The 57,671-nt window shown below is 43.8% G+C and carries 53 protein-coding genes (2 of these 53 running past the window's edge); 23 read left to right on the forward strand and 30 right to left on the reverse strand.

Features of this window, described 5'->3' with window-relative positions:
• From scpA to LEP1GSC047_RS14990, 12 genes are all read left to right on the forward strand, one after another.
• A protein-coding gene (gene scpA / locus LEP1GSC047_RS14930; RefSeq protein ID WP_010409767.1) for a methylmalonyl-CoA mutase crosses the window boundary here: on the forward strand, positions 1-1,172 show its 3' portion. The gene continues 1,009 nt to the left of window position 1, outside the view; 1,172 of the gene's 2,181 nt are visible here — the last part of the coding sequence; the start codon falls outside the window, past its left edge; its stop codon occupies positions 1,170-1,172.
• 5 nt (positions 1,173-1,177) lie between these two features.
• Complete coding sequence (gene meaB, locus LEP1GSC047_RS14935; RefSeq protein ID WP_020988883.1) at positions 1,178-2,212, forward strand: methylmalonyl Co-A mutase-associated GTPase MeaB; 1,035 nt, start codon at positions 1,178-1,180, stop codon at positions 2,210-2,212.
• Positions 2,213-2,424: 212 nt separating this feature from the next.
• Entirely contained in the window at positions 2,425-2,823 is a 399-nt protein-coding gene (locus LEP1GSC047_RS14940; RefSeq protein WP_039935181.1) for an LIC20211 family lipoprotein, read from the forward strand.
• Between the two features lie 11 nt (positions 2,824-2,834).
• Positions 2,835-3,308, forward strand: coding sequence for a hypothetical protein (locus LEP1GSC047_RS14945; protein WP_010409776.1), 474 nt, complete (start codon positions 2,835-2,837; stop codon positions 3,306-3,308).
• Positions 3,305-3,655 (forward strand): hypothetical protein, encoded by a 351-nt coding sequence (locus LEP1GSC047_RS14950; protein WP_010409780.1) that lies wholly within the window; start codon positions 3,305-3,307, stop codon positions 3,653-3,655. Before LEP1GSC047_RS14945 ends, LEP1GSC047_RS14950 begins: the two co-directional genes overlap by 4 nt.
• Before the next feature lie 3 nt (positions 3,656-3,658).
• On the forward strand, positions 3,659-6,190 hold the full coding sequence (locus tag LEP1GSC047_RS14955; RefSeq protein WP_010409782.1) for a TonB-dependent receptor plug domain-containing protein: 2,532 nt from the start codon (positions 3,659-3,661) through the stop codon (positions 6,188-6,190).
• Complete coding sequence (locus tag LEP1GSC047_RS14960) at positions 6,190-6,690, forward strand: hypothetical protein (RefSeq protein ID WP_010409785.1); 501 nt, start codon at positions 6,190-6,192, stop codon at positions 6,688-6,690. Before LEP1GSC047_RS14955 ends, LEP1GSC047_RS14960 begins: the two co-directional genes overlap by 1 nt.
• A gap of 75 nt (positions 6,691-6,765) precedes the next feature.
• Positions 6,766-7,380 (forward strand): MotA/TolQ/ExbB proton channel family protein, encoded by a 615-nt coding sequence (locus tag LEP1GSC047_RS14965; protein ID WP_010409787.1) that lies wholly within the window; start codon positions 6,766-6,768, stop codon positions 7,378-7,380.
• Positions 7,381-7,410: 30 nt separating this feature from the next.
• The gene (locus tag LEP1GSC047_RS14970; protein WP_010409789.1) at positions 7,411-7,815 is read left to right on the forward strand and encodes an ExbD/TolR family protein; all 405 of its coding nucleotides are present in this window, start codon (positions 7,411-7,413) and stop codon (positions 7,813-7,815) included.
• 13 nt (positions 7,816-7,828) lie between these two features.
• Positions 7,829-8,485 (forward strand): energy transducer TonB, encoded by a 657-nt coding sequence (locus LEP1GSC047_RS14975; protein WP_010409792.1) that lies wholly within the window; start codon positions 7,829-7,831, stop codon positions 8,483-8,485.
• Between the two features lie 484 nt (positions 8,486-8,969).
• Positions 8,970-9,416 (forward strand): LIC_20196 family exoprotein, encoded by a 447-nt coding sequence (locus tag LEP1GSC047_RS14985; protein WP_373364530.1) that lies wholly within the window; start codon positions 8,970-8,972, stop codon positions 9,414-9,416.
• 18 nt (positions 9,417-9,434) lie between these two features.
• Positions 9,435-11,840 (forward strand): C1 family peptidase, encoded by a 2,406-nt coding sequence (locus LEP1GSC047_RS14990; RefSeq protein ID WP_010409797.1) that lies wholly within the window; start codon positions 9,435-9,437, stop codon positions 11,838-11,840.
• A gap of 207 nt (positions 11,841-12,047) precedes the next feature.
• On the opposite strand, the gene LEP1GSC047_RS14995 is transcribed toward LEP1GSC047_RS14990, so the two are convergent.
• The 3 genes from LEP1GSC047_RS14995 to LEP1GSC047_RS15005 all read right to left on the reverse strand — a co-directional run bounded on the left by LEP1GSC047_RS14995 (position 12,048) and on the right by LEP1GSC047_RS15005 (position 15,298).
• Positions 12,048-13,397, reverse strand: a complete 1,350-nt coding sequence (locus tag LEP1GSC047_RS14995; RefSeq protein ID WP_039935287.1) for an EAL domain-containing protein — start codon at positions 13,395-13,397, stop codon at positions 12,048-12,050.
• Positions 13,398-13,478: 81 nt separating this feature from the next.
• The gene (locus LEP1GSC047_RS15000) at positions 13,479-14,909 is read right to left on the reverse strand and encodes a UTP--glucose-1-phosphate uridylyltransferase (RefSeq protein WP_010409801.1); all 1,431 of its coding nucleotides are present in this window, start codon (positions 14,907-14,909) and stop codon (positions 13,479-13,481) included.
• Positions 14,897-15,298, reverse strand: coding sequence for a hypothetical protein (locus LEP1GSC047_RS15005; RefSeq protein WP_010409803.1), 402 nt, complete (start codon positions 15,296-15,298; stop codon positions 14,897-14,899). The genes LEP1GSC047_RS15000 and LEP1GSC047_RS15005 overlap by 13 nt, the downstream gene beginning before the upstream one ends.
• Positions 15,299-15,349: 51 nt before the next feature.
• Here LEP1GSC047_RS15005 and LEP1GSC047_RS15010 point away from each other — a divergent pair, with 51 nt between their 5' ends.
• Entirely contained in the window at positions 15,350-16,183 is an 834-nt protein-coding gene (locus LEP1GSC047_RS15010) for an esterase/lipase family protein (protein ID WP_020988942.1), read from the forward strand.
• Positions 16,184-16,200: 17 nt separating this feature from the next.
• Here the strand turns inward: LEP1GSC047_RS15010 and LEP1GSC047_RS15015 are convergent, their stop codons facing one another.
• From LEP1GSC047_RS15015 to LEP1GSC047_RS15025, 3 genes are read right to left on the reverse strand one after another with little or no spacing between them, the layout of a single operon-like run.
• Positions 16,201-16,752 carry a CsgG/HfaB family protein gene (locus LEP1GSC047_RS15015; RefSeq protein ID WP_010409808.1) on the reverse strand — a complete coding sequence of 184 codons (552 nt, stop codon included), beginning with the start codon at positions 16,750-16,752 and terminating at the stop codon, positions 16,201-16,203.
• 13 nt (positions 16,753-16,765) lie between these two features.
• Entirely contained in the window at positions 16,766-18,904 is a 2,139-nt protein-coding gene (locus LEP1GSC047_RS15020) for a 7TM diverse intracellular signaling domain-containing protein (protein ID WP_010409810.1), read from the reverse strand.
• A gap of 11 nt (positions 18,905-18,915) precedes the next feature.
• On the reverse strand, positions 18,916-20,148 hold the full coding sequence (locus LEP1GSC047_RS15025; RefSeq protein ID WP_020988892.1) for a TraB/GumN family protein: 1,233 nt from the start codon (positions 20,146-20,148) through the stop codon (positions 18,916-18,918).
• A 224-nt stretch (positions 20,149-20,372) separates the two neighbouring features.
• Here LEP1GSC047_RS15025 and LEP1GSC047_RS15030 point away from each other — a divergent pair, with 224 nt between their 5' ends.
• The 4 genes from LEP1GSC047_RS15030 (at position 20,373) to LEP1GSC047_RS15045 (ending at position 23,427) form a co-directional block, all read left to right on the forward strand.
• Positions 20,373-20,879, forward strand: a complete 507-nt coding sequence (locus LEP1GSC047_RS15030) for a chemotaxis protein CheD (RefSeq protein ID WP_010409814.1) — start codon at positions 20,373-20,375, stop codon at positions 20,877-20,879.
• Positions 20,880-20,885: 6 nt separating this feature from the next.
• Positions 20,886-21,737: an HDOD domain-containing protein gene (locus LEP1GSC047_RS15035; protein ID WP_010409816.1), complete on the forward strand. Its 852-nt coding sequence runs from the start codon at positions 20,886-20,888 to the stop codon at positions 21,735-21,737.
• Positions 21,734-22,273: a shikimate kinase gene (locus tag LEP1GSC047_RS15040; protein WP_010409818.1), complete on the forward strand. Its 540-nt coding sequence runs from the start codon at positions 21,734-21,736 to the stop codon at positions 22,271-22,273. The genes LEP1GSC047_RS15035 and LEP1GSC047_RS15040 overlap by 4 nt, the downstream gene beginning before the upstream one ends.
• Before the next feature lie 260 nt (positions 22,274-22,533).
• Positions 22,534-23,427, forward strand: coding sequence for a tyrosine-type recombinase/integrase (locus tag LEP1GSC047_RS15045; protein WP_010409821.1), 894 nt, complete (start codon positions 22,534-22,536; stop codon positions 23,425-23,427).
• Between the two features lie 76 nt (positions 23,428-23,503).
• Here LEP1GSC047_RS15045 and LEP1GSC047_RS15050 read toward each other — a convergent pair whose 3' ends face one another.
• The 7 genes from LEP1GSC047_RS15050 to LEP1GSC047_RS15080 form a co-directional block, all read right to left on the reverse strand.
• Entirely contained in the window at positions 23,504-24,931 is a 1,428-nt protein-coding gene (locus LEP1GSC047_RS15050) for an MFS transporter (protein ID WP_010409823.1), read from the reverse strand.
• The gene (locus tag LEP1GSC047_RS15055) at positions 24,916-26,205 is read right to left on the reverse strand and encodes an alanine racemase (protein WP_010409826.1); all 1,290 of its coding nucleotides are present in this window, start codon (positions 26,203-26,205) and stop codon (positions 24,916-24,918) included. The genes LEP1GSC047_RS15050 and LEP1GSC047_RS15055 overlap by 16 nt, the downstream gene beginning before the upstream one ends.
• Positions 26,206-26,258: 53 nt before the next feature.
• On the reverse strand, positions 26,259-26,879 hold the full coding sequence (locus LEP1GSC047_RS15060; protein ID WP_010409828.1) for a trimeric intracellular cation channel family protein: 621 nt from the start codon (positions 26,877-26,879) through the stop codon (positions 26,259-26,261).
• 4 nt (positions 26,880-26,883) lie between these two features.
• Positions 26,884-27,687, reverse strand: a complete 804-nt coding sequence (locus tag LEP1GSC047_RS15065) for an SDR family oxidoreductase (RefSeq protein WP_010409832.1) — start codon at positions 27,685-27,687, stop codon at positions 26,884-26,886.
• 55 nt (positions 27,688-27,742) lie between these two features.
• Complete coding sequence (locus LEP1GSC047_RS15070) at positions 27,743-28,849, reverse strand: MBL fold metallo-hydrolase (protein WP_373364531.1); 1,107 nt, start codon at positions 28,847-28,849, stop codon at positions 27,743-27,745.
• 126 nt (positions 28,850-28,975) lie between these two features.
• Entirely contained in the window at positions 28,976-29,344 is a 369-nt protein-coding gene (locus tag LEP1GSC047_RS15075; protein WP_010409836.1) for a hypothetical protein, read from the reverse strand.
• Positions 29,345-29,391: 47 nt separating this feature from the next.
• Positions 29,392-31,626 carry an adenylate/guanylate cyclase domain-containing protein gene (locus LEP1GSC047_RS15080; protein ID WP_010409837.1) on the reverse strand — a complete coding sequence of 745 codons (2,235 nt, stop codon included), beginning with the start codon at positions 31,624-31,626 and terminating at the stop codon, positions 29,392-29,394.
• Between the two features lie 213 nt (positions 31,627-31,839).
• On the opposite strand from LEP1GSC047_RS15080, the gene LEP1GSC047_RS15085 reads away from it, so the two are divergent.
• The gene (locus LEP1GSC047_RS15085; RefSeq protein WP_010409839.1) at positions 31,840-32,319 is read left to right on the forward strand and encodes a peroxiredoxin; all 480 of its coding nucleotides are present in this window, start codon (positions 31,840-31,842) and stop codon (positions 32,317-32,319) included.
• A gap of 1 nt (position 32,320) precedes the next feature.
• Entirely contained in the window at positions 32,321-34,117 is a 1,797-nt protein-coding gene (locus tag LEP1GSC047_RS15090) for a M61 family metallopeptidase (RefSeq protein WP_258028518.1), read from the forward strand.
• On the opposite strand, the gene LEP1GSC047_RS15095 is transcribed toward LEP1GSC047_RS15090, so the two are convergent.
• A complete protein-coding gene (locus tag LEP1GSC047_RS15095; RefSeq protein WP_010409844.1) occupies positions 34,104-34,856 on the reverse strand; it encodes an SDR family NAD(P)-dependent oxidoreductase in 753 nt (250 codons plus the stop codon). The two genes, LEP1GSC047_RS15090 and LEP1GSC047_RS15095, sit on opposite strands and share 14 nt — an antisense overlap.
• Positions 34,857-34,951: 95 nt before the next feature.
• On the opposite strand from LEP1GSC047_RS15095, the gene argB reads away from it, so the two are divergent.
• Positions 34,952-35,818, forward strand: a complete 867-nt coding sequence (argB, locus tag LEP1GSC047_RS15100; protein WP_020988949.1) for an acetylglutamate kinase — start codon at positions 34,952-34,954, stop codon at positions 35,816-35,818.
• A 130-nt stretch (positions 35,819-35,948) separates the two neighbouring features.
• Complete coding sequence (locus LEP1GSC047_RS15105) at positions 35,949-37,697, forward strand: GAF domain-containing SpoIIE family protein phosphatase (protein ID WP_010409848.1); 1,749 nt, start codon at positions 35,949-35,951, stop codon at positions 37,695-37,697.
• Between the two features lie 37 nt (positions 37,698-37,734).
• On the opposite strand, the gene LEP1GSC047_RS15110 is transcribed toward LEP1GSC047_RS15105, so the two are convergent.
• On the reverse strand, positions 37,735-39,030 hold the full coding sequence (locus LEP1GSC047_RS15110) for an ATP-dependent 6-phosphofructokinase (protein WP_010409850.1): 1,296 nt from the start codon (positions 39,028-39,030) through the stop codon (positions 37,735-37,737).
• Positions 39,031-39,143: 113 nt separating this feature from the next.
• Between LEP1GSC047_RS15110 and LEP1GSC047_RS15115 the strand changes: the two genes are divergently transcribed.
• Entirely contained in the window at positions 39,144-40,154 is a 1,011-nt protein-coding gene (locus tag LEP1GSC047_RS15115) for an LIC_20087 family outer membrane protein (RefSeq protein WP_010409852.1), read from the forward strand.
• Positions 40,155-40,577: 423 nt separating this feature from the next.
• Here LEP1GSC047_RS15115 and metH read toward each other — a convergent pair whose 3' ends face one another.
• The 11 genes from metH to LEP1GSC047_RS15175 form a co-directional block, all read right to left on the reverse strand.
• Positions 40,578-44,315 (reverse strand): methionine synthase, encoded by a 3,738-nt coding sequence (metH, locus tag LEP1GSC047_RS15125; protein WP_010409855.1) that lies wholly within the window; start codon positions 44,313-44,315, stop codon positions 40,578-40,580.
• Entirely contained in the window at positions 44,312-44,611 is a 300-nt protein-coding gene (locus LEP1GSC047_RS15130) for a DUF362 domain-containing protein (RefSeq protein ID WP_010409857.1), read from the reverse strand. Before LEP1GSC047_RS15130 ends, metH begins: the two co-directional genes overlap by 4 nt.
• A 31-nt stretch (positions 44,612-44,642) precedes the next feature.
• Positions 44,643-45,956, reverse strand: a complete 1,314-nt coding sequence (ahcY, locus tag LEP1GSC047_RS15135; protein WP_010409859.1) for an adenosylhomocysteinase — start codon at positions 45,954-45,956, stop codon at positions 44,643-44,645.
• Positions 45,956-46,996 carry an ArsR/SmtB family transcription factor gene (locus LEP1GSC047_RS15140; protein WP_010409861.1) on the reverse strand — a complete coding sequence of 347 codons (1,041 nt, stop codon included), beginning with the start codon at positions 46,994-46,996 and terminating at the stop codon, positions 45,956-45,958. The genes ahcY and LEP1GSC047_RS15140 overlap by 1 nt, the downstream gene beginning before the upstream one ends.
• A 98-nt stretch (positions 46,997-47,094) precedes the next feature.
• A complete protein-coding gene (locus LEP1GSC047_RS15145) occupies positions 47,095-47,631 on the reverse strand; it encodes a DUF1564 family protein (protein WP_010409862.1) in 537 nt (178 codons plus the stop codon).
• Between the two features lie 69 nt (positions 47,632-47,700).
• The gene (locus tag LEP1GSC047_RS15150; protein WP_010409864.1) at positions 47,701-48,450 is read right to left on the reverse strand and encodes a FecR family protein; all 750 of its coding nucleotides are present in this window, start codon (positions 48,448-48,450) and stop codon (positions 47,701-47,703) included.
• A 103-nt stretch (positions 48,451-48,553) separates the two neighbouring features.
• The gene (locus tag LEP1GSC047_RS15155; protein WP_010409865.1) at positions 48,554-49,642 is read right to left on the reverse strand and encodes a DNA-methyltransferase; all 1,089 of its coding nucleotides are present in this window, start codon (positions 49,640-49,642) and stop codon (positions 48,554-48,556) included.
• Positions 49,643-49,760: 118 nt separating this feature from the next.
• Entirely contained in the window at positions 49,761-50,321 is a 561-nt protein-coding gene (locus LEP1GSC047_RS15160) for a hypothetical protein (RefSeq protein WP_010409868.1), read from the reverse strand.
• A 61-nt stretch (positions 50,322-50,382) separates the two neighbouring features.
• Positions 50,383-51,411, reverse strand: coding sequence for a FecR domain-containing protein (locus LEP1GSC047_RS15165; RefSeq protein ID WP_010409870.1), 1,029 nt, complete (start codon positions 51,409-51,411; stop codon positions 50,383-50,385).
• Between the two features lie 33 nt (positions 51,412-51,444).
• Positions 51,445-51,969 carry an RNA polymerase sigma factor gene (locus LEP1GSC047_RS15170; RefSeq protein ID WP_020988912.1) on the reverse strand — a complete coding sequence of 175 codons (525 nt, stop codon included), beginning with the start codon at positions 51,967-51,969 and terminating at the stop codon, positions 51,445-51,447.
• Between the two features lie 169 nt (positions 51,970-52,138).
• Entirely contained in the window at positions 52,139-52,891 is a 753-nt protein-coding gene (locus LEP1GSC047_RS15175) for a DUF547 domain-containing protein (RefSeq protein WP_010409874.1), read from the reverse strand.
• 148 nt (positions 52,892-53,039) lie between these two features.
• On the opposite strand from LEP1GSC047_RS15175, the gene LEP1GSC047_RS15180 reads away from it, so the two are divergent.
• Positions 53,040-53,348: a hypothetical protein gene (locus LEP1GSC047_RS15180; protein ID WP_010409876.1), complete on the forward strand. Its 309-nt coding sequence runs from the start codon at positions 53,040-53,042 to the stop codon at positions 53,346-53,348.
• Positions 53,349-53,427: 79 nt separating this feature from the next.
• Here LEP1GSC047_RS15180 and LEP1GSC047_RS15185 read toward each other — a convergent pair whose 3' ends face one another.
• From LEP1GSC047_RS15185 to LEP1GSC047_RS15205, 4 genes are all read right to left on the reverse strand, one after another.
• Entirely contained in the window at positions 53,428-53,706 is a 279-nt protein-coding gene (locus LEP1GSC047_RS15185) for a TIGR04454 family lipoprotein (protein WP_010409878.1), read from the reverse strand.
• Positions 53,707-53,780: 74 nt separating this feature from the next.
• Positions 53,781-55,682, reverse strand: a complete 1,902-nt coding sequence (locus LEP1GSC047_RS15190) for a glycoside hydrolase family 5 protein (protein WP_010409880.1) — start codon at positions 55,680-55,682, stop codon at positions 53,781-53,783.
• Between the two features lie 6 nt (positions 55,683-55,688).
• Positions 55,689-56,570 (reverse strand): patatin-like phospholipase family protein, encoded by an 882-nt coding sequence (locus LEP1GSC047_RS15195; RefSeq protein WP_010409882.1) that lies wholly within the window; start codon positions 56,568-56,570, stop codon positions 55,689-55,691.
• Between the two features lie 582 nt (positions 56,571-57,152).
• Positions 57,153-57,671, reverse strand: the 3' end of a protein-coding gene (locus tag LEP1GSC047_RS15205; RefSeq protein ID WP_039935192.1) for an MFS transporter. Its footprint extends 699 nt past the window's final position; 519 of the gene's 1,218 nt are visible here — the last part of the coding sequence; its start codon lies beyond the right edge, outside the window; it ends in the stop codon at positions 57,153-57,155.

Genomic DNA, 57,671 nt, shown 5'->3' on the forward strand with positions numbered 1-57,671 from the left:
GCTTAACCGAACAGGATCCGTTTAATAATGTGGCAAGAACTTGCATCGAAGCGTTGGCCGCCGCTTTAGGACATACTCAATCCTTACACACGAATGCATTGGACGAAGCCATCGCTCTACCCACGGATTTCTCCGCAAGGATCGCAAGAAACACTCAGATATATCTTCAGGAAGAGACGAATATCCACAGAGTAGTGGATCCTTGGGGCGGGTCGTTCTATGTGGAATCTCTTACCAACGATTTAGCCCATCGTGCTTGGGAGCTGATTCAGGAAGTGGAAAAATTGGGCGGGATCGCAAAAGCCATCGAAACCGGTATTCCGAAAATGAGAATCGAAGAGGCTGCCGCCCGGAAACAAGCTAGAATCGACTCGGGAAGGGACGTAATCGTAGGAATCAATCGATATCGACCCAGTAAGGAGAACCCGCTCGAAATATTAGATATCGATAATACTGCTGTTCGCGAATCACAAATTCGTAAATTAAACGAACTTAAAAAGAATCGGGACTCGAACGCGGTTCAATCCGCCTTGGACGCGATTACGAAATGTGCCGGAGGGGAACGGGGAAATTTGTTGGACCTGGCGGTGGACGCGGCCAGAAAAAGGGCAACTCTCGGGGAAATTTCCTTTGCGATGGAGAAAGTTTTCGGCCGTTATAAAGCGATCACCCATTCCATAACCGGAGTCTATTCGGAGGAAATCATGGACGACCCTGACTTTAAGAAGGCGAAAGTCCTTTCGGAAAAATTCTCCAAATTAGAAGGACGTCAACCCAGAATCATGGTTGCGAAGATGGGACAGGACGGGCATGACCGGGGCGCGAAAGTCATCTCTACAAGTTTTGCCGATATGGGATTCGACGTGGATATAGGTCCTCTGTTTCAAACTCCTGCCGAAGCGGCAAAGCAGGCGGTGGAGAACGACGTGCACGTTTTGGGCGTTTCCAGCCTTGCAGCGGGTCATAAAACGCTGGTGCCTCAGGTCATCCAGGAACTGAAACGTTTAGGTCGGGATGATATTCTCGTAATCGCCGGCGGGGTGATCCCGCAACAAGATTACGAATTTCTGTATAAGGCGGGAGTAAACGGTATCTTCGGCCCTGGAACAAAAATCTCCAAGGCGGGAGTAGATATCCTGGAACTTCTAATCAAGACCGCCGAAGGTGTTTAGGATTCGTGCCTGAATCGGAGAAAAAAAAAGAAAGCCTTCTTAGGGGCGGTGGTTATCGAAAGGCTCTTCCGGAAATCGGTACGTTCGTAAAGGGAATCTTAGACGGGGATAGGGTTCTACTCAGTCGGGCAATCACTCTTGTAGAGAGTACTTTGCATTCGCATCAGGACATGGCGGAGCAAATTATCGAGCGTTGTCTTCCTCATTCGGGGAAAAGCATCAGAATCGGAATTACCGGAATTCCAGGCGTCGGAAAAAGCACGTTCATAGAATCCTTCGGGAATCTGCTTGTTCAAAAAGGAAGAAAGCTCGCGGTATTGACCGTAGATCCGACTTCACAACTTTCAAAGGGTTCCATTTTGGGCGATAAGACTAGAATGGAGACTCTCTCCAGAAAAGAAGAAGTGTTCATTCGCCCGACTCCTTCCGGGGATTCGCTTGGAGGAGTGGCCCGTAAAACGAGGGAAACGATTTTTCTATGCGAGGCGGCGGGCTTCGACACTATCTTAATCGAAACGGTGGGAGTCGGCCAATCCGAAACCGCAGTTCATTCGATGACCGATATCTTTTTACTTTTACTCATTGCCGGGGCGGGGGACGAATTGCAGGGAATTAAACGCGGCATTATGGAAATGGCGGATTTAATCGCAATCACTAAGGCCGATGGAGAAAATGCAGTAAGAGCGGAACGGGCCAAATCGGAAACGATATCGGCAATCCATTTTCTTCCGCCTCACGAATCGGGCGCACCCACGAACGTACTGACATGCTCGGCACTGACAGGTCAGGGAATTTCCGAACTATGGCTCGAAATTCTAAAATATATCGAAATCGTACGTTCCAACGGATATTTCGATAAAAATAGAAAAGACCAAGCTAGACACTGGCTGCATGAATCGGTACAATCCCTTTTGATAGAGGACTTCCGGGAAAAATTAGAATCCGAATTTTTACTAGCGGAGCAAAAGGTCACCCGAGGCGAGGAAAGTTCCCTGAAAGCGGCTAGAAATTTATTGCAACTCTACCGAAAAGGTAAATAGAATTATTACGATCTTATAATATATTTTTAACGTTAACCTTTAGTGCGTTATTTTCCGATCGAATCCGCGATCGATCCCAAGTCGGGCGCTAAAATAGAATAGAATTTTTTCCTTGGAAAATATATCTTTTCCAATCGTTTAGGCGGATAAGAAACCTAGAAACCGAACAGTCCTCTAGACCCAGGTCGGTTTCATCCAAAGGAAAAACGTAAATGCCTCTTCTGTTTGCAAGAATCCTAATAATGACCGCTTTTATCGGGATTCTTTCCGCCTGTGCAACTTCAAGCGCCGGGCTTTCGACCAGCACCGTACCGATGGCTGACAAAAAATATACGGTATTGGGTCCTGTGGAAGGCATGAAATATTGGATCACATTCGACGCCGCTATTATCGGGATTCCATTAAAATCTCCTCCGATCGATACGCTCTTGGAGGAACTTCAAAAAGAAAAAGAGGCGGATGCATTGATCAATCTGAGGTACTGGACGGATAAGTATATCTTTCTTTTCCTAACCTTGAATCGTTTGCATATTTCGGCGGAGGCGGTTCGATTCGACGGAGTCATTCCCAATCCTGTCTTGCAGCCGGAACCGAGACGAAAAGGACGATAATCTCTTTTCCCATGCAGCGATTTTTCCTAAACGCCATTCTGGTCATTTCGGTTATTCTTACCCAAACCTGTTCGGGAACGCTCACTCGTACCGAGGTGGGAGGAAGAGTCCGGGATCCCAGACTCATCGACTCGGCGACCATATTGCGCAGTACGGACTACGAAGAACTAGGAACCTCTACCGGAGAGAGTTCGGTCTTTTTCTTATTCGGCCTGATTCCGATGACCAACCCCTTGAATATGGACTATGCGTTAAGCGAAGCAGTTCGTAAAATCCCGGGCGGGAAAACCATGGTTAAAGTCAGATACTGGCATGAAACTCACCTTTTTTTTCCGGTCGGTACGGTCAGTATCTTGAAGGTGAAAGGTATGGTGGTAGGTGCTCCGCCTACGGAGATAGGCCCCGAACCGCAGTCCGAAACCAAAGGAGATTCTAACATAGGAGGAAAACATACTGGCGGTGCTTCCTCGGATGGAAAGAAATGAAGAAAACTCTAGTAAGCTTCGTTTTAATTTCCGTTTCCGCATTCTATTCGGGGGCTTGTGTCCGGGAAGATCTAGTCTCCCAAGGAGATTCGAATAGTCAAATTTATGCCGCCGCCAAATATCTTGCGACAAAGTGCGGAGATCCGATTCCCACTCCCTATCCTGTCGCAATCGGCGATGTGCAAAGGCGGAATTTGGATCTTTGCAGTATCGCGATCACTAAATCAGACTGCCCATTCGTAAGTTACCCCATCGCGTGCCTATTGATCTACTTGGACAAACCTAGCGGGGATATTCCTTGGTACGAAAATTTTAAAGATGCATACGTGACTCCAAAGGTGCCCTAAATTATGATACGTACCGCCTTTAAATTCTTAATCCTATTGACATTTGCGCCGATCGAACTTTTAGCCGAAGTCACGTTCAAGGCCAGACTATTTTCTCGCCAAAAAAACCAAGGCGAGGCTAAGGCGAACGTTCTTTTGTTCGAGACCAAGAAATTCTATAAGACCGATTCAGAAGGTTATTTCGAGGCGATCGTACCGACACCCGGAGCCTATACATTCCGAATCATTAAAGTGGACGGGATGCAAGAAATTAAAGGGAACATAGACGCCTCCGGTCAACTCGTAACCCTTTTTATCGATGCCCCGACCTCGTCCGGCGGTATCGGAATCAGCGGAAGCAACGTCTCTAAGGGTGCCATTAACGTCACTGCGGAAAGGGAAAAACCGATACTTTCCCGGACGACGATTAAATACGACGAGATTAAACGAATGCCTGGTACGTTCGGAGAGCCGCTTCGTTCCCTAGAGACGATTCCGGGAGTCGTACCTGCCGCAGCTTTCGGAGGCGGTGCAAACAATTATGTGATCCGAGGCGCGGATCCGAATACGAACTTATATTTAGTCGACGATCTTCCGATCTTATACCCCTTCCACTTTGATGGATTGAGTGCCGTCGTAAACGCTAACCTGATAAAATCCATCGATGTCTACACCGGTGTTTTCCCCGCTAATTACAATAACGCATTGGGTGGGGTCATTCATATCGATACCGTAGATAAGGTGGATACTTCCCAGCGAAACGTGATCATTTCGGCATGGGCCACGAGCGTAAATTATATGGCCCCTACTTTCGGCGGAAAAGGTTATATCATGGCTGCGGCTCGAGTCGGATATCTGGACAAGACATTTAGCGAAATAGGAAGCCGGTTGGGAGCAAGTTTACCGGACGGTCTTCGTCTCCCTAGATTCGTAGATTCGCAGGTTAAGTTCGTACATAACTTCACCAATGAACATCAGATTTCTTTCCACTCATTCACATCGAAAGACGACTTTGCTCTGAACGCTCCGGCAAAATCAAAAAACGATCCGACCAAAGATCCGTTTGCATCCATTGCCGGAGGAAGCGTTTCCGCCGGTCAGGGATTTAGGACTCAGGCACTTCGATATACTTGGAAACCGACGGAAACTTTCTCGAATCGATTGACTCTGATCAGTTATGATCCGTTCACCGATTTCAATGTTTCTCTAGGATCCATTAAAGGAAAAAATAGGGCCACAGGCGCTTATAACGGAATGCGACAAGACGCGTTCTGGGACCCGAATCGGCATGTAAGCGTAGAATTCGGATCCGAGTTCAGAGTCTTGGATTATTCGTCTCAGGGTTCTTCCATCGTCCAGACCGATCCGAACAACCAAAGCCCCAATCCCTATGACACTCAAAATCCCGCGTTCCGTACTATTCCGACGAATATTCGCGCGCAAGGGACCTATTATAATTCTTACGTAACGACAAAGCTTCGGTACGGTGGATTCCAATTCGAGCCGGGAGTTCGCTATGATTATATTCCGTACGTTCATCATACCGCGTTAGGACCCAGAGGACAGGCATCTTATAAATTCGAAAAAGGGACTACGATTTTTGCCGGGGGGGGAAATTTCTACAACTTCCCCTTGGATACTAGATTCAATAAGGATAGTGGAAATCCGCATTTGGACTTTCAGAAAGCGTTTAAATACGGGGGCGGTATAGATCAACAACTAGCGGGGGATTATCAGATCAAGGGAGAAGTCTTTAAGCAGGAATTCTCAAGACTCATCGTGAGCGATCCGTACATCACAGACCCTATAGGAACCAATCCGGACCCTTACGGAAAAGTCACTCAGCCCTTTCTCGTGAATAAAAACTTAAATTATTCGAATAATGGGACAGGCTGGTCCCATGGATTCGAACTCGTACTCAGAAAAAATTCACGTCCGGGGACACGGAATTGGTTCGGATGGATCACATATACCTGGTCCCAAACATTTCGAAATAATAACGTATTTATACAAAATCCCGGTGATCCGCCTTTAACGCCCGATCAAAGGTATTTGGCCCAATTTTATCATAATTCCAAACAGACACTATTCGATTACGACCGAACTAACGTTATCAATATGGTTTTCGGATGGCGCTGGAGCCAAGAATGGCAGTTTGGAGCCCGCTGGTCCTACTTGACGAACACACCCTATACTCCTATCATAGGCGATGACGGGGGTAGGTTCAGCAACCCGGCGAACGGGCAGACCATTTGGACTCCCGAATACGCGAATAACCCGTTTCTCGCGGAGTACATAAATTCGCGAAGATTGAAACCGTACCATCGTTTGGACCTAAGGTTTGACCGATTCTTTAATTATGAATGGGGTTTTGTGAATACGTTTTTTGAAATCATCAACGTTTATCTGAGGGAAAACGTGAGCGGGCAAAGTTTTGACAATACAAGACCGTACTCCGCCACCAACCCGAAGCCTTCCCCCACATTCGGGACGATCACTCTCGCCGGAGGTGTTGTTATCCCGTTCTTCAACATTGGAATTGAGGTGAAATTCTAATGCCTATCGTTATAAAGAAGAATTCTTTTTTTGTTAGATCCTTCCTCATTATTATTGGTTCCGTCTTCCTTGTCGCCTGCGTGAATCAAGGAGAGCAATCTTCGAATAAGGGCGCAGACCCTGGCTTGATCTTACAATCCCTTCTTCAGAATTCGCCGGATCCCTTAAAGGCCTGCGTAAATGCTAATGAGGAGGAGGAGACCTGCTTGAAATCCACGCAGGATCTATCGGGTATTAACGAGTCCTCGTTAGCAAAGATCATTTCCGGAAATCGGTACTCGACGTACTCGCAATACTGCACCTCGTTACTTTCTTCCGAATCGTTTTCGAAATTAAACGTAAAAGCGCAAGAATGCGTCATGACCTGCAACGAAGCCTACTGGTCTGCACTCGGGTCGGCGGGCAGATGCCAAGGGCAAAGTTCCGATTTGATCTCTACGGAAGGTTCCGATACTCTGTCTTGTATTCGTAATTGTTCGAATATATCTTCCGGTCTCTGATAAAAACAGGGAACAAAAACGGAATGACGGTTATCCTAACCCACGAAAAAACAGGAATTACGAAGGATAGGTAGAATGAACTTTGAGATACTTGTAGAAGTCGGAGAATCGGCGATCTTTATCATCATGATTATTGCAAGCATCATCGCCGTTGCTGTCGCTGTGGAACGCGGCATAGTCTTCTTCAAAAATACGAAAGATTCTAAGAACCTTTTGCCGGAAATCGTTCAGACGATTCGGAACGGAGACATCTCCAAAGCCGCAAAGTTCACCGAAGTCCATCCTGAAAACGTTTACGCCCGATTTGCAAGTTTCTCCGCAGAACACTCCAAAAGCGGAAAAGAAAGTTTAGAAGAGCTAATGGAAGGAAAAGCCATCGGTGAACGCGTCGAATTTGAAACGCGGCTTTCGATTTTGAATACTTTAGGGAATAACGCGCCGTTTATCGGTCTTCTAGGAACGGTCTTCGGTGTCATCAACGCCTTTTATAGATTAGGAACATTAGGGAATACGGGTGCGGAAGTGGTCATGCGGAGCATTTCGACCGCCTTACTTGCGACGGCAGCCGGACTCGCAGTCGCAATTCCCGTAGTTATGGCAAATAACTATTTTACTCGAAAGCTAAAAATTATCCAATCCAACTTAGATATTCTTTCAAAGGAGTTTCTAGCAAACCTTTCCCGGAAATAAATACCGGAGCATAAAATAGGAGGAAAGGATATGGCAGGACAAACCTCTTCCGGAGACGGAGAAGAAATCGGTAGCATTAACATTACGCCCATGGTCGACGTAATTCTCGTTTTGTTGGTCATTTTTATGGTCACTGCGAACTTTTTAAAAAAGGAATCCATCAATATCAATCTCCCGAAAGTTCAAGCGGCCGATCCTAACGTAGCTCAGTCCGTTCAGGTAGCGCTTACAAAGGACGGGAAAATCGTTTTGGAAGGATCGGAAACTACCCCCGAAAAATTGGGGGCTCAATTAGCTCGGGACTCGAAAATCAGACCCAATATGAGATTGACTCTTTCTGCGGATTCCTCTCTTCCTTATGGGAAAATTGCGGAAACGATGGGAGTGATTCGACGAGCCGGAGTCACGAAGATCGCTCTTTCCGTTAAGAGATAAGTCTCGAAAATCGATGAATGCAAGGTTACTGACAGTCCGGGATTCGATCTTGAGCTGGTACGAAGGTACGAATCTTTGGGATCGCTGTCTGTACGGTTCGATTTTGGTGCATTTTCTATGTTTCGGAACCTACTATGTCGTTACCCATTTAAAACCCGGTGAAATCGATTCCGATAGATTAGAATTTCAAGATATCGAAGTCGACATTCAGGAAATTCCTCCCGAACTGATCGGCGGCGAAAATTCTCCCGCTCCTGTGGAAAAGGAAGAATGGGTAGAGGGATCCGATAAGGACGGTAAGGATCCTGAAGATAACGACATCGATCCCAACAAATTAAGCGGGGATGGAACGGACAAGGACGGCTTTTTATATGCTTACATGGGCGATAAGCCGCCGACACCGATTATCGATTTTGATTTACGGGATTATTTTCCGGAAAAAGCCAAGCTACAAGGAATTTCCTACGCCGATACGATTTTGGAAGTCAGAGTGGACGAACATGGCAATTTAATCGACGCCAAAGTTTTAAAAGCCGGAATCAAAGGATACGGATTCGAGGATGCGGCGATTCGTGTCGTTCGAGCCGCTCGCTGGAGTCCCGGTTACGTCAAGGGCCGTCCGATTAAAATGAACCATCGTATTCCGGTAAATTTCAAATTAGATGATTGAGTAGATCCCCTCGCCTGCATAAGATGCGTTTCCGGAAAACGAAGATACCTTTAACAACGCGACAGTTTCATGTTTCATTTCGGGCTGCATAATTTTTAACCGCCAGTATTAAACGAGATCCAATAAACGGTAACTCGTTCGAAACCGTCGTCCTTGCATAGGCGAGCTAAACGGCTTCTTTACTCGTACCCGATCCGCGAGAAGCGGTCGGAAATTTTACCGTACCGGAACGGAGCGGAAAATTCCGTTTACCACACTTTCGTTGGAAAGAGTACAGAATTTACCGCACCTTTCGGAACTTTCAAAAAGACGGGAGAAACTCCCCGAAAGCACTACACGATTTTTTGCTACAATCTCGTTAATTTCTTTTTTCCAAAATGCGGAAAGAGTTACTCATCCGCGCCTGAAAATCGGTTGAAATGGATTCGGCCAAGGGGGTAAGGTGTAATGCCCTTAAAAACTTACACCTGGAGCGATAAGAATGATTCGTCTGGCAGCTTCCTGCATTATAGTCCTTAGCTTTTTTCTTCTCCCCGTAGAAGCCCTGACTCCGCCTCCTACCCTAGAATCACAAGTAACTCATTCCGATTTTATAGCACTTGCAAGATTATCCAATGTTAAGGAAAGCAAGATCTCCGCGAACTCCATATCGGTGACGGCTAATATACAAGTGCTAAAGCCCATAAAAGGCGGCTCGGATTTACCGACAAAATTCGACTTAGCATTCCTCGTTTTTCCGGAATATTTCGGGAAATGGCTAAAAGCTCCTCCGCAAGAAGGAGATTATATTCTTTTTTTAATTAAGAAAAAAGTAAAGGATAGCAAGGGAAAAGAGACGGAGGTGGTCGCACTATACGAACCTCATCCCTATGCCTTTCGGGAATATTCGAAAGAATTGGAAGAAAAAATTCGAGCCGAAATCAAAAACTAATTTAGTTGGGAGAACCGAATGAAAATGTTCAGAAAAATTTCCGTTTTAATATCCACTTTATTGCTCGCCGGGAACGGCCTATTCGGACAGCCGGCAAAATTTCCGGGGTTAGGAATGAAGCAGGAGCCGTTCGAACTCCTGTCCTCCCTTAAGGAAGCGAATCCCAATCGAATCTCTCATCGTGGAATGGCCTCCAGCGTCGACCTTTCCGATTCGATGCCACCGGTAGGCGACCAAGGCCAACAAAGCTCCTGCGTGGCTTGGTCCACTGCGTATGCAACAAAATCCTTCCAGGAATACAGCGAGAGGAAAGGAAGGGGAAATTGGAATTTAAGAACTCCGGACGGTTCCCCCAACTATTCGTCCATCTTTTCTCCGGCGTTCATCTACAATCAAATCAACGGTGGAAGAGATAACGGCTCCTTAATTTCAGATGCGATGAAATTGGTAGTGGAAACCGGAGCGGCCACTTGGGATGCGATGCCGTATAATCCTAGTGATTATTTAGCTAAACCGCCCCAGTCCGCATTCGACGTCGCCTCCAAATTCAAGGCCAAGGAATTCCTAAGGGTTCGCCAAACGGATCCGATGGAAGTGAAGAATCAGCTCGCACAAGGGAGACCCGTCGTCGCCGGAATCCTCGTTTACGAGAATTTCATGAACCTAAAAGGAAAAGAGATCTATAAGGAAGGAGTAGGCAAAGCCTATGGCGGACATGCAATTTCTATCGTCGGCTATGATGATTCTCAAAACGCATTCAAATTCATTAATTCGTGGAGCACGCAATGGGGAGACCAGGGCTACGGATACATCGACTATAAATGGTTCACGAAAGTCTGTCAATCGGCGTTCGTTCTCGTTGATGAAGTAGCGAGTATTCAGGACGAACCCACACCGACTCAAACGAACGATAATAAGCCCCTTCCACCGGAAAAGACCAAACCCGTTCCTCCGAAAGAAGTTTCAGCCTCGCAAGGGTCCTATTCGGACCGAGTGCAAATCACTTGGGAAAGCGTCATCGGAGCCGTAGGTTACGAGATTTATCGGAAGGGCCCCGGAGATTCCACATTCACCAAAATCGGCCTTTCGCAAACCAACGGATTCACGGACGATGGCATCCAAAAAGATATCGCTTACGCGTATAAAATCACGACTCTTACGGACTCGGATTCTTCGGACCAATCGGACGGCGAAGCGATAGGTTATGCGAAGTCGGAAGAACAGAAGGCACCTGCAAAAGTAGTAGGCCTAAAGGCTAGTCAGGGTCAATTTTCAAATAAAATCGATATAGTATGGGAAGCGATAGACGGAGTCTCCGAATACTCCGTCTATAAATGGAGCAATACCCAGAAAAAATATGTTCTGATCGGAAAAAGCAAAACCAATTCCTATTCGGATAATGCTGCGGCCAAGAACGGAAATACCGAATTATATGTGGTTGCCGCGGTCAACGGCGGAAAGACAGGTGACCCTTCCGACGCCGCCTCAGGAAGCACGGCAAAAGCCGATTCCAAACCGCCGAAACCCGTCGGCTTGATCGCTACAAAAGGGCTGTACAACAGCAAGGTAGAACTTCGTTGGCAAAAAGTTACCGGAGCGTCCCGGTATTTGATTTATCGTTATAATACCGGAGGACTTTTCGGTAGCGGGACTTGGTCGAAATTAGCGGAGGAGGCCAAGGAAAATTTCGTGGATGAGAAGCTTCCGGCCCAGTATGCGTTTTATGCGGTAGCTGCGGTAAATAAAAACGGATTAGCGGGACCTTTTTCGGATTACGCTTACGGTTATATCGATCCGAACAAGCATAGGGGGGAAAGGCTTCCTTCACCGACCGGTCTGAAAGGAAATCCGGACGCAAAAAACGGCAAGATCACGTTAAAATGGGATCCCGTTAAGGGCGCATCAGAATATTACGTTTATCGCAAGAAGCGAGGATCCTCCTCCTGGGATTTTATATCCTCGGCCAACGCAAAGAGTTCGCTATTTACGGCGGATATTCCCGAAAAGGAAAGTTTCTTTTTGTATACGGTTACGGCTAAAACGGATCTAGGAGGCGAAAGCGAATACGCGACTCCCGTTTCTGCGGTACTCTCCGCCGCAAAACCGGCAAAATTAATGCGGGCTTTCGGCGGAGATTCCACTTTAGAAAAATTTAAAGGGCCATGGACTGCGATGTCCTGGGACGGGTCGAAAGGGGTCAACCAAGTCCTGCTGGAAATCGAGAGCCAAGATAACGTTAATTACGTTGTTAAGTTTAATAAGCAAAAGATTTTCGAAGGGAAATACGTTGAGAATAGCCCGATCATAGACAAGGACGGAAAATTCCGGATTGAAATCGAAAAAACCGGTGACGCACTTTCGGTTACTTTGAAAGATAACGGGATTATCAATCAGAAATCCACGCTCAGCTTTCTGAAAGAATAATAAACGTTAGTTAACCCGCCACAAAGGCAAAGACTTCTCCCGTTTTATGACGACGAACTCGGGAGGCGTCTTTGTTTACGGCGGTATGTCGTTTTAGGGAAATAAATTAAAACGGCTTATGCAGATTGAAACTTTTTGGAGCAATCGGCAAACGCGAATCCGCACGCTTTACGTAGGACCCGTCGGCATTCGAAAGAGTTTTGGAAATTAAATCAGTTCCACTTCTCTCGCGAGCGTGAAGATATTTCCGATTTCCTTCAACCTTTGGGTTAATTCCGCGGAGCCGAGTATCGTTGTTACGGCGCTCTCCGGAAGCTTTTGCATTTCCTTGAATCGATCCTTATAATCCTGAATCCAAATTTTGCGACAAAACAAATTCGCTTGAAAGTAGTAAACTTGGTGAGTGATTAGGAAATTTAAGGAATCTATATCTTCCAAAGCTTCTGCGGTGATAATCGCTTCCCGGTTATCGGAAAGTCTACGGCAATAATCGATGAACGCAAGGTTATCTAGGAATTTAGTCAAGTCCTGGTCTGCCTTAAATTTGAAGCTGATAGGATCCAATTTAAATTCCTTGATCATTTCGCCCAAGTCTAATACGACTTGATGACTTTGACTCTTAACTCCGAAGTCGTCCGCCGCAAAGCTGATTCCGAAATTCCAAAACCTTCTACAAACGGACTTAAGAGTCGCCTCGCCTTCTTCGTACGGTTTTTCTATCAGCTCCATACGAATATTCTGGGGATTTAAATTTTGCTTTAAAAGGAGCTCATGAAATCGAGTAACTTTCTCGTCCGTATCGAACGTATCGATTAACGTCTGAGGAGAGATATTGAACTTCAATAATCCCGGCGATCCGTTACAGGACATGATCAATTTTTCGAGGATCAAAAGTTCGATTCTGTTCAAGTCCTGATCGTGAGGGATATCCCGTATCAAATCGGCATAACCGGCATACGCTTCCCCGCCGACAAAGACCTCGCCTCCTTTCATCGAGAAAGTATGATCTCTATGATTGTAATGAATAATCGGTTGAATGACCGCGTCAGGGCGATCGCTCGCAAAATAATCGTTTACGCGATTTAAATAGGTCCAGCTCCAGCGGACCAGATTGTCCTTTAAATTCTTTAAGGAGGACGACTCCAGCTCTCGAAAAATTTCCTCCACGTAGGAGATAAAATTACATTGGGTGCGACCTATTCCGAAATCGAAATTCAAACTTCCGTTTCGAACGGCGCTATCATGAAATCTACCGATGGCAGCGTCGAAATTTGCCTGGTTCTCGAATCCGGAATTATCCAACGGGGCAACTCCGATCAATAAATTCTTTTTGTCTCCGTACGTATAATAACGAAGAAATTCGCGATGAGACGGTTCCACTTCGGCTATCTTTTGTGGAACGAGTTGGATGAACTCAACGAGAGAAATTATGGAAATACTTTGGAATCTAAGGAGAAAGATCGGCTTTCCGCGATTCTCATTGATGAAAACGGTTTTGAATTGTTCTAAGTCCCCAAAATCGAAGGATCTTAGACTGAGGTTTTGGGAATCTGTCATTTCAGCTTCGACTTTTATCGCCATTAGAGCGGACGGCTTTCCCCCTAACGCCCGTAGACAGGATTTTAAACGACTGTTGTTTTATGTAAAGCGGAAACGTATTGTTTCTCCGGAGATCCGATTTTTGCCGAGCTCGGAAACTTTTTTCTGCGATCCGCTAGGATTGGATATGATTACGTCACCTTCTATCTCTAAAGGAATATCAAATACGACATCTCCTTCGACCCGCAACGAGGTGCAGCGCACTAATGACGGAAGAGCTAGCATTCTTGCAGTAAAGTCATTAATTTTCTTATAATAAATATCATCCATCTGGACGATCACTTCTCCTAAACCCGCATTTTTGCGTTCCTCTGTCATCGTTATAGAAAAGTCCGAATGCAAAGTATATGCGTCGGAGCGTCGGACAAGGTAGTCTTCGCATTTTTTTACCGGAGCGAATCGATCGCGCGGAATAATGATTCCTTTAGCTTTTGGAAAGTTTTGAATAGCGGATCCCATTGCGGTTTCCAACTGTAGGACCTCCTGCCCGTCGACCATCTTGGGATTTACAATCAAGGATAAGGAAAATTTTCCGGAAACTAAACGCTCTTTTAGCGCATCCAGGCGAATCCATAGATTATTGGTGGAAAAACTTCGAAATTTGGAAACTCCTTCAAACTCGTGCATATGATTCGAAGGAACCTGCGCGGTTTCCAGCAATTGGTAATTCAGCTTTTTACCGTTGACTGTCCTTCGAAAAATAGCCCCCCCTTTCTTATCAGCCAGGGTTTTTGGGGTCATCTCCATACAGAATTCCAGCTCTTCCTCCATCATGTACCGTAAGATTCCAGGATGAACAGTGGCACCTAAATTATCTCCGTTTGAGACGAAGGCGACTTTATATCCTTTCTCGAGGAGCAAATCTAGGATGCCTGTTTCCAGTAGCGTAAACCAAATATCACCGTGACCGGGCGGACACCACTCTTCATTTTCATCCCCGGGGACCTCCAACGGCTTTAGACTATTCTTGAGAAGCCTTGGAACCTTATGCTGCAAAAAGCTTGTCGGAAAAGATTGAGAAAATCCGATTCGCTTTAACTCCGCCTGACTCTGCTCCAAAGTGCTGAAGCTATCCATAAGCAATAGCGGGACTTCGATCTTGTATTCTTTCCGAATAAACTCGATCTGCCGAGCGACAATCTCCAAAAAAGACATTCCGTCCTTGATTTCTATGAGAGATTTCGGGCCGGACAATCCCATGCTCGTTCCTAATCCGCCGTTCAGCTTAATGACTACGAGTTCGTTTAAAATGGACGGGTCCGGCCTGCCTCTCGATTCGATCACTTCGAGAGAAATTTCGTCCGAGTTAGAGTCAAGATCTCCGACCTCTTCCCATTTTACGATTCCGGTCTCCCCATTTCGAACCTCGTCGACTTTCGACAAAAAGTCCGAAATGAATTCCGCAGAAAGTCCGGCCTTAAGCATCTTCGCTTGGATCAGTACCTCCGATTCCGCTTTCATCGAATCCATCGAATAATCCCCCTTGTATCGTAGGCCTCGTCAAATTCGCCCAACTCTACTTCGTACTTTTCCGAAGATACGGGATCGTAGAAAAGCTTAACTTTCACTTCCCTACCTCCGTCTTGCTGAACGGGTTTTTCCGCCTCTTCCCCGTAACGTGGAAGAAACACGAGATAGGTATAGATATAGACGGTCTTCTTTGACGACTTTCTGTATTGAAGGATCCCCTTGCCGCTTACATCCCTCTTTACTATCTTAGTAAACGGTACCGGAAACGTTCTGTTCCAAGTAGAAAGTAGAATCCTGTCAAGCTCGGAATATTTCGGTATATTCGAGTAGACAGGAGCGGCCACTAAGAAGAAGATTAAAACAAGTTTGGACCAATTTTTTCCCAACATCGAAACCTTCTGACATATTGCAGTTAACCCCGGATACTTCAAGCTTTTCGTATGAAAAAAACCTTCGCAAGCGTACGCGAATTCTACTACAGCATCGTTGAAATATTCTCGTTTCTTTTCTCTTTGGCGACTTGCTATCTTCCGGAGACTCGGGAAACTCCGATCGAGCAAGCCGACATTCTCATCGTTCCCGGTTTTTTTTCCGGACCCGTATATTACAAAAAACTTACAAGAAAACTGGAAAAGTCGGGATATAAACCCAAAATCCTAAAAATTCCTCCGATTTTTTTAAACACGACAAATATCATCCGGTCCCTCGATTCCCAACTGAAAAACCTGCCGAAGAAATACGTTTTTCTAACCCATAATACGGGAGGTCTTTTATGCCTACTATTACCGGATACGTCTAGAAGAAAAGTTGGCGCCTTGATCACGTTAGGAACTCCGTTTCGAGGGACCTCCCTCTTCCGTTTTTTCGGGCCGAAAGAATTAGGGTGGAAATCCCCTTTGCTGGAAAAGATGTTCAACACCTTTCTTTTTATGGATCGCTTTCAACCGCTTTCCCCGTGGAAGGAACTTTTTTTTCTACCCAAATCTTCTTCGGAATTCGGGCAAGGAAGGGATCTTTGGTTCGACGTCGTAGGAAATTTTAATATCGTACGAGTGGAGGAAAATCTACGTAGCATTAGCGACTACTTACAAAAGAATCATCCGCCAAGCGCGTCCTCAAAACACCACTCTCAATCGGATAAAAATCGGATCCTAGAAACCGAAATTCTCGAAGTCGAGAAGCCGTCGAAAATTAAAAAGAAAGTTCGAAGGGCCGAAATAAAAAAACCGATCGGAAAGAAAAAGGTGCAGCCCGCTCGGAAGAAGCGCAAATAGGAAGCGAAATCGAAAGCTTATTGAATACGTTCCCTAAATTTGGAAAACGTCTCGTCATTGGAATCGAAACGAACTTCCGTAGTCGCAAGAATAACTCCGGCAAGCGAAACGATACGAAGATTCAATAAAAAATCCTGATCCTCGAAAAGTATCTGCCCCAAGAGCAGATATTCGGCCCCGGAAAGTTTTCCGAGTGAAATTACCTGATCCGAAAGAACTAATCCGCTTTCCTGAAAAGTCTGTTCGCTCACTACCCGATTCAGCCGGTCCCTTTCCAATAAGATAAAAACGTTCGGATCGAAAAGTTCCTTCGTCAATTTGTCGGTCAAAATTCCGCCCAACTGGGACTTTGATCCGTCACCGTTAACTATATTTAAAATTCCTAATCTACCCGGCATTTTTCCGCCTTGAGATTTTGCGGATGCGACGAATTGATTCTTTAAATCCGCGGCGATAGTTTTTACGGCACTCTCCAAATCGGGAGCCTTATTTTTTGTTCCTAAGGAGGAGCAGTTTATCAAGAGGATCCCGACTGTACCGATTAGAAGTAAATTACGAAAAAATGTCATAGGCCGACCCGAATCAAAAATATTTTACGAGAGTCACTTGATTTCCGTTGCTATTGAACTTTACGACGTCGAACGTGGAGAGTGTGAGAGTCAAACCTCTTCCGTGAGTCATACCCTCCGAATTCAATTGTTCCATCTTATTCTTTAACGTTCGAGCATGATTAAAACCTTTGCCTTCGTCGGTAATTCTTACTCCAAAACGATCGGCCGAAAGCGAATATTCGACCTTGATTTTTTTCCCTTTGTAATACGGATCCTTTTGCCGTTCCTGGACGAATCGAAAATAATTTCCGTCTTCCATAGCTCGCGTCTTTTCGTCGAAACTGATATTCAAATTTCCGTGCTCGATCGCGTTTATGATCATTTCTCGTAAACAATTCCTGATCGCAACGACAGTTCCCGTATCGGTAAATCGAAATAAATTCGCGGTCAACCTCTGGCTCAATAACTCCGCATTTTGAAGGTAATTATTTGCGGAGAAAACGAGTTTTTCGCTATCAACAAATCTTGCCATCAGATCCTGATCCGGTTCGTAGGCTCGTCCCAATATTTCTCGTTGGCCTTCGTATTCTAAAACTTGAAACTGGACCTGAAGTTCCTTAGGCTCTCTAAGATATTTTTGTAAAAACTCCGCCAAGAATCGGACCGGCTTTCCTTCGGAAGAAAGTTCCTCCAATTTTTCCAAGACATACAGCTTTTTATACGCGTCCTGAATTCCGCCGGATTTGTACACCAGCTCCATAAAATTTTTACCGATGATTTCCGGCGGTTTATACCCTAGGTGCTTTGCCACGGAGCGGTTCGCTGCCAAGACGGTCCAATTTTGATCGATGGAGAAAAGGAAGTCCTCCTCCGCTTCGAACAAACTCCGGTACTTCGCCTCGGATTCTTCGGCATTAACCCGCATTTTATCCAGTTCAAGAACACGATCGCTTAACTCGTCGGAAAGACCCTTAATTCGGTCGGCAAGTCCTAAAGATAATAGACTTACTTCCATCACGGAACCGATTTGGATTCCGTAAAGCGTAAAGAAATTATCGGGTAAAAGACCGAACGATTTTATCCCGAAGAGGAAACTAAATAAGATAAAGACCGACCAAGCCAATAGAAAATAGCGTGCCTCTCTTCTTCCGGCCAAAAGACATTGTACGCCGTTGAAGACCAGGAAGCCGAGCGTCAAAAACATAACCACGAGACTAAAGACGATCGAAGTCCGATAGTCTAGAAGCGTCAATGTGGAGACCATTCCGAGTATCTGAAGGAAAAAAAGGAAATTATAGATGCGAGCCGATTTCGGCGTATATTTCGCCGCTCCTAAAAAAGAACGACCGAATAAAGAAACCGTAAATAATCCCAAGAAAAGAAAGAAAGGAAGACTAAAATTCGCCCACACCGTCGAATTTCTCCAAAGGTATTGAAACGATAATCCGTTTAAAGTGAACTGAAAGAGTATGTAACTTAAAATATAAACGACGTAATACAAGTAGCTTCGATCCCGGATGGAAAAGAATAGAAACAGGTTATAAACCACCATCACCAGCGTAGAGCCGTAGTAAAAACCGAGCGCGAGCTGTTCGGTAAAAACGTGCTCGGCAAAACGGTTTTGAGTAAACGCTAATAACGGAAGAAGAACGGAACTTTTGGTAACGACTCTGAAATAAATTTCGCGACGACTCGAAGGAGATTCTTGAAATGAATAGGCAAAATTGCGGTATTCCATCTGCCTCGAGCTAAAGCCTCGCATATCGCCCGACATATTTACCGGATCGTTTCCGGAAGTGCTGGTATATAGGTCGACGTAGTCCAGCAAAGGGTAATCGATTTCCAAGATCCAATCCCTCTTACTCGAAACCGGATTCGAAACTCCGAGTCGGATCCAGATAGCTGCCTCGGTATATCCGATACTATTCTGCTCCAGGGTTTTGAACAAACCGTTTGCAGAAGCTTCGCGCACCTCGGAAAAGGTCATCCTTCCGGAAGTATCTTTGAAAATGCTAATATACGGAAGTAAGGACATCCCGTCCATGTTTTCGGCGACTACTAAATCTTTGATCGTTTGCTTGGATAAAATTTCCTGGGAAGGGTAAAAGAAAAAAAACGCGGCACCTGCGATCGTAAAAAGGACTCCTAGATTTTTCCAAGCGCCGCGCATAAATCTTTCCGTCAACCGCCGATGATTTGGCTAAAAATTCGAGTGAATATTTCCGACAGTCTCTTGAACAACTCCGCAGTGACGATAAAGGTTCCGATGCTGCTGCCTATTTGGGGAAGCATAAAAACCAAAAAGATTCGAATCACGTTGTTCTGCCAATAACCTTTGAAACGTTCGGAATCTTCTCCTATTTTCTCAAAATCTTCCACGAGGGGTTTGCGCAACCATGATTCCGCAAGTGCAGCCACCCAACCCGGCTTGATAATAGGATTAAAATTTCCGATCGGGGCTGCGATGAAAGCGAGTAGAATCGAAATAGGATGAGCTAAAGCGATGATCGCGCCGATAGCGGCTAATGTTCCCTTTACGAGAACCCAGCGAACGATGAACTCCTGCCCTGCTTCCTTTCCTCCGAACAATACTAACGTAGAGACCAGGATCAGAATGATCGCCGGAAATAAGAACGGGCGAATTTTATCCCAAGAGCCTTTGCTCGGAAGAATATCCAAATGCGTGACCGATTGATCCGATGCGATATTCTTCATGATCCCTTCTAAATGTCCGGCTCCGACTACCGCAAAGATTTTCCTTCCATGTTTTGCGGCTTCCCGAATCCGTTGGGCAAGGTACGCGTCTCTTTCATCAATGATGACGTTCTTTACCGATTCATAACGGGACGGTAGCTGGGAGAATAAATCCTTCAGTACGTCGTCGGATTTCATTTCCTCTATCTTTTCGGCGGAAATTTCTTCCTTCACGAACAGGGAAGTCACTAACGCCGAAAATAGATACATTCGATCCCAAAAACCGACTTTCCACCAGGCTCTTTTTAAAGTGATGGAGATTTCCCGATCAACGGGAAATATTCTGGCCCCAGTGCGTTCTCCTTCTTCGATGGCTCTGCGCATTTCATCGCCGGGACGAATGCTTCCATTACCCATCTTCTTTTGGAATGAGGAAAGAATTAGGCTGGAAAGAAGTAGCCACATTTTTCTTTCCTTGAATACCTTGAAAATATCCAATTTCTTCCAATGGTCCGGATCCTTAACGGACCTCATCCGAGAACCGCAAAGTTCCACACAAATGACGTCCGGTTTTTTTTCGGAAACGATTCGGGAGACTTCTTCTATGCTTTTTTGGCTAATATGCGCCGTTCCCAAAATCGTGATCACGGATCCGTTTAGGTCGAATGTTCGAATCGGTTCGGTGGATTCGGCGGTTTGTGTGGGAGAATTTGATTCCATTTTCTTTCTCCGGATAGTTTCGTCCGGTCGATAAGAGATGAAACTCAATTTTTAAGCCGGACCGGAGATTTCCGACGCGTTTTTCGCTCTTTTCTCCGTCTCTTGAAATAAAGAAAGGGATGTAATTTGTCTCTTTCTAAAAAATGATTTGAAGGATTCTTCAGGGGCGGCAAACTAAACGCCGTTTTCAAACGCTTTTTGCAGAGAAAAATAAAACCTTCACCATGCTTAACAAGGACGTAAAAATCATCAACGTTGGAATTGCGGATTTGCAAGGAGGACAATCTCCTTCTGTCATTCGTACTACATTAGGCTCTTGCATCGGAGTCGTTTTCTATTCTCCGGACAAAAAGGTCGGGGCTATGGCGCATATTATGTTGTCTAGGGATCCGACCGGAAAAGATTCCGCGAAAAATCCCTATAAATACGCCGATACCGCTCTACCGGAATTGGTAAAAAAAATGACGGAACTCGGATGCTCCAAGGGCGAATATCATGCCCGCTTGTTCGGCGGTGCCTCCATGTTTAAGGGAATGAATTCCAGTTTTCTGCAGAATATCGGGGAACTGAACATTAGCGTAGCTCGGGAATTTCTGGAGAAGGAAAAAATCACCTTACTCGTCGAAGACGTTTCCGGGCACGAAGGTCGAACGATCAGTTTATATTTAGACGACGGACGAATTCTCCTTAAAAAAGGCGGATTTGAAAAGTACCTCTACAAGGTCAGGTAGGCGGAGATGAAGGAAAAAATAGACCAACTCTTCGAAAATGAAGCCCAACTACCGAAAATCTCTTCGGTGGTGAGCAAAGTAATGGAGATGGTGAATCGTCCGGACGTTGCCATTGCCGACTTAGCGAAAGAAATCTCTAAAGATCCCGGTTTAACGGCGGCGGTCATCAAGCTTTCCAACTCCGCATACTATAGGCCGACCAAACCCGTTAAAACGGTACAGGAATCCCTTATGACATTGGGGATCAAAACGGTCCGTGAAATGATTCTCTTAACCGAAGCCAAAGGGATTTTAAAGAAGGACCTAAAAGGCTACCAGATAGATGGGGAATCCAACTGGATGCATTCTTTAACCGTCGCCGAGCTTGCGATGAGAATCACCGTTCAGAAAAAGTTAAAATTTGATAAAGACGTCGCATTTACCGCAGGGCTACTGCATAATATCGGAAAGGTAATCCTATCCGAATTTTTTCCGTCGATCATCCTACAACTGAGAGCCGAACTACAAACGTACGAAGGACCCTACAAAGACCTGGAAAGAAAATACTTCGGGTATACGCACGAGGAGGCCGGGGCGAAACTTTTAGCTAAATGGAATTTTCCAGAAGAATTGGTAGAAGTCGCTAATTTCTATACTGAACCCGAAAAAGCTGTGAAATTTCCCGAGCTAGTTTCGGTGGTTCATATCGCCCATTGTGTCGTAATTTTAAGCGGAATGGGAATTGACATAGGCGGTCTCCGCACGCCACTCTCCCCGCAAGCCCTCAAAGTAGCAGGAGTAACGGATGGTGATCTACAGATGTACTACACCCTTCTTCCTGAGATTGCGAGGCATCTTGCGGAGCTGATCGCTGTTTGAAAAATCTTGCGTTGATCGGCCCTAGAGGGGTCGGAAAGTCGAAAATTTCTAGGAAGCTTGCTAAATTAACAGGCAGGCCTGCCATTTCAACGGACATGATTGCCGTTTATGAAGCAGGAGGAATTTCGATTCCGGACTTCATTCAAGCAAACTCGGGTGATTGGAAACCGTTCCGAGACCTAGAGTACAAAATCTTAACAAAATTATCCGGCTCCAACGGCTTAATTTTAGACTGCGGCGGTGGAATACTCTTCGATCTCGATGCAAACGGAAAGGAGATTCCGAGCGAACGAAAAATTCAGCTTTTGCGCAAGGACTCTATCGTAGTGTCTTTATCCCGTCCAACTGCATATTTAGTAGAAAAAATTCAAAACGATTCGACGCGTCCTCCTCTTAATTCAGTAATTTCCTATAAAACAGTACTGGAATCACGATTACCGCATTATCGTGCGCACTCAGATTTTCAAATTGCTCTAGATGACCGCAAAATAGAAGAAGTGTGCGAAGAAATCCTACGCAAATCCGGATGGCTCTGATTGATCGCGAACGATTTGCCTTTACTTTAACGACTCTAAATACAAACCAATCAAACGAATCTAGGAAATAAGAAATCACTTTACGAGATTTTGAACTTCTTGAAATGTTCGTTTAACGGCCTTGTTCAAGCTCATTCGTTTTTCATGCGGATAAGTAAAGAATAGGAACGTGTTTTAAAAATATAGAATGTCCTATAGCGATGATCAAAAGGGGAAAGAATTCCCGAATACCATGACTAAGAAAAAACTAGAGGTCACGCATGTTAGATACAGAAATTCCGAAGAAGAACAAAGCTTCTTTCGAGAAACTTGTAAAATTGATTCGTCAGAGGAACTATAAGAAAGCAACCGAATACACATATTTAAGATACAATTTAGATTTTCTCCTTTTTGCCGATAAGCCGGCTGAGAAAGTCGTCACCAAAGATATTGAAAAGTATCTAGAGCATTTAAAAAAGAGAAAAGTATCGTCCTCGACGATACAAATCAATATCAGTTCGCTAAAGATGTTCTTTGAAGAAGTCCTGAATATGGATGTCTTCGACGATTTTACGCGCCCAGCACGCGAATACAAAACGCCGAAAGTGCTTACGGTAAAGGAAGTTTCCGCATTATTGGAGGCTTCGGCCTTGTCACCCCGCTCCCATCTCTTAGTCGGACTCGCCTACTATGAAGGACTCCGCGTCGGAGAAATCGTTCGCCTAAAATGGGGACAGTTCGATTTAAACAAAAAATCGCTGTATGTCGATTCTCCCGTCCCCACTCAAAAGAGGACAGTGATCTTAGACAATGAACTCTTAAAAATCCTAAAGCGGTTCGAAAAAGAAGTCGGCGCCGAAAAAGGATCGCATCTTTTTCCGGGCAAATTCCGAGGAAAACCCTTAACCTCGCGCAACGTGGAACGATTAATCGGCGATTTGGCAAAAGAAGCGGGAATAAAGACAATCGTAACCTTATTTACGCTCCGGCATAGCCGAGCCGTTCATCAGTTAGCGGAAGGAAAAACGTTGGAGGAGATTCGAGACTTTTTAGGGCATAAGAGTCTTGCTACGACCGAAAGTTATCTGCCGATTCGAAAAAATCTTCGTCCGCAAGTCCGTCAAAAACATATTCAAGACGCCTTAAAGGAAATTAGAAAGAAATATCGAAAATAAATTTTTCGTTTACGGAGGTATATAAACTAAATTTCAAATTTAGTTTATATACCTCTTTCAATCGGGATGAAACCGATCATCCTCGAGTTCTACCTTCCCGCATCAGGCGCATCTTTGTTCTAAACGCCCGTCTTCTGATAAGCAAGGTTTGAATCCGTTTGTGCTTAGAATCTACCAGAGGCATTCGCATAAAAACAAGGGCGCTTAAAATAAAAAAGCTCCCGACCACCGGCCCGAATAGTATCGTCAATCGCCATCCAAGTTCGGGGGATTGAGTTATCGCTCCCTCTCGATAACCGATCGCCTCTAAAATGAAACCCAAAAACGCGAGGCCTAACGCTCGAACGACTTTGGTCGCCATTTTCCAAAATCCGAAATACGCTCCTTCTTTTTTATCACCGGTGACCAATTCATCGTAATCCACTACATCCGCAACCAAGGAATCGAAGAGCAAAATCGAGCCTGCGCAGATCCCTCCGACGAACGCTGCGATTAACGGAGCCGTATAAGAGCCGATCGGGAAGAGCGGATACGAGACCACCGTCATAATTCCCAAACCGAGACTCCCCCAAAATGCGGGACGCTTTTTCCCGTACTTCTTAGCCAAGAAAAGCCAGAGGGGAATGGAAACGAGTAGGAAGAAAACGAACGGTAGTAAGATACGGACAACTACCTGAGCGTCCTCCAAAAGAAGTCGTTGTTTATAATATAGTAAACCTATCGAAGAATTTAAAGTTCTTGCTAATGCGGCAATTATGAAAGCGAAAAGTAGAGGAAGAAAGAAACCGTTCTTGATCACGGAAAAGAATGAATGGAAAAAACCCGTTCCCCGCCTTTTTTCAATGTGCAAATTTTCGAGGGGAATGTCCCTCCCTTTCGTTACACTGAATGCAAGTAAGGCCGTAAGAATCAGAACGATTCCCACAATCATAGAGGAAGAGCTCCGTGATAGAAATAGACCGCCGCCTGTTCCGATAAAAATCGCAGGTAATAGTAGACCCGATAAAAGACCTAAATTCGCAAAAAACAATCTCCAACCGAAAATTTTATTTCTTTCTTCTCTCTCAAAGGAAAGTTCTCCGCCCAACGCGATATGCGGCACCGCTAAAACGGTCATGAAAGTATTTACCAACGAATACATTCCAAGTAGATAAAGGAACTTTCCGATCTGGGATTCGATAATCGGAGGCGTAAAAAGAAAATACACGCTCACGCCGAGAAGTAGACCGCCGCCGATAATGTACGGTCTTCTTCTTCCCATCTTCGATGGGGTTCGATCCGAAATCGCGCCCATCAAAGGATCGCTGACTGCGTCCCAGAGAATCGCGGCCAACATTGCCAGTCCGAAAAGTGACGGCTTTAGCCCTACGACTAAAACGTAAAATTCGAGAAGGTAAATTTGAGCCAGAGTTTCGACTGCAGTGATTCCGATTTCAGTCGACGCATATCCCGCTTTTATCCCGTTTGTGAGTTCCTTTGCTTTCGAATTTAATTTAGAAAGCATTTCCAAGTGCCCGCTAATTTTCCGTTGCGCACAAGATGAATTTCGCCCATCTCGGCCATCACCTTTTCGCTCTGACTCGGGCGGAAGAACACGTAATCGTCCGGATAAAGATTCGTCGTTTTAGATCCGTTTAATATTCCCTGGTTCGTACTGGTACCGAACAGAGAGTTATCTTGAAGACCTTTCGGAGACTCCTTCTTTGCCAGGAAGGCTCCCCCGTAGGTAAAATAAGTAACTTGTAAATTCGGATCCCAAATCGGAAAAAGAAAGGAAACCGATTCCAAAAAAGGAATCGTAGTCCCTTCCAACCTTTTCAATACCGGAGTCGCAATAAACACGGCAGGCGTATGATCTTCAAGACTATCCACATCGAAATCGGTCGGCTTTACTAGAGCGGAACCGACCGAAACATCGTTTACGATTCCGATATGTTTTTGATAGAACCGATACGTTTTACTCCCTCCTCCGTTTAAAATAAGATCCCTTTCGAATAATCCGGGATGGTTCTTTCTTCCCAATTTAATAAAAGAAGAATATCGATCCAATGATTGCTCTAGAGCTTCCTCCATAACGGTAATCTTATTCCCTAAAATCGTCGGAGCCGAAGCGACATGAGGCTCGTATCCCATAAACCCGGAAAAGGATAGATATTCAGGATTGGAAGAAATCAGTTTCAAGACCTTATCCATAGTTTCCGGATTCGGAAAACCGCCACGATGCAATCCGATATCGATTTCCAAATTTAAGTCGAGTTTGCACCTGACTTTTTTTGCAAACTCGAGATATTGAATCGCTCGATCCGGCGTATCGACTAACCAATGAATTTTCTCTACCGACGCCTTCGATGTCTTATGAAAGATCTGCGCTAAGGCCGTCGCAGGCATCGGTTTGCCTAAAAGAATATCGAATTTGCGAAATTCAGGATCCCTTAGTAACATAACGATATCTTCCGAGTGGAAAACCATCAGACGGTCGCTATCCGTCGCTCGGACTATATATCGTAGTAAATCGAGGGACGGTAAAGACTTTACGACGATTCTATAATGAAGAGGCGGTCGTAATTTTTCCTTTAAAAGTTGCAAATTCGAATCTAGACGATCTAAATCCAGTAAGACGATCGGTTTACCGGGCCCATGTTGCTTAAGCTCTAAGTTTAGAGATTTGAAATATTCGGAATAGGGAGCTCCTCTATCGGCAGGTTTTAGAAACGCTAATAATACTACACACATAAGTAAAATCGTTAGAACCCATCTGCGTAAATTAATTCTGTGCATGCTTTTACCGATCTATTCGAAAGTTATCTGGACACGTTTTATTAGACTGATTTCTATTCCGGAAGACGAAATTTCGGTAGGGCGAGATTGTATCGAACCGCAATAATCCGAATGAGAATGATTAGCGCCGCGGAGACCCCTGTGTTTAAATCGACGTTCACATCCGCCTTACTCAACAAAATGTAGAGTATCGACCCGGATAGACAGGCAGTGGCGTAAATTTCCCGACGAAAAATTAAAGGTACCTCATTGATGAGAGTATCCCGAATTACTCCGCCGAAAACGGCCGAAATCATTCCGAGAATGGATGCTGCGAATGGATTCACTCCGTAGGAAAGAGAGATTTTGGTTCCGATAACCGTATAGATGCCAATTCCGACCGTGTCAAAAATAAATATCCAACTCCGGTAACGCACCAGAAATCGGGTGAAGACGATCGTTATCAAGAAGCCCGCAAAAATCGCCCAAAGAACATTCGAATCCCTAACCCAAGACACGGGATAATTTCCGAGCGTTATATCCCTTAATGTCCCGCCTCCGATTGCAGTAATAAAACCGGTAAAGAAAACGCTAAACGCGTCGCTGTGATGCCCTTTCTTTTCCGATGCGGCCAGAGCTCCCGAAATAGCGAATACTACAACCCCGGCTAAATCGAAATAGGTCGAAAAGTTCAAGAACCTATACCGTATACGTCGCTTGCTTTCTCATGCCTTTGCTTCTAAGGGCGGGTCCTAGCAAGAGGCCAAGGAAAGGGAAGAAACCTCCTAGCTTCGCAAGAAACCCTCTCGAACCGGGAACGAGAACTTCTAAAGGTTTCTTAGGGATCACGTTTCGAAAGATGATATCCGAAACTTCTTCCACTGTCAAATATCGATTTCCGGAGAAAGTTAAGGAAGCGGATTCGTAATCCTTTTGCAAATCAAGCATCGGAGTTTTTATCGCGTCCGGACATACCGTCGTTACGAAAACGTTTTTCGGTCTGAGTTCTTCGGCAGCTGCCAGAGAAAACCCTCTCACCGCGAATTTGGAGGCGCTGTAAAGCGTTAGTCCGGAAATAGGTGCGACTCCCGCAAGCGATGCGATATTGATGATATGACCTCCCCCTTGATCGATCATACGTAGAGAGGCTTCCCTTGTGCCGTACATTAATCCTTTCGAATTGATATCGATGTGCCGGTCGATATCTTTCGGTTGAGTTTCATAGATATAGCCCGGGAGTAAATACCCGGCAACATTCATCAAAATATCCAGTCGCTCCCATTTTTTATAGAGAAGATCCATGACTTTTTTCCAGTCGGCAGCCGAGCTAATATCCAATTTCGATGTAATGACCCTATTCTTTTCCCCTTTCCATTTCGAGGCAAACGCGTTTAACGCTTTTTCGTTAATGTCAGTTAGAAAAATTTCATGCCCTCGAGCGAAAGAATCTTCGGCGAGTTTTTTTCCCAATCCGCCGCTTGCACCGGTAATTAATATTTTCATATTTTCTTCCTTATCCGCCGAAATTTTAGCGAGGCCGTAAACACGACCCCTATCGTCAAGATTTATTCCGCTTAATGCCCGGACTAATCGAATTACCGAACTGTAGCGGGCCGAAAGAAAACGTAGGATTCGTACCGGGGAAGAGCCAAAATCCCGTCATTTCCGAGGACGGTACTACATTATAAAATTCGGGATTTCTCGAGGATAATCCCGAGACTTCTTTCTCTAAAACCATGGAAATATATTGATCCAATCCGATCTCCAAAGTATTTCCATTTAGAATGACCTCCATGCCCGTTACCTTTGCGTATTTACGAATTCCCGGAATGCGGGATTTCGTAGGCGCATAACTATCGGCACAAACACCGTTTTCACTGGAAACGAAAATACCCTCCGGAGTGTGAGCGACCAAACTGTGATTTCCATACGTATGTCCGGGAGTTTTGATGAGAGCGACCCCTCCGCCTAATTCCACGTCCGAATCCAAAAGAACGATTCGATCCATGGAAATTCCTCCGGAACCGTTAGGGCAATACCAATCCGCCTGAGGCGGTAAGAGTCCTTGAATCGAATTCCATTCTTCCCTCATAACTAAAAGTTTCGCATTAGGAAAATATCCGGGTAGTCCGTTTGCTCCCAACCATTTTCGTAAATCCTGCGTATGCAAATGGTCGTAGGAAATATAATCCACCTGAGACGGCTCGACACCCGCGTCGGCAAGACATTCTTCTACGGTGTTCAAGGTTGGAGCCAAGATTTTCTTTCCGATATCTTTTAACGGACCGAAGTTTTCGGCGAATCGTTTAAAGAAGGGCGTCTCGGAATTTCCATCCAAATCCGAAGGAGAGAATAAGAGAGTCTTAACTCCTTCCGACGTTTTATACTGTATTATGAAAAGGCGATTTACTATATGCATCAGAGGAGTAGGAAGTGCAAACGCATTTAAGAGACCATACTTGGTCGGATACGGAACTTTGATCAAATCGTAGGACTTATAAAAGATGACCTGCGGGCCCGAAAGAATCCTTTCCCTAAATCTTCTCGCTCGTTTACGAACATCTTCAAGGCGATCCACAGGCGCAGGAAGGTCTCTCGAACCGAGAAAATCCCGAATCGGTTTGATTGTGCGTTCTCGCTTTGCGGAAGAGTTTGTTTTCTTTATTTTAGAAGCGGTCGGCTTTGCCACGGATTTCCTCAGAGCCTAGTTTCACTGATGGAACCGCTTCTTGTCAACCAGGAAGGCTTACCGCGTAGTTAGGGGCTACTTGGTAAGCGGACAAAGAGTAGCTTAAAAAGGTTTGTATAAAGCTATGTAACCTACGATTACTCCGAGGAACGGAAGAGAGAACCATAAAAACTTCGCTACGGAAGGTTTTTTATAGAATAGAGTCAGCAGTCCGCCAAAGAGTAACCAAAATAAGAATTTCGCAATGATCCAACCGGGCCAAGGCCAAATAATTCCTAATCTCGCCAGCATGCCGAAGCCGCCTAACAAAATTAAGAAAAGTCCGATACCGTGGGTCATCGCGATCAATTTTTTTTGGGCATTCTCCTTCGTACCGCCCCCAATCACATGCAGGGCAATCCCGCCGAAAGCCAAAAACAAAAATAAGATTCCGAGAATATGAACTAATTTGTAAACTGTGTAAGAAATCATCGAGGATAGATTCGACCATCGCTATCCCGTAGGAAAGCGAAAAAAAGCTATTTTTCCAATAGATGTTGTACACCGACCCAATTCCCGAGAGGCGGAGTTTCTATATACTCTTGGCAACGTTTACGATACAGTATCGCGACTATATCTTCGGGAAAAACCTTCAATGCCTGTTCGAAGTTTACTAATGAGTCTTTAAAGTTACCGACTTTATACAGGATAATTCCGCGCGACACTAAGGGCAATGTCGCTTCCTTTAGTTTACGAATATGCGGATCGTCGGCTTCATAGACTTCGTAAATAATGATGGGCTGACTTTTTCCTTTCACCACAACGGAATCCACTTCGCGAATCGCAACATCATCCGAAATTGTCAAGCTTGCTAACGTCTGTTGGGTTATCAGAATATCGGCTTTATATAGACTCGTAAGACTCTCTAATCTAGAAGCTACGTTAACCGTGTCGCCAATGACAGTCGTATCCAGTCGGTCCGAAGAACCTACGGTTCCCAACATTAAATTACCGGTGTTAATTCCTATTCCGATTCTTACTCCTTTTAGATGTCCTCCCTTGACCTCTACATCCAATTCGCGAATCCGTTTCTTCATCGCGATCGCAGCATAAACCGCACGATCCGCAGCCGACTTCCCTTCCCATTGATCCGGGGATTGAACGGCACGCTCGGCGGAGAAAAGGGCCAAAATCGCATCTCCCATGAACTTATCCACGAAGCCGTCGTATTTTTGAATCAGAGGTTCCATGCTCGCCAGATAGCCGTTGATAAATCGGAAATTTTCCTCCGGAGTCATTTTTTCGGAGATCGTTGTGAAAGACCGAATATCGGTAAACAAAACGCTCATTTCACGAAGCGCGGAATCCCCCAAGTTCACGTCTACCGCCGAATCTTTTCCTAGAACGCTTAAGAATTGCATGGGAACAAATCGGAAGAAAGCGTTCTTTTGTCGGGCCAATTCCAGCTTTTGATGACTGAGTTCTATATTTAAATCTTCGGACTGCTTATAAAGTTCGATGAAACGATTCGCTAAGATTGTCGTTAAGGATATTACGAATAAAAGATATGCGAATTGCGTAAATCGAATTCCGAGCTGAAAGAAGACCGAATCGAGTATATCGTAGACCGCAATAAATACTATGACGAACATACTGATCGCCATTAACGAGGCATCTTTCTTTCGTAAATACACAGCCTTGCCGATGAAATACAAAAGATATAATAAAGTGGGCACCATCGAAAATTGCCAGAGGCGCAAGCTTGTCATAAGAAACCGAAACGGCGCCAATAAGGAGAAGAAGAAAATCGCGAAACTCCAACCTGCGATCATCAGAATCGGAAGATTCGGTAGCGCTCGCCCGTAAAAATAATCATGTAGGAAAAGTAGAAATAAAGAGGCTAGTAAAGCTACGGATCCGTATTCCACCCTCGTTATCACGGCGGTATCCGCGACGACTTCGAAGGAAAGGGAAGAACGACTAAGAGAATAAACAGCCATCGCGATCGAAAAAACGCCGAAGTAAAGATTGTATTTGTCCGTGGTCCGCTTTGAAAAAATCAGCAAGTGATATAAACCGAAAAAAACGTATATCGTGTTTAGACTTAGATTTAATAGGACGCCCGCTTTTCGCGTAAAATCCACGTTCTGGTTTATCGAATATTCGCCGTCCACATAAAAACCGAGATCCGGATTTCGCGGAGCTATAAGTTCCGGGAGGGAGACTGCCGGCGCGTCACCGATTAAACGAAATACCAAACGATTCGTCCCCTGCTTTAATAAGCTAGAGTCCAATGGCAACCGAAGTTCACGAATCGTTCTTCTTCGCTCGATCTGCCCGTCCGAAGCCAAATGAACTTCGCTTTTTAGCAAATGACCGTTGAGAAAAATTTCCCAGTTTTCTCCTATGGAATTGATGAACAGCGAAATCGGCTCGGTGAAGTAATATTGCTTCGGATCTTCCTGTAGTACGAAGCGCGTCTGAAGAGTGAATTCCTTTGTCCCGCTGGAAATCGCGCTATCGTAAATCGCATTCAAAACAACGGGAAAAGATTCGATCTTCCTGATTTTGTTCGTAGATTCCTCGAATCCGTTTTTATACTCGGGACGGAACCCTTCCAACGAGTACCAATCGAGTCGTTTGAGATCTATATCTTTCCAATGCGACGCCGATACGGTCTCTTCGGCGATCAAAGGAAGAGAGAAAATTAAGAAAAGGGAGAGAAACCAAGAAAAAATCGAAATTTGAACGTCCGTCTTGTGTTTAAGCGACATGCGTTATGTTTATATTCCTATTCCCGGAGGGGATTTCTGTTAAAAGACCTTTCCAAAAGACGGGGCATAATGTTTCGGCAGCCCTGACGTTCCGGACGAGGTATTTCATTTGATGAGCAAAAGCATGATAATTCAAGTTTTTTACGGCAATTTTTTCCTTTTCCCTGACAGGAAATTTAGTACAACTATCCTGAAAAGAGGAGGAAGAAGCTCATGGTGGACAAATGGGAAGGCAAGAGATTGCCGGATGTAAGTTTAGAAAGCAGTACCGGGGGCACCGTTCATTTACCGAAGGATGCCGAGGGTTCATGGACCTTGTTGTATTTTTATCCTAAAGATGACACTCCCGGTTGCACCAAGCAAGCTTGTTCCTATAGAGATCATTTGGAAGATTTCCGGAAAGCGGGTGCAAAAGTTTTCGGAATCAGTTCCGACTCCTTGGACAGTCATAAGAATTTCATTAACAAATTCAATATAAGTTTCCCTCTTTTATCCGATCCCCAACAAACCTTGAGCGGGCAATTGGGAGTTTATGGAGATCAGGAATGGCAAGGCCGCGTATTCAAAGGATTATCTCGGGATACCTTCCTCTTAGGCCCCGATGGTACCATCAAAAAAGTTTGGAGAAAAGTGGATCCGACTAAGACGGTTTCCGAAACTTTGGATGAAATTTTAAAGGCGGCTCGAGCCTAGCGTGGGAATTAAGTTTTTTCTAGACACTTATTTAACTCATCAACATTATCTACAGGTGGAAATGGAGGTCCACCCCATGAAGAAGGAAACCTTTCTGTCCATTCCTACTTGGTCCCCCGGGTCGTATAAAATTAGAGATTATGCGAAATCCATTCATAAAATACGCTTAATAAATCCTAAATCGGGATGGACCATCGAGCAAACGGACTTAGATACTTGGAAAGTATATTCCAAAGGAGAAACGTTTCGTGTTTCGTATCTAGTGTACGGCTATGAACATACGGTTCGTACGAATTATTTTACGAGCGAATTCATTCTAATTCATCCGCCCGCGACATTTTTATACTCCAAAGATTTATTAAGTTCCGAAGTGGAAGTTTCTTGGAAGTCTCTCGCACCCTTTAAACACTGCTACACCGGGTTGAAACGAAAAGAGAACGCGAAATTGACCTGGAAGGCTTCGAATATCGACGAGTTATTTGACAGCCCGATTCTTCTCACTAACGAAAAGGAAATCCGTTTCGAAGCGCAATCCTGCCGTTTCGATCTCGTCGTTCTAGGTCATATCTCGGGTGCGGAAAAACGGAAAATAGCCGGTGATCTTTCCAAAGTAATGGATATGCAAATTCGATGCATGGGGGGAACCGAAAATTCATATTATTTATTCGTACTCGATATGACGGAAAACCTGTACGGTGGCTTGGAACATCTCAATTGTAGCATAAACCAGTTCGATCCGATAGGCGCCTTTTCCGGGGAAAATTATCGAACTTTAATCGAACTTCTTTCTCACGAATATTTTCATCATTGGAACGTAAAACGGATTCGACCAATCGCTTTGGGTCCGTTCGATTATCAAAAACCCAACCTGACAAAAGAGCTCTGGATTGCGGAGGGAATTACCAGCTTTTTTGACGCTTATTTTCTGCTATTATGCGACATTTATAACCCGCAACAATATCTGAATAAACTCTGGAAGGATATTCGGGAGCTGGAAGAATCCGAAGGCGAAAGTTGGATGAGCTTGGAAGAGTCCAGCTTTACGGCCTGGACTAAATATTATAATCGCCCCCTGGATCCGAACTTCGGAAACACCGGAATCTCCTATTATACGAAGGGGGCGATCCTATCGTTGAGTTTTCAGTTATTCGTCCTGGCTGAAACGAAAGGAAAGAAGTCTTTACTGGACATCATGCGCGAGCTTTATAAGAACTATTATCTGGAAAAAAAGCGCGGGTTCACTAAAGCCGAATTTTTTCAAGCGGCAAAGAAAGCGGTAGGTGTGGATCTGAAACTCGAATTCGATCCTTACATAACGGAACCGAAAAGAATACCGATCGAGAAGTACCTTGCTAAAATCGGAATCGAAAGAACTTCCTCGCCGCCCAAGTTAGAGCCCGGCTTTCGAGCCAAAGAAGAGAAAGGAAGGCTCGTCCTAAGTAAGATTAACCTTTCTAAGTCCGTTAAAAATGCCGATCTAAGCATCGGGGATGAATGGATCTCCATCGACGGAATTCGAGCCTTACCCAATAATTTCAAAGACTTATTAAAAAAATATAAACCCGGACAAAAAGCCGAACTTTTAATTGCAAGACGCGGAACGATTCTGAAGCGTAAGATTCAATTCGATAAAAAGCCTTCTTCAAACGAACTCTGGATAAACGACAAAATCGATGAAACCGTTTTATTATTGAGAGAAACGTTCCTGTCTCTTAAATCGATGCGAAATACCGTAATTAAAATAGAATCAAAAAAGAAGAAAATCGGAATCGCAGCTAAGACGATCAAATCGCGGTGATGCCTCCGTCTACGGCCCAATTGGCTCCGTTAATATAATGAGAGTCGTTCGAAAGTAAAAAGGAAGCTACACGAGCAATCTCTTCGGGATCCGCAATCGTTTTTGTCGGCGTCATGGATAGTATCTTTTTCCGGTGATCGTCGACCTGGTCTTCTTGGATTCCCATTTTCGTTTCTATGTATCCGGGGCTGATCGCATTGGCGGTAATTCCAAATTCTCCCCATTCCGCAGCTATGGATTTTACGAACCCGACTAAGCCGTGCTTTGAAGCGGAATAAGCCACCGACAAAGCGCTCCCCTTGACCGAGAGGGACGAGGCGATATAAATCAAGCGACCGAATTTTTGAGCCGACAAGACCGGTAAAAGCGCCTGCGTAATTTGAAAAGCAGAACGAAGGTTAATCGAAAATACCGCATCCCATTCTTCTAATGTAACTTCCGTGATTTTATGATACGGACCTCCGTACCCTGCGCAATGTACAAATCCTATTAAGCGACGTCCTTTTTCGGAGGGTACAAAGTTTTCCACGAATGATTCACATTCTTTCCGCACGCGATCGGCGGAAACAAGATCCGTAGAAACGAAGGATTCTCCCGGCTCGATCGTCGCAGGAGGATTCTTATCCCAATTCCAGACCGAAAAGCCGGCTGCCGTAAAATTTCGAACTAAGGCTCGCCCTACTCCGCCGCTGCCGCCTGTAACTAAAATGGAACCGAATTCTAAAGGATTTTTTAACAATTGCTTTCCGATTTTAAAAAGGTCAATCGATAGAGAAGAGCCTCCTCCGTATTTCCGAATCGACAGGGAGAGGCCGAGCGATTTCCCTGTTTGGTATGGAACAATCTCTCGAAAGGGTCAACCATATTCTCGAAGCCCTTCCCTATATCACAAAATACTCCGGTAAGACTATAGTGATTAAATATGGCGGCGCCGCTATGGCAAAAGCGGATTTGAAAGAATCGTTTGCGAAGGATATCGTCCTTCTCAAATACGTGGGAATTCACCCTGTGATCGTTCATGGGGGGGGGCCGGAGATCAATAGACTTTTGGATGCGCTTCAAATTCCTACCGAGTTTGTTCACGGCCATCGAGTGACTGACGCCGAGACAATGGATGTCGTGGAAATGGTTCTCACCGGAAAAGTGAACAAGCAGATTGTTTCGATGATCAATGCCGAAGGAGGAAACGCTGTCGGACTTTCCGGAAAAGACGGGAACTTAGCCGAAGCCTCCAAGACGAAAATAGAAATAGAAGGCGCGTCTCCCCAATTAGTCGACGTAGGATTGGTAGGTAAAATAGACAAGATCGACCCGACGGTCGTACTTTCTCTCCAAGAAAAAGGATTCATTCCCGTGATTTCCCCCGTAGCGGAATCGATCAAAGGAGAATCTTTAAATATTAACGCGGATACTTTCGCCGGCGAACTTGCCGGAGCTCTTAAAGCGGAAAAGTTAATTCTTCTCACCGATACGAGCGGAATTTTGATAGATGGGAAACTCGTAACCGGCCTAAATAGAGCCTTGGTAAAAGATTATATTCGGAAAGGAGAAATAACGGGAGGGATGATTCCGAAAGTCGAGTGTTGCCTGACCGCGATCGACCAGGGCGTTCGAAGAACTCATATTATAGACGGAAGAGTTCCGCATTCGATTCTCATTGAAATTTTCACCGACCAAGGAATCGGATCGTTGATTGAGTGATAAATTTCCGCAACTTCGACCAACGCACCGGAAAGTTCCCGAATCTCCTTGACAAAGCGGAGCTTTAGGCTGAAATACAATTTCTCCGAAGCCAGAACCCTTATTTTTGCGAAGTCACTGAACTAGCCTCATGAGTTTAAAACAGCTCTCTCTTTCCTTAATTTCCGATATCACCGCCCGCATCAACTCCACGGATAATTTGGAGGAGTTGCTCGGAATTATCATCGAAACTACCAAAGACGTTTTAAATACCGAGGGATGCTCCTTATTGCTGTACGATAAGGAAGAGGATTGCTTAGTATTTCAGATTGCCAAGGGCGATAAGGGGGAATCTCTAACCGAATTGAAGGTCCCTCGCGGTAAGGGGATTGCCGGAATGGTTCTAGAAAGTCTGGAACCCGTAATTACGAACGATGCGGCTAATGACCCTCGTATTTACAGAAATATCGATCAAGCGGTCGGCTTTACGACTCGGAATCTAATTTGCGTTCCCATGAAAACTCAAGGAGAAATTCAGGGAGTGTTAGAAGCGGTCAATTCAAACGAACGACCCGATTTTACTTCGAAAGATATTAAAATTTTAGAATATCTCTCGGATTTAGCCGCAATCGCGATACGAAATAGACGCCTCATCAAAGATCTCAAAGACAGGGCTCGGGAACTCGATTGCCTTTACCAGATTTCCCAAGCTATTTCGAATATCAGCGAGTTGGATCAGTTTTTAAACCTGACCGTCCATTCGATTTCCGACGTGTTAGGCGCGGAAAGGGTCTCGTTAATCTTCCAGAATCCGCGAACTAAATCTTTCGAACTTTCTAAATCCATCGGATTCGGAATCGAAGAGGAATCCCAACTTGTGGACGAGTCGCAAGGAATTCTGAATCGAATTCTTTCCGACGGAAAACCTTTGCTTGTTCAAGGACAAACCGATATCGACCCGAATCTTTTAAATCCTATCCGATATAAGACGAGATCCTTCGTTTCAGTTCCGATCAGACAGGATGGAAAGATTATAGGAATATTAAACGCAGCCGATAAAAAGAGCGGTGATAGCTTCTCTTCGCAAGATCTTTCCATTTTAAGCACGATATCGAACCAAATTGCGGAAGCCTATAATAGTCTTCTCGTTAAAAATCAGAAAGAAAAACTGACTTCGATCCGACGAGATATGCAAATCGCCTCCCAAATTCAGATCAATTCGCTGCCGAGCATTCCCAAGAAAATGCATTTATTGGAGATCGAGACCGCTTATACCGCTTCGAAAGAGATCGGGGGAGATTTTTACGATCTTGTTTATCATAACCCGGACGAAATTAGTCTTTTAATAGCGGATGTTTCCGGAAAAGGAATCTCCGCCGCTCTTTTCATGGAATTTTCCAAAACAATCATTGCGGGCGAAGTAGCCCGCAATTCGTCAACCAGCATCAGCTTAATGGGGGCAAACCGTATCATTCAGGAAAAATCCGGATACTTTATGTTTGTAACCGTAATGCTGATCCGGATCAATATGCTCAAGAAAAGAATTCGCTATTCCAGTGCAGGCCACAACGAGCAACTTTTTTATAAAGCCAAAGATAAGAAAGTTGTGATGCTTTCCGGAAAAGGCATGCCTCTCGGCATCAAAGAATCCGAAATTGAAGAACATGAAATAGAATACCAACCCGGAGATTTAATCGTTCTCTATACGGATGGAGTTAGTGAAACGACCAATGAAACTCGGGAAATGTACGGATTGGAAAATCTTGCGAAACTGATCGAACGTAACGGGGATATGCCTGTAGAAAATCTGAAAGATTTGATTTTGGATACTACGGATGCCTTCAGAGGGGAAGCCGACCCCCATGATGATTATACGCTAGTTCTAGTCCGACTGAATTAAGATTCCGCCGTCTGGGTTTGGTTTGTAGGAACTATGACTATCGGGCAGTCATCCTAGGCGGCTGTCCGGTAGAAGCGAGGAGCGTTCGCCATAATGTGCTCTTGTTCGGCTGCAATACTTTTCTTTCCTGAATAGCAAGATCGATCGGCAAATGGGTAAATACATTATTCCATATCCCGATTACCATATCCGTCTTTCCGGCCATGCCTGCGTGAACCGCATTCTGAGCCAGAAAACCGCAGAAAATAGAATCTTCCGGATTAGCGGGAATCGACCGGATAATATAACTGGGATCGATGTATTTTACGTTCGTTTCTATACTCTCTTTTTTAAAATATTCGATAATTTTATCCTTTAAAAAGACGCCAATATCGCCGAGTTTTAAGTTCCCCGAGGCATCTCTTTCCTCATTTTTTCCGAAGAATTTCTGTCCGGCACCCTCGGCAACTATGATGACCGCATGCTTTCTTTTTAAAATTCGATCTTTAAGAATTTCTAGAAAGGCACCTTCGCCATCCAGATCAAAATCGACCTCAGGAATTAGGCAGTAATTCACGTTCTGAGACGCGAGGGCGGCATTGACTGCAATAAAACCGGAATGGCGACCCATTAGTTTTACGACCCCGATTCCGTTAGGTGCACCCTTCGCTTCAACGTGGGCACATTCTACTGCTTCCATTGCTTTTGAAAATGCAGTAGAAAATCCGAATGTCTTTTGGACATAATTAATATCGTTATCGATTGTCTTCGGAATTCCTATGACGGAGATTTCTTCGTTGCGTTTTTCGATTTCTCGAACGATTTCCTTCGCTCCACGCAATGTCCCGTCGCCGCCGATGCAAAATAGAACTTTCACTCCATAAAGAGCAAGCGTATTAACCATGTCTTCGGGAGCCTGATTTCCCCGGGAGGAAGCAAGGATGGTTCCCCCATCTGCACCGATATGAGCCACATTTTCCGGCGTCAATTCGATCGGGCGATGAGCATAGCGTTTCACTAGTCCCTGGTATCCATAAGGAAAACCCAGGATTCTTCGAACTCCATAGCGATATGTCAATTCCATTACGATTCCGCGTATAACATCGTTAATACCGGGGCAGAGCCCGCCGCAGGTAATAATTCCTGCCGTTACATTTTGCGGGTCGAAATAAATTTTTTCCCGAGGACCTGCCTGTTCGAAGAAATCCACTTCGGATTCGAGATAATGCTTCCAGTCCTCTCGACTCTCAAAAACCGTCCTGAAAATTGCCTTGGATTCTTCCGGAGTGTAATATTCGTAACCGGCCGGACTTTCTATTCTACATTCGCCAAAATTCTTTATTTTTGTCTTCATACCGGTTTTTCCTTATTATAATGCATAGGCGTTCCCTTTTTTTCGACGTTTCAAATTGATTTTTCATTGGCAACAGGGATTCCTTCGTCATATATCATTAATAGAGGATGTAAATGGGAAGAAAGATTCTAAAAAAGAACTCAGTTCGTCCCGTATTACGATCTGCCAGCATTTTCTTCTTACCTGTTTTTCTTGGGTTATCAATGATTTACGCTGAAACAGATTCGGGTCTTTTTTGGGACTCGTTTGGCGTTTTTAATTCGCCCGAACAATCTTCACCAAAAACCGTAAATGTCGGAAAGGAAGAAGAAAAACCTGTCTTATTCTTTTCAGCATTCACTTTTAAAGGCCCGTTCGAAGCAAAACTTTTGAGCGGCCTGGTTCCTACAGAAAACCAGGCTTGGGAATCGATCCCGGGAATGAATACCCTTCTTCCAAAACCACCGCAGATCGTCAGGGGTCGGCGTGAATTCTTTGCCCTATACCCATCTCTTGGAAAAGAAGAAATTTTTGTTATGGCATTGTCGGTTGCAAATCAACCGAAGCCAGGTTCGGGGGAAGCGTATGTAGGAGCTACGACGGAACGCCGAGCTTTTGATGCGTTGACCGACGTCCGCAGCCAAAGCACTTCATTACCTGGCGTAAATCAAAATATTTCGCGAGGAATGGATAACCAAGCGGGTAATTTACTGTTTGGATATATTGCGGGTCATGCGGGAATTCACATGGGATTAGGGATGAGAATGGCTGGGAACGGCGTAGGTTTAGCCGTCCCAGAATCCGCTAAATCATCGATTGGAGTAAGCTATTCAGTTTTTTCCGGAACAACTAGTCAAAACCAGTTAGATTTCTTCTTACAAGTTTCGGGAGTTAAGCGTTTTAACGACAAGACGCTAATTCCTGTTGAGCCTCCGGTTTCACTGAAAGGTTGGCCCCAAGGGTATGAATATTATGTTAACCCTGGGTTTTCCGTTTCTACACGAAATCTGCGTTTTGAAGGTTTAGTTCGAGTTCCCCTCCACCAACCGTTTCCCACTACAGATGGTGTACTTTCGTCTGAAATCCAAGGACAGCTAGGAGTAAAATATAGTTTTTCAGAAAGTTCTCCAAACTTGCCTAAATGACGGGAGTGAGGGATTTGTCTTAGTTACTACATTTCCTGGCTTGAACGGGAGATAGATTTGTTCCTTTTTCTAATGGGTATCGTCGTAGTTCCTACAAACCCTGTTTTTCAAACGAGAGTTTCAAATCTAACTTACTAATAAGATGCTTCTTTCTCGAAATCCGAATAGTCTTTAGTAATTTTCCCCGATCTTTTGTAAAAACTTCAATCCAAGTTTCAATTATTGGACAGGAGTGATCCTCACAAGCCCACTCGATAGCTTTTAAGGAAGTCACTGGCTCTCCCATTCTCTTTCGAATTTCTGATGCTAACCAAGGATGGAATGAGAATTCCGCATCTGGATCACAAATTTCTGAAAATTCTGTATGCGTCTCCGGCACCTTTGTAGGAACTTCTACCCTCATCAAATTGCTCTTCATTACTATTAGACTGTAGGAACAACTTCTTTGGGATCGTAAGCTAAATTCGGTGAAAGCCACTTTTCAATTTCAGCAACGCTTGTATTCTTGCGCCTAGCGTAGTCTTCAATCTGATCACGATTAATTTTCGCTACGGCGAAATATTTTGAATCAGGATGAGCAAAATACAACCCACTTACGGAACTAGCCGGCCACATAGCAAAATGCTCTGTCAAGGTAATACCCGTATTCTTTTCAACCTGTAAAAGATCAAAAAGAATGCGCTTCTCCGTGTGATCCGGACTTGCCGGATAACCAGCTGCGGGACGAATACCTCTGTATTTTTCCCGAATAAGGTCCTCCACAGGAAGATTTTCTTCGGACGCGTATCCCCAATATTCCTTTCGAACTTTAAGATGCATATACTCAGCAAACGCTTCCGCCAACCGATCTCCTAGTGCTTTCGCCATAATCGAGTTATAATCATCCAATTTTGAGTCGAAAATCTTTGCAAACTCTTCGACTCCATGCCCCGACGTAACTGCAAAACCTCCGATATAATCGGTTAAACCGGTCTCCCTGGGAGCAATGAAATCAGCCAAACAATAATTCGGCTCTTGCTTGTCTTCTTTCGAAATTTGCTGACGAAGCGTATGAAGAACGGAAAGTACCTTTGATTTCGTTTCATCCTCATAAACTTCAATATCGTCGCCGACGCTATTGGCGGGGAAAATGCCGATCACCCCTTTTGCTCTGTAACGTTTATTCTTAACGATATCTTCCAAAAGCCTACGCGCATCTTCGTATAATTCTTTCGCCTGTTTTCCATAAATTTCACTTTCTAATATGGACGGGAATCGACCTTTTAATTCCCAGGCCTGAAAGAAAGGTGACCAATCAATGTACGGAACTAAAGTTTCTAATGAAATTTCTTCATCAAAGACTTTCACTCCCGTGATATTCGGTTTTGAAATCGCCAACGTATTCCAATCCGAAACAAACCTGTTCTCCCTTGCTTCTTCGATTGAAACTAATTTTCGCTCGTTTCTAGTATTGAAATAAATCTCACGTTGAGATTTCTGATCTAATTTAATTTGTTCAACATATTCGTCGCGCAAGGATGGATTCAATAGTTTTCCTACAACATTTACGACTCGCGAAGCATCGATAACATGAACGACAGGATGATCATATTTTTCCGCTATTTTTACCGCAGTATGCGCCGAACTTGTAGTAGCTCCTCCGATAAGTAACGGAACAGTAAAACCGGTTCTTTGCATTTCAGAAGCGACGTAAACCATCTCATCCAAAGAAGGAGTAATCAACCCGGATAACCCAATTATGTCGGCCTTTTGCGCTTTAGCCTCTTCTAGAATTTTTTCGCAAGGAACCATCACGCCTAAATCTATTACTTCGTAATTATTGCAGGCAAGAACCACGGAGACGATATTCTTGCCTATATCATGGACGTCACCTTTGACAGTCGCAATTAGAAATTTTAGTTTTTGTGAAACTTGAGCCTGTCTTTTATTTTCCTCTTCCATAAACGGCAAAAGATAGGCGACCGCCTTTTTCATAACACGAGCGCTTTTTACCACTTGCGGGAGAAACATTTTTCCGGATCCGAATAAATCACCGACAACTCTCATCCCGTCCATCATCGGGCCTTCAATGACGCTCAATGGTCGGCCGTATTTTACCCTAGCCTCTTCCGTATCTTGTTCTATGAATTCAACAATTCCTTTAACTAGTGCATGTTCAAGACGTTGTTCAACGGAACCGGATCTCCACACGTCTTCTTTTTTATCGATCTTATCGCCGGCCTTAACCGTTTCCGCAAAATCGATTAGTCGCTCAGTTGAATCCGGTCTACGATTCAAAAGTACGTCCTCGACGAGTTCTAGTAGATCCTTCGGTATCTCCTCGTAAACGGCGAGCATACCCGCATTTACGATGGCCATATCTAAACCGGCTTGAATTGCATGATATAAAAAGGCTGCATGCATTGCCTCCCGAACGGGATTATTACCCCGGAAGGAAAAGGAGATATTACTTAATCCCCCGCTAATTTTTGCGCCGGGACATTTTACTTTTATTTCCCGAATTGCTTCTATAAAATCGACCGCATAATTATTATGCTCTTCGATTCCGGTCCCGACAGTCAAAATATTCGGATCGAAAATAATGTCCGACGGAGAATAATCCGCCTCGTTAATCAATAATTCATAAGCTCGTTTGCAAATCCTGACCTTCTCATCTTTACTTGCCGCCTGCCCCTGCTCATCAAACGCCATAACGATAACTGCAGCACCATATCTTCGAACCTGTCGAGCTTGAGCTAAGAATTTTTCCTCCCCTTCTTTTAAAGAAATGGAGTTTACTATCGGTTTACCTTGAATACACTTAAGTCCAGCTTCCAAGACGGACCACTTAGAGCTGTCAATCATGAACGGTACTTTCGCGATGTCCGGTTCTACTGCTATTAAGTTTAAGAATTGAGTCATAGAAGCTTCGCCATCAAGCAATGCTTCATCAAAATTTATATCTATTATATTTGCACCGGCTTCGACCTGCTGTAAAGCGACCGCAACGGCTTCTTCGAAATTTCCATCTAAAATCAGTTTCTTAAACTTTGGTGATCCGGTAACATTCGTTCTTTCTCCTACCATTATGAATCCTTTATCCGGTGTAAGGTTTAAAGGTTCTAATCCGGACAATCTTGTAAAATCCGCAATCGTCGGTATCGTTCTAGGTGGATTACTGGCAACGGCCTTTGTCACCGCCGCGATATGATCCGGAGTTGTTCCACAGCAACCGCCGGCAATATTCAACCAGCCAGCCGCTGCAAATTCTCCTAAAAATTTTCCGAATTCTTCCGGAGTCTGGTCGTAGCCGCCGAACGCATTAGGTAATCCTGCATTCGGATAACAACTTATAAAACAGTCCGCGACTCTCGAAAGTTCTTCGATATAAGGTCTCATTTCCGCTGCACCTAGTGCGCAATTAATTCCGACCGACAACGGATTTGCATGATAAATGGAATTATAGAAGGCCTCGATAGTTTGCCCGGAAAGCGTTCGTCCTGAAGCATCGGTAATCGTCACGGATAAGGAAACCGGCAGCCTTACTTTGAGATCTTCAAATACGTTTTCTATGGCAACAATTGCGGCCTTAAGATTCAGCGTATCGATATTTGTTTCGGGGAGAAGTAAATCCACGCCTTCTTCTACGAGGGCCCTAACTTGTTCATAAAAAGTTTCTACTAATTCGTCGAAGGTAATAGCGCGAAATGCCGGATTATTTACGTCCGGCGATAAGGAAAGCGTCTTATTCGTAGGCCCAAAGGCTCCAGCTAAGAAAACCGGTCGATTCGGCTTTTGCAGCTTGAATTTTTGAATAGCTGATTTAGCTACCTGAACCGCAGCACGATTAAGCTCGTCGACGATGGATTCCATCGCATAATCCGCTTGAGAAATATTATTTGCATTGAATGTGTTTGTCTCTATTACATTCGCGCCGGACCGTAAAAATTCCAAATGGATACTTTCAATTATATCAGGCCGCGTAAGCACAAGTAGGTCATTATTTCCCTTTAAAGAAGAAGCATGATTTACAAAACGTTCCCCTCTGTAAGCCGCCTCGTCCAAATTGTATCTTTGGATCATTGTGCCCATTGCACCGTCCAAGACAAGGATCTGTTTTTGCAATAGAGTAATCAGTTCTTTAGCTTTAGAATTTGTATATGCTGGGAAATTTTTCTTCATAATAATTTAGTATTACACGGTTCTTTTAATAAAGGTTGTTTTAGCTCACGAATTACGGGTAGGAACTTCGACTCCACTGCATTTTTTAAAATCCAATCCTGCCAGATTGGCGGAACTTCATCCTCAGGAAAAATTGCGTTTGCGGGACATTCCCTCAAACAATCGTTACAATGGATGCAAATGTCCGGATCAATTAGAACAAAGTTCTCGCTTTCCCGAAACGCTTCCACTGGGCAGGCAGCGGCACAGTAAGTATACTTACACCCGACACAAGGTTCGGTAACTACGTATGCCAAAATCCACCTACCCGTTTCGTACTTTTACCGATTAATACCGATAATGCTCAGGCTTATACGGTCCTTCGATAGGTACACCTATGTATTCTGCTTGTTTCGCGTTCAGGGTCGTAAGACGAACGCCTAGTTGCTCCAAATGCAAAGCGGCAACCTTCTCATCCAATTTCTTGGGTAGACGATACACACCTATTTCATACTTGTTATTCCAAAGTTCGATTTGAGCCAATACTTGGTTCGTAAATGAACAAGACATTACAAACGATGGGTGTCCAGTCGCGCAGCCTAGATTTACTAGACGTCCTTCGGCAAGAACTATGATCGTTTTTCCGTCAGGGAACGTATATTTATCGACCTGCGGCTTGATTTCCAGTTTGGTAACGCCTTTCTCAGAATTTAAGCGCGCCATCTGAATTTCTGTATCGAAGTGGCCAATATTGCAGAGAATTGAGCCGTCTTTCATCGCTTTCATGTTCTCAAGTGTGATGATATCATCATTGCCTGTCGAAGTTACTACAATATCAACCGTCTCAATTACATCTTCGACGCGAAGAACTTGGTATCCTTCCATAACAGCCTGTAGAGCGCAAATTGGATCGATTTCAGTAACAATTACTCGTGCTCCAAAGTTTCTTAGAGAAGCCGCTGATCCTTTGCCGACATCTCCATAGCCGCAAACCAAGGCAACTTTACCAGCGAGCATGATATCAGTAGCTCTTTTAATACCGTCCGCAAGGGACTCCCTACATCCATAGAGATTATCAAACTTCGATTTGGTCACCGAATCATTGACATTGATTGCCGGAATTTTTAATTCACCTTTCTTTAAAAGTTTCTCGAGCCCTTTTACACCAGTAGTTGTTTCTTCAGAAACTCCTTTGATGTTTTCGAGAAGTTTGGGATACTTCTCATGTACGTACATGGTTAGATCGCCGCCATCATCCAATATCATATTTGGACCGGTCCCATTTTCAAAAAATAAAGTCTGCTCAACGCACCACCAATATTCTTCTTCAGTTTCTCCCTTCCAAGCGAACACTGGAACGCCTGATTTCGCAATCGCCGCAGCAGCATGATCTTGCGTGGAAAAGATATTACATGATGACCAGCGAACCTGAGCTCCTAATTCAATTAGAGTCTCAATTAGAACGGCCGTCTGAATTGTCATATGGAGAGAACCTGCAATTCTCGCCCCTTTCAAGGGTTGTTTTCCCTTGTATTCTTGACGTAATGCCATCAGACCTGGCATCTCCTTTTCTGCCAGAATAATCTCTTGCCTACCCCAATCGGCGAGCGAGATATCCTTAACCTTATAGTCTAAACCTTTTTCTTGCGCTGCAGTGGACATTAAAGTCCTCCTTTTTTCTTAGCTTTAATAATTAATACTTTGAAGTATTTCTGAGATTCAATTTCTTGCACGGATTCAATTGTAAAACCCGAATCTTCTAACCAATCGCTTAAGAGTTCCGGTTCGAAACCTAACCATAGATCGGCAAAATTATCGCGCATAAACTCTTGATTATGTTTTTTTAAATCTACGATTAAAAAGGTTCCACCATCTTTAAGAACCCGAGACACTTCTTTCATAGCCTTGGGCGGATTCGAAATATGATGTAAAACCATCGAAGCGACTACGGCATCGGAGGAATTCTCTAACTCTCCGGGTAACATTTCAAGATCCGCCGCAATAAAATTTACTTTCGGATTATTCAGAAAAGTTAAGGTCGCTTCTCGAATCATACTTTCGGAAGAATCGATGCCTGTCACTTCCCGACTCTTAGTTAAAAGATACGGTATTAACCCCCCGGGACCACATCCTAAGTCGAAGGTCCTACACAGCGAGTCGGGTAATAATTGGAGAATTTTCTTTCTATAAAGCAGAGGATCTAAGACTTCCTGCTGCAAGTTTTCCCAATCTTTTGCAACAAAATCAAAATAACGAGTGGTTTTAAGATCCCGCTGCTTTAATATTTCATTTGCTTTTTCAATGTCCCTTGCCGAGTAAGGTAGCTCTCTTTCATGCGACATTAAAATATTGAAAACTCGAATTTGGAAATTATTCTCTACTGTCGGATCTTTGACTTTATAATAAACCCACGAACCTTCTCGCTGAAAATGGAGAAATCCTGCATCAGCTAATATTTTCAAATGGCGAGAAATTCTAGATTGACCCATTCCTAAGACTTCGGTCACTTCCTGAACATTAAAAGGTGCAATCGATAGAATCAACAATAGCCTAATTCTAGTTTCATCGGAAACCGCCTTTAAAGCGGCAAGGATTCCCCTCGATTGCGAATTCGCGTTATACTGAAAATCAGGTGGAACCGTAAAATCTACTAAACCTTTTTCGGCTAGCGGCGAAACGTTTAAACTTTCTAAATCAAACATTTCGCTGCTTTTCCCCATCTTTTCCAGATATCAAGATATCTTGATTTATTCAAGCTAAAAAAACTAGCTAATAGAAAAACAAAGCTTCCCTACAGAATTTATAGAATCGACCATGAAATTGCCCCTCTCGCCAAATAGAATATGGTCGGTTCGAGAGTATTAGCTATCGATATTTGCTTATTAAAAAAGTCTATCTCCCTACAAAAAATGGAAGCTTTTGGTCGTGGCGGCATTTTACCTTTCCAAAACAAAGATAAAACTTTCTGCCAAATGAGATTTTGGTCCATTTCAATTAAGTATACTATAAGGAGATTAATTGAAACTCCGTGAGCAAGAGATAAGGTTTTTAATTCTTGATAATCTTCTTCAAATGGCCGGTAACTGTAGCGAATCAAATTTAATCCTCTATCCTGAAACGTAATCCGAAGTCGATTTTTACAAAGACGTTCGTTATGGTGCAGCAACAATTTGTACCTAGATAGCAAGTATTTAAGGTATTTAGAAAAGCTTCTGTTCCGTTTCAACCGAACTTTTTCCCATATTCTCGCAGGAATTAAAGCTGTAGATGGGCTATTATGACGGCGCATCGCAACGGTTTGCCTTTCCCCGTCTCGAAATGTGGCTATCGAATACATGACGGTAACAGGTATTACTTTTACTAGGCTGCGTGAAGAAATTTTTCCAAATTCTTGAACGGAGATTTTTTACTCTTGATTTGCTTTTGTATTGGCATTACGCAGCAATTCTTGGTTCTTAAGAATCTGATCCCTAAGCATTTTATAATTTTCGTCCTTCATCCTACGGAACCCATCAATAATTTTCATTTTATCCTTCATAAATGCTTGCAAAGGCTGTTTTAGTAATCCTGTAGGAGAAACGACTATCTCTTCGTCCGAATGGACGGACATCGTGCTATTGGAATCAGTCGAAACATCTACTTCTCCTTCTTTCACAAAAATGCCATTTGGAATATTTGAGTCTTCATGATCGGGATTACTTGCGCGTATTTGCTCCGACTCCTCGCCGATAACAAATTGAGTACCTCGTACCCCTGCAGTATAGGAAGCCGATGTAATGACAAAGTTTTCCTTTTTTGAACTTTTATCCACTTTTGCAAAAACTTTTCCGGAAACAAGGTCAATCGTTGATTTATTTTCCTTCGCCGACGAAGAAAGTTCTGAAATTTGAATTTTAGTATATGGTGATATCCTGATGACTGAATTTGATCCAACCTGGAGATCTACCTTACCTTTGAGCGTTTCGATTTGATCCTGCCTTTTCAAAACCATATTCTTTTTTATTTCGCTTCTTTTGCCATTCTGAATATAAAAAGCGTCTCCGGCAACGAAAAGGACCACGCCAATTTCTTCGGCCGGTTCGATAGACGAAATTGCTATCACTAATCCTATACAGAAACTCCTAATTAATTGCTGACCAACTGCGCGAACTTTCATATGATTACCTTCTTAATTTGTCCGTTGCAGGTAAAACCGCACGGAGAGAAGTAAACTTTAAGTTACAATTTTCAAAAAATATAGCAGTCTATACAGAATTAACTCAACAATTTTTCGCCTTTTTCGGCTCAAAAGGAACATGATTTACAGTGTAGGATAAATGACTTTTACTATCAACTGAATGCACACTTTCCCACTTGAGGGTCTTCTCTTGCGCGGTCACTACACCTATATTATAATTTTCATTGACGTGCACCGTGTTTTTTCCTTCTTGAATACGCCGGGCGACAAAATCCGTGTGTTCACGCCATCTCCGACTTAAAATTTCGGAAGATATTTTGATGGAATCCTCAATTCTCAATTTCCCGATTTCTAATATCCCGGAGTCGATATCAAACCCTATACTATTTCGAGCTGCCAATATCGCTGCTAAGGAAGTTGTTCCCGTTCCGACAAACGGATCTAAAACTATATCCCCCTTTATCGATAACATATTCACCAATCTGTAAGCGAATTCGAGGGGAAAAGCAGCCGTTCTGTTTCGTGTAGTTGTTCCTACATCTTTAATAATCTGCTTCTCACCTTTAATTTCCCATATATCGGAAAACCATTTATTCCGTTCTTCCCAAAAAAAAGCACTCTCGCGGCGAAGTTCTAATTCAGCTTTCGAGAATATTCTTTTGCTTCCTTTTCGGAAGATTAAAATATATTCATGTTCGTAAGTTACGTATGCCCCGACGGGAAACATTCCGGATCCCATAAATTTAGTCGGCGAATTCGTTTGCTTTCGCCATAGGATATCGGGAAGACAGTTAAGACCTATCTTACGGCAGGACTGAAGAATTCGAGAATGATTTGAAAATAATCGGAACTCTTGTTTAAAGCTGCGCGTTGCGTCGCCAATATTAATAACAAGAATCCCGCCTTCTTTTAATACCCGGAAACTCTCCTTCCAAACTGCATCGAGTTGCAAGTGCATTCTCTCGAAAGCGTCATTCGCTTTATCTTCCAGAAGAAATTTTTTTATTTTAACATCCCATTGCGTAAAGAGGTTGTCCCACATTTGGACCATCGGATAGGGCGGTGAAGTTAAGATCAGATTTACGCTCTGATCTTTCACGGCTTTCATTCTACGAGAATCCTTCAAGTGAAAGATATGAGTAGTTTGGGTAGGAACGATCGAATCAATCACTTTGTTTTCTCGAAACCAAGCGGATTAGGCTCTATCTTTCGGGAAACGAATCGGGGAAATAGAGAATAAAAAATATTTAAAGAAAGTGAATGCATAGGACCTTCAGCTCAGTCATTCTTCACTTTTTGCCATGCATCCTTTCATCGATCACTTTATTTAACAATTCCGCCAATTCCTGAAATTCATCTCCCTGGCGTAACCTTATTCTTTCGACCGGTTCTCCCGCTAATAAGGATCTTAAATTCTTTTTAATATTATAAATCGGTCCTGCCATTTTATGCGAGTATACAATCACAAATATGGCGGAGAGAAAGAGATATAAAAGTGAAAATAAAAGGATCCCTCTAAACTGAATAGTGAACATGTCAAGGCTATGATCGTAATCGGGAAGAGCAATGTCCCGTTCGACAAATTTTTCCTTCTCCTCACCATTCACGAACTCGAATCCTTTTTGATAGACTTTAACCGTATCTTCCCGAAGCCGAAAAACGACACCTTTATCATACTTTGTGGAATGCGTCCAAAAGAGAAATCCTAGGGTAAGGAATAACCCCAAAAGAAAGAGAAGCGAAAAATTCAGAAAGAATCGTAATTGAAAATCCTTATCTATAAGGTAATTGGCAAGGTGTCTCTTATACTTAGAGGACTTATGAGATGAATTGGGGGTTTCTTCCGGCATTGCAATTCCCTTCTTAGGTAGCTTCCAGGGGAAATTACCCCGTGTCAAAAATAATTCTTATTTACCGAACTTGAATCACTTCCTGAACACTATCTCTAGGAATCCGAATTTCCTTTTGGAGCGTCTGAAGATATAGAAAATCTCCATCCATATCGATGATGACTCCTTCTAACGAAGATCTATCAGTCAAAACTACTCTCTCAAATCTTTGGTATTCCTTAAAAAGTTCGTCCTTTGTCGAAAACGATTTAGTAGTGTCCCGAGGAATCTCTTCCACCTTCAGCCGCGTAAATTCCTCGCTTAGCTCAGTTAACTCGGAGGAAGTTAGGAAGGATCTCTGGAAGCCTTTAGAATTTAGACGAATCCTCTGACCAGGTTCCAACACCTGTTCACCCTTATCTGCTTCGCTACCTCGGATAGCGGCTACCCTACCTTCTAACACTGAAACCTGGGTTCCAAACTGAGCACTTTCCGTTATCGAAAATTTCGTACCCCTAACTTCAACAATTCCGTTCGAAGTAAGAATTTTAAAATCCTCTTTTTTTAGATTCTTGTGAATGTGTGCGAGAAGTTTTCCCGAATGCAATCGAAACGTTTTCTTTTGGTCGTCCACTACCTCAAAGTCGGTCTCAGGATCCAAAAGTATCGCTTCCCCCCTCGCGACTGAAAGAGAAACGTTCGAATTCCGATCAGTAGATAGAACTTGTCCTTTCCCTACATTCTCACCTTCGTTAAGAGCTAAACGATCATTTGAACCAGCGGCAGAAAGATACACTTTACCGTTTATCCGGACTACAAGAATAGAAGAGTCCGTAGACGTTTGCTTGAGAGCTTTCCCAGTTTTAAAAAGAAAAAGTAACGGAGCAATAAGAATAAAGGCCGCTGCAAGAAAATACCAGACTTTATACCTAAATATTCTTATGTTTGTCGCTCCCGCCTTTTTGTAAATTTCTTCGAAAGAAGAATTTGTGAGAGGTTGGTTTCCCCAAGATTTGGCGATAAGAGAATTCAACATATCGATCGACGGAGTTAAATCATTTGCTCCACCTTCAATCGCTTCCCTTATTCTTTTTTCCAACTCTTCGTCCATTCTCTCCAACTCTTTCTCTCTAATATCTGCGCATCATGCTCCAGGAAGTATTTGACGTTCCTTTGCAATTTCTAAAAGCTTCCCAGTAGCCCGAACGACCAAACGTGATGCTGTAGCAACGGAAATCCCCATTACTTCGGCAATATCAGTTAACGTATAATTTTCAATATTCTTTAAAACGATCGCATATCTCTCGTCCTCTTGAAGTGCACCAAGGCAATCCTTGAGCCTTGCTTCCAAGTCGGAGAGTTCCGCTTTACGAACAAATGTCGGACCTTCTTCCCGAAAGACTCCCATATCCTCCGTTCCAGCTTCCCGTACGGTGGAAAATTTCTTTGCATGGTTAATTGAACGATTTCTAGCTATCGTATATAGAAGTTTAAGGGATTGTTCCCGGTTGAGATCAGAATCTGCATACTTCTTAAAGAAGTTAAGGAAAGTATCCTGCATTAGGTCAGAGGCAATCTCCGGATTTCCGGTATATTTATATAGGAAATCAAAAATTCTCCCACTGGACTCCCGATAAAGGGTTTCCATAAAATCTTTCCGGGACTCCATTCAGCAATAATCCTAGCTGGAAAACCTAATTCAAGTCATTTCCGAGCCCAACAGGCGTTTGCTCCTTTTCCGATCTCTTTCACCTCCAGTGTTTTTATGCGTTCAATTTTTTTAACACCTAAGGAAAAAGCTTTTTCCAAGAAGAGGAAGTTTTTCTAAAAAAAATCGCCTAAGGAATCTTATTTAAGCTCCAGTCGTACTCTTTAAATTTGATCGAAGTTTCAGGGGGAATTGCTGATCCGCTATTTTTATTATAAAAGTCGATCAGGCTGCCTCCATCCCGAGTGAAATCCTCTTTGAACCAATCGAAGATTTTGCAGAGATAAAGAGTTTTCTGCGGGAAATCGTAATAGTTCCTACTAGAGTCCTTCAAAAAAGCCTTGGAAATCTTGCTCAGCTGGTCTTTGACTTGGTCCGATTTGAATGATTCGTTCAGAAGAGGAGGACACCCCACGGAGGCACAGTTTATAGCAATATGGATTCGAGGTTCCTTAAAATCCTTTCGAAGCTTTTCGTGTTCGATCCAGTCTAAGTTCCTACGCTCCCCCAGCAGTTCGAAAAATTCCCGCTTCCACGGACTTGAAAGTAGACTTCCGATCTCCTTAATGCTTTTTACGGGAAAATGATCTAAGATCAGTTTTACGGTAAATGCATTATAGGCGTTTAAGAGGAAGGTAAGCTTTTCCGACTCATTGAATTTAGAATATTCGGCCGGAGTTACCGAACTTAAATTCTTCAGATAGGTATCCAGAGATGAAATGTCTTTCTTAAATGCGACATAATCTACGAGCCCCTTTCTCACATGCTTCTTTAGCAAAGTATCCCAGTCAGCGTGTTTATGATCGAAAGCAGAGAGGCTCAAAGGAAGAAAAGAAACAATCAGCAAAATACAATAAGGTAGAAATCTTTGCACAAATATCATACGGATTTCCTCGCTTTGGAAATAGATCCTTCTGGACTCGAAGAAAACTACTTTTTTTGGAAAAAGTCTACGGTTTCTGGTACAAGAAAATCCATCAAGAAAAAGAGGTCTCGAATAAAATGACCGATATTGTATACGAAACGACTCGATGACATCCCTAAACGCAAAATTCGGCTTGTTACTTATTGTAATTCTTCTTCTGGACTTCGAGCAAGTCGGATCTTCCCCTACGAATGTCTTTCCCAAAGAACCGTCCGAATCAAAACCGCTAGTACGAGTTCTCCCTGCCTTTAGGAAGGAAGAATGCGACTGGGCAATCCGCTGGGACATCTGTTTAAAATGTATTAAAAACGGAATTCGGTATGCGCAAAGAATTCATTTCTTTCCATCGGGGCCCTATCGAGAGCACGGCTGTTATACGGAAGAAAGAGGATTTTTTCTTTTGGAAGAAGATTAGAAATATATGTGAAAGAGAAAAGATAAAAACCCAGGAACCCTCCGGTCGTAGGGAGGGCCCTAGATATTTGAAATAGAACTTATTTCTTACAGACTGCGAGGGCTTGGATATCCTTCGCCGACTTAAGACAACTTAATTCATACTTACCCGACATACATTCCTTAAGCAACATAGGGGCAAGAGAAGGACGAAGCGAATTTAATTTCTCGATTTCTTCAGTCGATTTACCTTCGGTAAGATTCTTGAATAAGTCGTTTACTACGGGTTCGCATTCCGCTTGGCTAACCTTCGGGCCGCCACAGGAAACAAGTACTGCGAGGACAAGCGCGGGGAAAATAACGAAGGATAGTTTTTTCATGTAAAACCTCTGCTTTTGGTTCTTTTAAGTAGTTTAAACTTCGCCATTTTACCGCCTCCCCTCCTTCTGGAAAGTTATTTTTTGGACGGCAGAACGGTTATGCCATAATGGGAAATTCCCTTTTCTCCCTTGAATGATAAAAGTCGTCTTTTGGAGTCAAATTTGAACGTTCCAGCGTTCACTAAAACTTCGAATCCTTTTTTATAGTGAATATCCGGTAAGAAAATTTCAGCTCCCGGCAATTCTTCTCCGTCTTTACGGAAAGAATACTTGAACAAGGATTTTTCCATATCAAAGTGGGTAGCTTCCGGAATTCCTTTGGTTCGAATCGGATACGGTCTAGAAAACGCTTGGACGGCTCGTCCTCCGTCGGGGTCGATATCATACGGAGTATCTAGGGAGAAGAGAGATAAATCCTCCTCATTCCATCTGTCGCCCAAACTATGGGTATTATCGGGAGTATAGTTCCATAAAGTATAATGCACAAATTGTTTTTCTAATGGAATCAACATGCGGTCTAGGGCCGATTTTAAGGGTCCATATTCCTTATTTAAAAATGCCGTTCTTCCGTTAAGATCCATAGGAATCCCGGTCTCACCGATAACCGTAGGGCAATTTCCCATTCTCTTCAAAGACATTTCCTTGATCATCCTTACCGTATCTTCATAGGCATATTGAACGGTTCTTTTGCCGAATACCGGTTTTTGTTTAAAAACATGAATCCCGAACCAAGGAATAAAACGTTTAAGCATTAATACGGAAGCGTCGTACCAGTGCGTTGCATTTACAACACCACTTTCTCCTACTTTGCTTTCCTCCTTCCATTCCATTTCCAAGCGAGTAGGATCGCTTTCTATAAAAATGAAAAATCGTTTTTGGACCGATTGAATTCGTTTCTTAAATTGCTTTATAAAAGGAGTCATATACTCGGGAAAGAACTCCACCTTTCTTCCCCGATATTTATAAAAATAATCCGATTTAAGAAGCATCGGAGCGCCGTTAGGATCGTAATCCCAAACTCCGTGATCATGCCAAACGCATCGATTTCCTTTCTTCCAAAGGGGAATCCTATGAGAATTCAATTTCGTTTTTCCGAAGTTGATTCCGGCGAATCCGAGCATATACGAATTATTCGCATTTAAAGATCTACCCTCGGAAAGAAACATCTCTTGAAACGGCGACGTCGTGACGACCTTGCCGAATCCAAATCCGGAAAATTCTCCAAGATTTTTCTTTCCGATCCATCCCGGAGAAGGCTCGTTCAACGAATCGAATCCTATTACATTTTTATACTTTACTAATTTCTTTGCAAGTTTGCAGATAGATTCGAAATAATGTTCCTGGAGGAATTCCTGCGCGTTTTTTCCTCGAATCATCAAATGTGGAGCGAACGTTTTTCCACCGAAAAAAAGGGTAAACATCGTAGCGCACGCGTATTTTTGATAATTCAAAGGCCACGACATCCGTTCGTAATTTCTACCCTGATGATGATGGACGATGGCGGTATCCGAATCCCGAATTTTGCCGATGTCCATCCCGACTTCTTCCAGCGTCCAGCCAGGTGCACCGTCTCCGCCTGTAAACCTTGACCAAACGTCCTGATGGGGATCTATAAAAATATAAAAACCTTTTTTCTCCGCTAGAGCTACCATCCGTTCCACATAATCCAAATAAGCAAGGTCATATTTGCCGGGCCCTTTATGCTCGATCGCTTCCCATGTAACTAAAAATCGTAAAAAATTAAAGCCCCATTTCTTGAGACGATCGAAATGTTCTTTGGCCTGTGCTTCCTCTAGTGGCCTTCCGACAAAAGATACGTTTCTGTGGTCGTAGAAAGTCAGAGTTTGATCGAAGTGCGTAGTTCCATCCGGGCGAAACGGAACTTTCGAGCTCCCGGAAAGATTCACTCCTCTCAATTGAAGTAAGAAGCCTTCCGAATCGTAAAAATTTCCGTTTTGAGCGGTTACTTCCAACATGTTTGCTCAATCTTCCCCGAATTGGACTTTTGCGTCTTCATAACCGCGACTAATCAAATAATCGGCTTGAACTTGCGAGAAATTCAAAATACTTCCGAACCCTAGGGAGGTTCTCGGTCCGATGACTCGAATTTTAATTTCTTCCTTGTCGGCAAAAGAAAAAACCGACTCTTGAAAGAAGCCCTTCTTGCCTCTTCTGCGCTTCTTTCTCTCGTATTGCAGGTTCGACATGACGGTTTGGAAAGAACCGATCAATGATAATTCGAATACCCGTTCTAAGCCTTCTCTTCTGCTTCGCGGCAACGGCATATTAACTCCTCCGACAGGTGAAAGCAAAACCACAACTATATCCGTTGCGCCTCGTTCCACTGCGGGTAAAATCGGAGTATTTGCCATAATACCACCGTCCCAATGGGGTTTTCCATCAACATATTGCCAAGGAAATATAAGTGGGATAGCAGAAGAAGCCATAACGTGCTCAATATCGATATCTTTATTACGAAAGAAAACAAGCTCGGCAGTTAAAATATTAACGGCCGTAATAATGACTTGAATCGAACTTTTCCGAAGATTCCGGAAGTCCAAATGGGAATATAATAGATATTTGAGAGGGGTGGTATCCGCAAGAGGAGAAAATCGCCTAAAAATAAGATCCACAAAATCGTTCCAGATGGAGTATTTCATCACCTTTTGGACTTCAATTGATTTCCAGAGATCGATGATCTCCCTGGCGTTTAGACCGCATCCCATCGCTGTGGCTGTAATAGCTCCTACAGAAGTCCCGCAAACGATGTCCGGCTTGAAGCGAATTTCCTCTAAATATTTCAGGACTCCCGCCTGATATGCTCCCCGAGCCCCGCCGCCAGATAAAATTAAAGCACGCTTCATTCTCGAAGATCCGTTCGCCAGTTTTCTTCTCTACGAGTAAATTTCAAGGCAGAATACTAGCGTTTCGAAATCTTCCGGTATTAAAGGGCGACGATTATTTAGGCGAGGCGGGAAAAACGGAGGATTTCGGAAGAAAGAACTCCCAAAATGTAGGAACTATGACAGCCCATCGGAGTTTTCAAAACCGCAAGCAGAATAATTACGATAAAATTTATCTTTGGACTAAAGAAAAATTAGCAAAATTGAATATTGAGGAACCGAATAAAGGAAACTAAAACCTTCTGAGCGTCTGCATCCTTCGATTTCAAAACGAATCCGAAAATGCCTAGAAGTGACCAATTTCCAGAGCTCAAAAGGCCAGTGGTCTGATGGTATTGCAATAGGTCCCAGAGGGCCTTTGCAAGCGGCTTGGGCTATTGCTCAGCCACCTCACAGGTCATTTTCTTGCTGCAACTATCGCTACTCAACTAAACCACCTCCTTTTACGTGTAGCCAGAACGTATTCTGTCTCATAAAAAAGTCAAGAAATGTCCGAAATTTTTTACGAAATTCCCGACAAGTTGGTACAAGGTCGGTGATATTTTAGGAAACGATCTTAACCTTGCGAGAAAGATAAAGTCCGATCAAATTGAAACCGACGGCCAAATAACCGACGATATCAAACCTCTCGAAGGATCCGTCAGGAAGTGTGACCAAGACAAATCCGGCGATCGTTGCACCCAACCCTGTTGCGATACTTTGCAAACCGGAACTTACCGACATGAAACTTCCCCGCAATTCCGGACGAACAGCCGACGTCATCAATGCCATAGCGGGAATGATACGACCCGATACCAAAACCATAAAGCTAGTGGTCACCATAAGTGCAACAGGCAGAGGGACCTTTGGCAAATGAGTGAGCACGATAATCGGAACAATTGCTATCAGAACCATGTTTAGAAAAACTTTATGTTTCCCGTATTTGTCCGCCATAATTCCGACAAATCGCGAAGAAAAGAAAGTGCAAAGTCCCCCGATCAAATATATCAGTTGAACGTCTTGCTTTGAAAATCCCACATTCCTTTCCATGTATACCGCAATCGAAGTGACTACCACGAACCC

Origin of the sequence: Leptospira inadai serovar Lyme str. 10, assembly GCF_000243675.2 — a bacterium.
In the GTDB taxonomy this organism is placed as follows: domain Bacteria; phylum Spirochaetota; class Leptospiria; order Leptospirales; family Leptospiraceae; genus Leptospira_B; species Leptospira_B inadai.

Excerpts from the sequence above, each read along its gene's own strand:
- LEP1GSC047_RS14940 (WP_039935181.1), top strand. The coding sequence starts at position 2,425 with ATGCCTCTTCTGTTTGCAAGAATCCTAATAATGACCGCTTTTATCGGG.
- LEP1GSC047_RS15115 (WP_010409852.1), top strand. The coding sequence starts at position 39,144 with ATGGGAAGAAAGATTCTAAAAAAGAACTCAGTTCGTCCCGTATTACGA.
- LEP1GSC047_RS15010 (WP_020988942.1), top strand. The coding sequence starts at position 15,350 with ATGAAAAAAACCTTCGCAAGCGTACGCGAATTCTACTACAGCATCGTT.
- LEP1GSC047_RS14965 (WP_010409787.1), top strand. The coding sequence starts at position 6,766 with ATGAACTTTGAGATACTTGTAGAAGTCGGAGAATCGGCGATCTTTATC.
- LEP1GSC047_RS15080 (WP_010409837.1), bottom strand. The coding sequence starts at position 31,626 with ATGTCGCTTAAACACAAGACGGACGTTCAAATTTCGATTTTTTCTTGG.
- LEP1GSC047_RS15175 (WP_010409874.1), bottom strand. The coding sequence starts at position 52,891 with ATGATATTTGTGCAAAGATTTCTACCTTATTGTATTTTGCTGATTGTT.
- LEP1GSC047_RS15140 (WP_010409861.1), bottom strand. The coding sequence starts at position 46,996 with ATGTTTGATTTAGAAAGTTTAAACGTTTCGCCGCTAGCCGAAAAAGGT.
- metH (WP_010409855.1), bottom strand. The coding sequence starts at position 44,315 with ATGAAGAAAAATTTCCCAGCATATACAAATTCTAAAGCTAAAGAACTG.
- LEP1GSC047_RS15065 (WP_010409832.1), bottom strand. The coding sequence starts at position 27,687 with ATGAAAATATTAATTACCGGTGCAAGCGGCGGATTGGGAAAAAAACTC.
- LEP1GSC047_RS15075 (WP_010409836.1), bottom strand. The coding sequence starts at position 29,344 with ATGATTTCTTACACAGTTTACAAATTAGTTCATATTCTCGGAATCTTA.
- LEP1GSC047_RS15035 (WP_010409816.1), top strand. The coding sequence starts at position 20,886 with ATGAAGGAAAAAATAGACCAACTCTTCGAAAATGAAGCCCAACTACCG.
- LEP1GSC047_RS14995 (WP_039935287.1), bottom strand. The coding sequence starts at position 13,397 with ATGACAGATTCCCAAAACCTCAGTCTAAGATCCTTCGATTTTGGGGAC.
- LEP1GSC047_RS14975 (WP_010409792.1), top strand. The coding sequence starts at position 7,829 with ATGAATGCAAGGTTACTGACAGTCCGGGATTCGATCTTGAGCTGGTAC.
- LEP1GSC047_RS14950 (WP_010409780.1), top strand. The coding sequence starts at position 3,305 with ATGAAGAAAACTCTAGTAAGCTTCGTTTTAATTTCCGTTTCCGCATTC.
- LEP1GSC047_RS15170 (WP_020988912.1), bottom strand. The coding sequence starts at position 51,969 with ATGGAGTCCCGGAAAGATTTTATGGAAACCCTTTATCGGGAGTCCAGT.
- LEP1GSC047_RS14955 (WP_010409782.1), top strand. The coding sequence starts at position 3,659 with ATGATACGTACCGCCTTTAAATTCTTAATCCTATTGACATTTGCGCCG.
- argB (WP_020988949.1), top strand. The coding sequence starts at position 34,952 with ATGGAACAATCTCTCGAAAGGGTCAACCATATTCTCGAAGCCCTTCCC.
- LEP1GSC047_RS15005 (WP_010409803.1), bottom strand. The coding sequence starts at position 15,298 with ATGTTGGGAAAAAATTGGTCCAAACTTGTTTTAATCTTCTTCTTAGTG.
- LEP1GSC047_RS15055 (WP_010409826.1), bottom strand. The coding sequence starts at position 26,205 with ATGCACAGAATTAATTTACGCAGATGGGTTCTAACGATTTTACTTATG.
- ahcY (WP_010409859.1), bottom strand. The coding sequence starts at position 45,956 with ATGTCCACTGCAGCGCAAGAAAAAGGTTTAGACTATAAGGTTAAGGAT.
- LEP1GSC047_RS15045 (WP_010409821.1), top strand. The coding sequence starts at position 22,534 with ATGTTAGATACAGAAATTCCGAAGAAGAACAAAGCTTCTTTCGAGAAA.
- LEP1GSC047_RS15160 (WP_010409868.1), bottom strand. The coding sequence starts at position 50,321 with ATGCCGGAAGAAACCCCCAATTCATCTCATAAGTCCTCTAAGTATAAG.
- LEP1GSC047_RS15030 (WP_010409814.1), top strand. The coding sequence starts at position 20,373 with ATGCTTAACAAGGACGTAAAAATCATCAACGTTGGAATTGCGGATTTG.
- LEP1GSC047_RS15085 (WP_010409839.1), top strand. The coding sequence starts at position 31,840 with ATGGTGGACAAATGGGAAGGCAAGAGATTGCCGGATGTAAGTTTAGAA.
- LEP1GSC047_RS15110 (WP_010409850.1), bottom strand. The coding sequence starts at position 39,030 with ATGAAGACAAAAATAAAGAATTTTGGCGAATGTAGAATAGAAAGTCCG.
- LEP1GSC047_RS15190 (WP_010409880.1), bottom strand. The coding sequence starts at position 55,682 with ATGTTGGAAGTAACCGCTCAAAACGGAAATTTTTACGATTCGGAAGGC.
- LEP1GSC047_RS15145 (WP_010409862.1), bottom strand. The coding sequence starts at position 47,631 with ATGTATTCGATAGCCACATTTCGAGACGGGGAAAGGCAAACCGTTGCG.
- LEP1GSC047_RS15015 (WP_010409808.1), bottom strand. The coding sequence starts at position 16,752 with ATGACATTTTTTCGTAATTTACTTCTAATCGGTACAGTCGGGATCCTC.
- LEP1GSC047_RS15180 (WP_010409876.1), top strand. The coding sequence starts at position 53,040 with ATGACATCCCTAAACGCAAAATTCGGCTTGTTACTTATTGTAATTCTT.
- LEP1GSC047_RS15025 (WP_020988892.1), bottom strand. The coding sequence starts at position 20,148 with ATGGAATCAAATTCTCCCACACAAACCGCCGAATCCACCGAACCGATT.
- LEP1GSC047_RS15000 (WP_010409801.1), bottom strand. The coding sequence starts at position 14,909 with ATGGATTCGATGAAAGCGGAATCGGAGGTACTGATCCAAGCGAAGATG.
- LEP1GSC047_RS15105 (WP_010409848.1), top strand. The coding sequence starts at position 35,949 with ATGAGTTTAAAACAGCTCTCTCTTTCCTTAATTTCCGATATCACCGCC.
- LEP1GSC047_RS15050 (WP_010409823.1), bottom strand. The coding sequence starts at position 24,931 with ATGCTTTCTAAATTAAATTCGAAAGCAAAGGAACTCACAAACGGGATA.
- LEP1GSC047_RS15165 (WP_010409870.1), bottom strand. The coding sequence starts at position 51,411 with ATGGACGAAGAGTTGGAAAAAAGAATAAGGGAAGCGATTGAAGGTGGA.
- LEP1GSC047_RS15020 (WP_010409810.1), bottom strand. The coding sequence starts at position 18,904 with ATGCGCGGCGCTTGGAAAAATCTAGGAGTCCTTTTTACGATCGCAGGT.
- LEP1GSC047_RS15195 (WP_010409882.1), bottom strand. The coding sequence starts at position 56,570 with ATGAAGCGTGCTTTAATTTTATCTGGCGGCGGGGCTCGGGGAGCATAT.
- LEP1GSC047_RS14960 (WP_010409785.1), top strand. The coding sequence starts at position 6,190 with ATGCCTATCGTTATAAAGAAGAATTCTTTTTTTGTTAGATCCTTCCTC.
- LEP1GSC047_RS14990 (WP_010409797.1), top strand. The coding sequence starts at position 9,435 with ATGAAAATGTTCAGAAAAATTTCCGTTTTAATATCCACTTTATTGCTC.
- LEP1GSC047_RS15150 (WP_010409864.1), bottom strand. The coding sequence starts at position 48,450 with ATGAAAGTTCGCGCAGTTGGTCAGCAATTAATTAGGAGTTTCTGTATA.
- LEP1GSC047_RS14970 (WP_010409789.1), top strand. The coding sequence starts at position 7,411 with ATGGCAGGACAAACCTCTTCCGGAGACGGAGAAGAAATCGGTAGCATT.
- LEP1GSC047_RS14945 (WP_010409776.1), top strand. The coding sequence starts at position 2,835 with ATGCAGCGATTTTTCCTAAACGCCATTCTGGTCATTTCGGTTATTCTT.
- LEP1GSC047_RS15185 (WP_010409878.1), bottom strand. The coding sequence starts at position 53,706 with ATGAAAAAACTATCCTTCGTTATTTTCCCCGCGCTTGTCCTCGCAGTA.